Origin of the sequence: Ktedonobacter robiniae, from assembly GCF_016587375.1 — a bacterium.
Taxonomy (GTDB): Bacteria; Chloroflexota; Ktedonobacteria; order Ktedonobacterales; family Ktedonobacteraceae; genus Ktedonobacter; species Ktedonobacter robiniae.
The window spans coordinates 976,054-1,033,724 of sequence record NZ_BNJG01000003.1; the positions used below are offsets into that span (position 1 = coordinate 976,054).

49 protein-coding genes and 1 pseudogene (2 of these 50 only partly in view) are annotated in these 57,671 nt (G+C 50.5%); 39 read left to right on the forward strand and 11 right to left on the reverse strand.

Annotated features, from left to right (window positions below):
- Positions 1-555: the 3' portion of a fatty acid desaturase family protein gene (locus JMJ04_RS36895; protein WP_201375352.1), read on the forward strand. The gene continues 507 nt to the left of window position 1, outside the view; 555 of the gene's 1,062 nt are visible here — the last part of the coding sequence; the start codon falls outside the window, past its left edge; its stop codon occupies positions 553-555.
- A gap of 409 nt (positions 556-964) precedes the next feature.
- Positions 965-1,624, forward strand: a complete 660-nt coding sequence (locus JMJ04_RS36900; protein ID WP_201375353.1) for a pentapeptide repeat-containing protein — start codon at positions 965-967, stop codon at positions 1,622-1,624.
- Between the two features lie 485 nt (positions 1,625-2,109).
- On the opposite strand, the gene JMJ04_RS36905 is transcribed toward JMJ04_RS36900, so the two are convergent.
- Positions 2,110-2,577: a DUF1254 domain-containing protein gene (locus JMJ04_RS36905; RefSeq protein WP_307811806.1), complete on the reverse strand. Its 468-nt coding sequence runs from the start codon at positions 2,575-2,577 to the stop codon at positions 2,110-2,112.
- A 187-nt stretch (positions 2,578-2,764) separates the two neighbouring features.
- On the opposite strand from JMJ04_RS36905, the gene JMJ04_RS36910 reads away from it, so the two are divergent.
- Positions 2,765-4,693: a S9 family peptidase gene (locus tag JMJ04_RS36910; RefSeq protein ID WP_201375355.1), complete on the forward strand. Its 1,929-nt coding sequence runs from the start codon at positions 2,765-2,767 to the stop codon at positions 4,691-4,693.
- A gap of 76 nt (positions 4,694-4,769) precedes the next feature.
- Here JMJ04_RS36910 and JMJ04_RS36915 read toward each other — a convergent pair whose 3' ends face one another.
- Complete coding sequence (locus JMJ04_RS36915) at positions 4,770-5,030, reverse strand: acyl carrier protein (RefSeq protein ID WP_201375356.1); 261 nt, start codon at positions 5,028-5,030, stop codon at positions 4,770-4,772.
- A 73-nt stretch (positions 5,031-5,103) separates the two neighbouring features.
- Positions 5,104-5,505, reverse strand: coding sequence for a holo-ACP synthase (locus tag JMJ04_RS36920; protein ID WP_201375357.1), 402 nt, complete (start codon positions 5,503-5,505; stop codon positions 5,104-5,106).
- Positions 5,506-5,948: 443 nt separating this feature from the next.
- On the opposite strand from JMJ04_RS36920, the gene JMJ04_RS36925 reads away from it, so the two are divergent.
- From JMJ04_RS36925 to JMJ04_RS36950, 6 genes and pseudogenes are all read left to right on the forward strand, one after another.
- Positions 5,949-7,148 carry an acyl-CoA dehydrogenase family protein gene (locus JMJ04_RS36925; RefSeq protein WP_201375358.1) on the forward strand — a complete coding sequence of 400 codons (1,200 nt, stop codon included), beginning with the start codon at positions 5,949-5,951 and terminating at the stop codon, positions 7,146-7,148.
- 17 nt (positions 7,149-7,165) lie between these two features.
- Complete coding sequence (locus JMJ04_RS36930) at positions 7,166-8,083, forward strand: amino acid--[acyl-carrier-protein] ligase (protein WP_201375359.1); 918 nt, start codon at positions 7,166-7,168, stop codon at positions 8,081-8,083.
- Entirely contained in the window at positions 8,080-9,054 is a 975-nt protein-coding gene (locus JMJ04_RS36935) for a DUF1839 family protein (RefSeq protein WP_201375360.1), read from the forward strand. Before JMJ04_RS36930 ends, JMJ04_RS36935 begins: the two co-directional genes overlap by 4 nt.
- An 18-nt stretch (positions 9,055-9,072) precedes the next feature.
- Positions 9,073-11,385, forward strand: coding sequence for a glycoside hydrolase family 2 protein (locus tag JMJ04_RS36940; RefSeq protein WP_201375361.1), 2,313 nt, complete (start codon positions 9,073-9,075; stop codon positions 11,383-11,385).
- A gap of 11 nt (positions 11,386-11,396) precedes the next feature.
- Positions 11,397-11,591, forward strand: a pseudogene (locus JMJ04_RS49190) (glycoside hydrolase family 2 protein); the annotation flags it as partial.
- Between the two features lie 260 nt (positions 11,592-11,851).
- On the forward strand, positions 11,852-12,697 hold the full coding sequence (locus JMJ04_RS36950; protein ID WP_201375362.1) for a thioesterase domain-containing protein: 846 nt from the start codon (positions 11,852-11,854) through the stop codon (positions 12,695-12,697).
- Between the two features lie 140 nt (positions 12,698-12,837).
- Here JMJ04_RS36950 and JMJ04_RS36955 read toward each other — a convergent pair whose 3' ends face one another.
- The gene (locus JMJ04_RS36955; protein ID WP_201375363.1) at positions 12,838-14,430 is read right to left on the reverse strand and encodes a hypothetical protein; all 1,593 of its coding nucleotides are present in this window, start codon (positions 14,428-14,430) and stop codon (positions 12,838-12,840) included.
- 787 nt (positions 14,431-15,217) lie between these two features.
- Between JMJ04_RS36955 and JMJ04_RS36960 the strand changes: the two genes are divergently transcribed.
- The 11 genes from JMJ04_RS36960 (at position 15,218) to JMJ04_RS37010 (ending at position 28,287) form a co-directional block, all read left to right on the forward strand.
- Positions 15,218-15,997, forward strand: a complete 780-nt coding sequence (locus tag JMJ04_RS36960; RefSeq protein WP_201375364.1) for a glycosyltransferase family 2 protein — start codon at positions 15,218-15,220, stop codon at positions 15,995-15,997.
- A gap of 68 nt (positions 15,998-16,065) precedes the next feature.
- On the forward strand, positions 16,066-17,430 hold the full coding sequence (locus JMJ04_RS36965; RefSeq protein WP_201375365.1) for a glycosyltransferase family 2 protein: 1,365 nt from the start codon (positions 16,066-16,068) through the stop codon (positions 17,428-17,430).
- A 105-nt stretch (positions 17,431-17,535) separates the two neighbouring features.
- Positions 17,536-18,918 (forward strand): glycosyltransferase family 2 protein, encoded by a 1,383-nt coding sequence (locus JMJ04_RS36970; protein WP_201375366.1) that lies wholly within the window; start codon positions 17,536-17,538, stop codon positions 18,916-18,918.
- 66 nt (positions 18,919-18,984) lie between these two features.
- Positions 18,985-19,260 carry a hypothetical protein gene (locus tag JMJ04_RS36975; RefSeq protein ID WP_201375367.1) on the forward strand — a complete coding sequence of 92 codons (276 nt, stop codon included), beginning with the start codon at positions 18,985-18,987 and terminating at the stop codon, positions 19,258-19,260.
- Positions 19,261-19,295: 35 nt separating this feature from the next.
- Positions 19,296-20,360 carry a glycosyltransferase family 2 protein gene (locus JMJ04_RS36980; RefSeq protein ID WP_201375368.1) on the forward strand — a complete coding sequence of 355 codons (1,065 nt, stop codon included), beginning with the start codon at positions 19,296-19,298 and terminating at the stop codon, positions 20,358-20,360.
- A gap of 4 nt (positions 20,361-20,364) precedes the next feature.
- Positions 20,365-21,321, forward strand: a complete 957-nt coding sequence (locus tag JMJ04_RS36985) for a glycosyltransferase family 2 protein (protein WP_201375369.1) — start codon at positions 20,365-20,367, stop codon at positions 21,319-21,321.
- Between the two features lie 239 nt (positions 21,322-21,560).
- Entirely contained in the window at positions 21,561-23,411 is a 1,851-nt protein-coding gene (locus tag JMJ04_RS36990; RefSeq protein ID WP_201375370.1) for a lipopolysaccharide biosynthesis protein, read from the forward strand.
- Between the two features lie 5 nt (positions 23,412-23,416).
- On the forward strand, positions 23,417-25,342 hold the full coding sequence (locus tag JMJ04_RS36995) for a hypothetical protein (RefSeq protein ID WP_201375371.1): 1,926 nt from the start codon (positions 23,417-23,419) through the stop codon (positions 25,340-25,342).
- A complete protein-coding gene (locus tag JMJ04_RS37000; RefSeq protein WP_201375372.1) occupies positions 25,339-26,646 on the forward strand; it encodes a hypothetical protein in 1,308 nt (435 codons plus the stop codon). The genes JMJ04_RS36995 and JMJ04_RS37000 overlap by 4 nt, the downstream gene beginning before the upstream one ends.
- Before the next feature lie 178 nt (positions 26,647-26,824).
- A complete protein-coding gene (locus tag JMJ04_RS37005) occupies positions 26,825-27,478 on the forward strand; it encodes a DEAD/DEAH box helicase family protein (protein WP_201375373.1) in 654 nt (217 codons plus the stop codon).
- A complete protein-coding gene (locus JMJ04_RS37010) occupies positions 27,373-28,287 on the forward strand; it encodes a hypothetical protein (protein WP_201375374.1) in 915 nt (304 codons plus the stop codon). The genes JMJ04_RS37005 and JMJ04_RS37010 overlap by 106 nt, the downstream gene beginning before the upstream one ends.
- A gap of 41 nt (positions 28,288-28,328) precedes the next feature.
- On the opposite strand, the gene JMJ04_RS37015 is transcribed toward JMJ04_RS37010, so the two are convergent.
- The 5 genes from JMJ04_RS37015 to JMJ04_RS37035 all read right to left on the reverse strand — a co-directional run bounded on the left by JMJ04_RS37015 (position 28,329) and on the right by JMJ04_RS37035 (position 32,124).
- A complete protein-coding gene (locus JMJ04_RS37015; protein ID WP_201375375.1) occupies positions 28,329-28,691 on the reverse strand; it encodes a cupin domain-containing protein in 363 nt (120 codons plus the stop codon).
- 149 nt (positions 28,692-28,840) lie between these two features.
- Positions 28,841-29,986: a site-specific integrase gene (locus JMJ04_RS37020; RefSeq protein ID WP_201375376.1), complete on the reverse strand. Its 1,146-nt coding sequence runs from the start codon at positions 29,984-29,986 to the stop codon at positions 28,841-28,843.
- A 34-nt stretch (positions 29,987-30,020) separates the two neighbouring features.
- On the reverse strand, positions 30,021-30,245 hold the full coding sequence (locus tag JMJ04_RS49195) for a helix-turn-helix domain-containing protein (protein ID WP_201375377.1): 225 nt from the start codon (positions 30,243-30,245) through the stop codon (positions 30,021-30,023).
- Positions 30,246-30,415: 170 nt separating this feature from the next.
- Positions 30,416-30,847 carry a hypothetical protein gene (locus tag JMJ04_RS37030; protein ID WP_201375378.1) on the reverse strand — a complete coding sequence of 144 codons (432 nt, stop codon included), beginning with the start codon at positions 30,845-30,847 and terminating at the stop codon, positions 30,416-30,418.
- A 5-nt stretch (positions 30,848-30,852) separates the two neighbouring features.
- Positions 30,853-32,124 carry an acetate and sugar kinases/Hsc70/actin family protein gene (locus tag JMJ04_RS37035; protein WP_201375379.1) on the reverse strand — a complete coding sequence of 424 codons (1,272 nt, stop codon included), beginning with the start codon at positions 32,122-32,124 and terminating at the stop codon, positions 30,853-30,855.
- Positions 32,125-32,380: 256 nt separating this feature from the next.
- On the opposite strand from JMJ04_RS37035, the gene JMJ04_RS37040 reads away from it, so the two are divergent.
- Together JMJ04_RS37040 and gltX are read left to right on the forward strand one after the other, a co-directional pair.
- Positions 32,381-33,202, forward strand: coding sequence for a UTRA domain-containing protein (locus tag JMJ04_RS37040; protein WP_201375380.1), 822 nt, complete (start codon positions 32,381-32,383; stop codon positions 33,200-33,202).
- Between the two features lie 519 nt (positions 33,203-33,721).
- Complete coding sequence (gene gltX / locus JMJ04_RS37045) at positions 33,722-35,176, forward strand: glutamate--tRNA ligase (protein WP_201375381.1); 1,455 nt, start codon at positions 33,722-33,724, stop codon at positions 35,174-35,176.
- 538 nt (positions 35,177-35,714) lie between these two features.
- Here gltX and JMJ04_RS37050 read toward each other — a convergent pair.
- Positions 35,715-35,855 carry a hypothetical protein gene (locus JMJ04_RS37050; RefSeq protein WP_201375382.1) on the reverse strand — a complete coding sequence of 47 codons (141 nt, stop codon included), beginning with the start codon at positions 35,853-35,855 and terminating at the stop codon, positions 35,715-35,717.
- A 286-nt stretch (positions 35,856-36,141) separates the two neighbouring features.
- Here JMJ04_RS37050 and JMJ04_RS37055 point away from each other — a divergent pair, with 286 nt between their 5' ends.
- The 7 genes from JMJ04_RS37055 (at position 36,142) to JMJ04_RS37085 (ending at position 44,504) form a co-directional block, all read left to right on the forward strand.
- Entirely contained in the window at positions 36,142-37,959 is a 1,818-nt protein-coding gene (locus JMJ04_RS37055) for a hypothetical protein (RefSeq protein WP_201375383.1), read from the forward strand.
- A 4-nt stretch (positions 37,960-37,963) separates the two neighbouring features.
- Complete coding sequence (gene dnaB / locus JMJ04_RS37060; protein ID WP_201375384.1) at positions 37,964-39,334, forward strand: replicative DNA helicase; 1,371 nt, start codon at positions 37,964-37,966, stop codon at positions 39,332-39,334.
- A gap of 954 nt (positions 39,335-40,288) precedes the next feature.
- Positions 40,289-41,122, forward strand: a complete 834-nt coding sequence (locus JMJ04_RS37065; RefSeq protein WP_201375385.1) for an aminoglycoside 6-adenylyltransferase — start codon at positions 40,289-40,291, stop codon at positions 41,120-41,122.
- A 362-nt stretch (positions 41,123-41,484) separates the two neighbouring features.
- On the forward strand, positions 41,485-42,000 hold the full coding sequence (locus tag JMJ04_RS37070) for a nucleotidyltransferase domain-containing protein (RefSeq protein WP_201375386.1): 516 nt from the start codon (positions 41,485-41,487) through the stop codon (positions 41,998-42,000).
- 552 nt (positions 42,001-42,552) lie between these two features.
- Positions 42,553-42,696, forward strand: a complete 144-nt coding sequence (locus JMJ04_RS37075) for a hypothetical protein (protein WP_201375387.1) — start codon at positions 42,553-42,555, stop codon at positions 42,694-42,696.
- Positions 42,697-42,969: 273 nt separating this feature from the next.
- Positions 42,970-43,638, forward strand: coding sequence for a hypothetical protein (locus JMJ04_RS37080; RefSeq protein WP_201375388.1), 669 nt, complete (start codon positions 42,970-42,972; stop codon positions 43,636-43,638).
- On the forward strand, positions 43,635-44,504 hold the full coding sequence (locus JMJ04_RS37085) for a 5'-3' exonuclease (RefSeq protein WP_201375389.1): 870 nt from the start codon (positions 43,635-43,637) through the stop codon (positions 44,502-44,504). Before JMJ04_RS37080 ends, JMJ04_RS37085 begins: the two co-directional genes overlap by 4 nt.
- 72 nt (positions 44,505-44,576) lie before the next feature.
- On the opposite strand, the gene JMJ04_RS37090 is transcribed toward JMJ04_RS37085, so the two are convergent.
- A complete protein-coding gene (locus JMJ04_RS37090; RefSeq protein WP_201375390.1) occupies positions 44,577-44,828 on the reverse strand; it encodes a transcriptional regulator in 252 nt (83 codons plus the stop codon).
- Between the two features lie 527 nt (positions 44,829-45,355).
- Here JMJ04_RS37090 and JMJ04_RS37095 point away from each other — a divergent pair.
- The 10 genes from JMJ04_RS37095 to JMJ04_RS37140 form a co-directional block, all read left to right on the forward strand.
- Positions 45,356-46,222: an NYN domain-containing protein gene (locus JMJ04_RS37095; protein WP_201375391.1), complete on the forward strand. Its 867-nt coding sequence runs from the start codon at positions 45,356-45,358 to the stop codon at positions 46,220-46,222.
- Positions 46,223-46,907: 685 nt separating this feature from the next.
- Complete coding sequence (locus JMJ04_RS37100; protein ID WP_201375392.1) at positions 46,908-47,600, forward strand: hypothetical protein; 693 nt, start codon at positions 46,908-46,910, stop codon at positions 47,598-47,600.
- A gap of 358 nt (positions 47,601-47,958) precedes the next feature.
- The gene (locus JMJ04_RS37105; RefSeq protein WP_201375393.1) at positions 47,959-48,303 is read left to right on the forward strand and encodes a hypothetical protein; all 345 of its coding nucleotides are present in this window, start codon (positions 47,959-47,961) and stop codon (positions 48,301-48,303) included.
- 18 nt (positions 48,304-48,321) lie between these two features.
- Positions 48,322-48,747 carry a hypothetical protein gene (locus tag JMJ04_RS37110; protein ID WP_201375394.1) on the forward strand — a complete coding sequence of 142 codons (426 nt, stop codon included), beginning with the start codon at positions 48,322-48,324 and terminating at the stop codon, positions 48,745-48,747.
- A gap of 105 nt (positions 48,748-48,852) precedes the next feature.
- The gene (locus JMJ04_RS37115; protein WP_201375395.1) at positions 48,853-50,019 is read left to right on the forward strand and encodes a toprim domain-containing protein; all 1,167 of its coding nucleotides are present in this window, start codon (positions 48,853-48,855) and stop codon (positions 50,017-50,019) included.
- Positions 50,020-50,123: 104 nt separating this feature from the next.
- Entirely contained in the window at positions 50,124-50,675 is a 552-nt protein-coding gene (locus tag JMJ04_RS37120) for a hypothetical protein (protein WP_201375396.1), read from the forward strand.
- Positions 50,676-50,752: 77 nt separating this feature from the next.
- The gene (locus JMJ04_RS37125) at positions 50,753-51,865 is read left to right on the forward strand and encodes a hypothetical protein (RefSeq protein ID WP_201375397.1); all 1,113 of its coding nucleotides are present in this window, start codon (positions 50,753-50,755) and stop codon (positions 51,863-51,865) included.
- A 31-nt stretch (positions 51,866-51,896) separates the two neighbouring features.
- Entirely contained in the window at positions 51,897-52,841 is a 945-nt protein-coding gene (locus tag JMJ04_RS37130) for a hypothetical protein (RefSeq protein WP_201375398.1), read from the forward strand.
- A gap of 79 nt (positions 52,842-52,920) precedes the next feature.
- A complete protein-coding gene (locus tag JMJ04_RS37135; RefSeq protein ID WP_201375399.1) occupies positions 52,921-57,204 on the forward strand; it encodes a DUF6094 domain-containing protein in 4,284 nt (1,427 codons plus the stop codon).
- Positions 57,205-57,289: 85 nt separating this feature from the next.
- A protein-coding gene (locus tag JMJ04_RS37140; RefSeq protein ID WP_201375400.1) for a hypothetical protein crosses the window boundary here: on the forward strand, positions 57,290-57,671 show its 5' portion. 11 nt of this gene lie beyond the right edge of the window; 382 of the gene's 393 nt are visible here — the first part of the coding sequence; the start codon lies at positions 57,290-57,292; its stop codon lies beyond the right edge, outside the window.

The following is a 57,671-nucleotide window of genomic DNA, read 5'->3' on the forward strand; positions in this document are numbered from 1 at the left end:
TATCAGGCATGGCTCTTCCTTCCCGCATTGCTGACGGTCGCTCTAGGACTTCAGTATAATAGTTTTACCTTCCTATTGCACAAGAAGGCGAGGTATTATGCGCTCGAATGGGTTCTGATGCTTGCACACGTTGTGGTGTACCTGGCCTGCGCGTTCATACTGCTCCCGTTCTGGCCGGCCTTTCTTTTTGTGGTGATGCATCAGGCTCTCACCGGGCTTTATCTCGGAGCGATTTTCGCGCCCAATCATAAAGGGATGCCAGTGCTTGAGAAAGAGAGTGTCATGGATTTCCTGCACCGGCAGGTGCTGACAGCTCGCAATATCCATGCCCATCCCGTGACCGATTTTTGCTATGGGGGCTTAAATTATCAGATTGAGCATCATTTATTCCCAAGTATGGCTCGTAACCAGTTGAAGGCAGCCCAACCTATTGTCAAGGAATTTTGTCAGGCATATGCCATTGCCTATCATGAGACAAGTGTCTGGCAATCCTTGACAGAGATCTTGAGCCATTTACATCAAATTGGTGCTCCGCTGCGACGGATAACGGTTTAAGAGCAAAGGAAGCCAGGACGAAGCTGATGCCGGTGAACGCTGGGGATACCTCGTCCAAGATCGCCCCAGACGCTTCATCGCCGCCTGAGCCACTGGACGCATCGGCGACAATCTCGTCGAGCGAGCGGTCACCCTCACCGTAGCACGCAGGCCCATCCGTTGAACTGGTGTCGCGATGGCTGGTCGGCTCCTTGCTCAGAAATAGGATATACTTAAAGGAGTTCATACAACTTCGCATGGACTCCCCTCCAACCAAATCTCTACAACAACTGGATCTCATAACCTCTCCTTTCATCAGCAACATCTGCCGTTTGAGATGGTCTCGTTCTCTCTAGTGCATTTCTTCTTTCCCTATGTCAGCCTCAGAAATATGTAATCGATGCAATAAGTAGAACCGCAGGTGAAGTATATGGTCAATCAATCCCCTCTTGAGCGTCTCGCGGAAGGCAAAACACTTTGGAATGCATGGCGACACGATTATGCTGAAATACAGGCATTCGAGCCAGAGCTTCATGGCGTTGATCTCTACAAAGCAGATCTCACGGGATTCGATCTCCACGAAGTCGATCTGACTGAAGCCGATCTACGTGAAGCAAACTTACGAGGGGCGGACCTCCACGGAGCGGACCTGCGCCATGCTGATCTCAGAGGAGCCGATCTCAGCAACGCGAATCTCATGAAGACACGTATGTATGGGGTAGACGCACGCGGTGCTCTCTTCCATAACGCAAACCTGATGAGCGCTGACCTCAACAATACGGATCTGCGCGGCGTGGATTTCTCTGGAGCCATCCTCGGCAAAGCGAGTTTTCACAAAGCGAATATGGCTGGAGTCGACCTTCGTGAGGCCAACCTTGACAAAGTGGACCTACGAGACGCAAACCTCGACAGAGCTATCTTTCGCAAACCACTCCCTGAGCAGGCACCCTTACCAGACGGTGAGCGTGGAAAAAGAGGCCTCAAAACCTCGCTGAAAGCAGAAAAAAGCAGATCAAGACACGCCATCATTCAGAACGACTCTGAGGCATATCGACAGAAAACCCCTCAAAATTCCGGTGTTTGGTGTTGACTCACTTTGGCAGAGACTGGAAAGAGGCGATTCTATCGCGATACTCTGTAGAGTCTGATACCGTTGGAAACAGAGAAGTTGTGTCAGAAGGATTCCCTCCTCTTGATGAAGGTAAGCGTATAGACCTCACGACAGAGAGGTGTAAATCCCGGGATTCTGCGGGAAAAATTGGTATAATTCTGCGGGCCGTTCCCTGCTGAAAGTCCGTGTTTTCAGACTGCTTGCCCACCCAGATAGCTCTACCAATTTCTCCCGCAGAATCCTGGGATTTACATGAGGCTATAACTGATTTTTTAACGCGTTTTACGAAGAACGTGAAAGATCAAACAGAGAAGATAGAGAAGGATTTTGATAAATGATAAAGAGCACCACACTTAGAACATTGATACTCTTGCAAGACTCGGTTGTCTCTGTAACTTTTTTATTTCACTCCATCTCTGCCTCAGCTCTCCAATGTAACGTAAATCCTGAAAAACATCGGGTTATCAGTGACTGAGTGGTGTTAGCTGTATCTGCTTCGCAAGCCCGTAGGCGGTCGGGAGATCACTGTCGCTCTCGACAAATACACGACCCATAACGAGCACCGAATTGTTCGGCGAAGAAATCTGTGTCATTCCCTGCGACACGGTTCCTTTCCAGCCCGGCACGCTAATGAGGTAATTCGCCAGCCTCGGTTCCCGTGGTGCGTTTGCCGACGTAGGCAAAATCAGTGCCATCCGACGGATCTCAGTGAACTGCACGCTGTAGTAACGGCCCGCCATGTCTGGCACGTGCAAAACTTGCGGCCCTTTGGAGAGGTCGAGCCAGCCGCCGATGTAGAGCACGTCGTGGGTCCCTGTTGCTAATAAGCTGGAGTTTGACGCCGAGGGCGAAGCGAGATTGGGCACTGCGTAAAGCGTATTGACGGGGATTGGGTCGCCGCCGAGCCCATGCTGAACTATCGCTCTTTTGATAGTGGTTTAAGGCCGCTCCTGCGGCTGATCCGTCAATGTGGCAAGTCAATTGCATTTGGGTTTAATAAAAAGAAAGTTTCATAGCACAGGTATTCGCGGGCCAACAGCACCCCAGGCCGTAAAGTATGATATAGTGGCAAAGTATATTGATAAATATCATTTTTATTTTCTAGAAAAGAGGTCCTTCGTGGTCAGGGATACCAACAAACATGAAAGTTTTATTCCGCGCATACCCGTCCAGAGTGAGACCCTCTTTGCCACCTACTTTCCCGCAACACCAGCGAGCTCACCTGATGGGCGCCAGGTAGCCTATACGCTCTGGTCATTTGAAGGAGAGCAACAGAAAAGGAGCGGGCGCATCTGGCGGGTTGATACGCAGGGCGGTGAACCAGCCCCCTTTGGTGGAAACAGCAAGAGCGAGTGGGGAGCCAGCTGGTCGCCTGATGGCAAAGAACTGGCCTTCGTGGCCCTTGATGGCGAGCCAGAGCTCCCACAGCTCTTCGTGCGCACCCTTGATGGGAAAAGCGAAGCCCGGCGTATCTGTAGCATGCCACGAGGATTGGAGGAGCCAATCTGGTCGCCTGATGGCTCACATATTGGATTTCTTGCGCGTACTGGTCAGGAGTCTGAAAAGGATCCACTGGTCCTGGCGCCCGCCTCACATCAGCGTCTCTGGGCCGTTCATCGCCACGGCGACACTCCTCGTCCTCTTACTCAGGAGAATATTACGGTCTGGGAGTATGCCTGGTCGCCTGATGGTAAGCACGTGGCTATTTATTATTCTACTGGCCCAGATGATACCGATTGGTACCGAGGACAGATAGGCATCGTCTCCACGCAGGGGGGCGCGGTGCGGCAGCTAACCGAACTGACGCGCCAGGCCAGTGGCCTTGCCTGGTCGCCTGATAGTACACGTCTGGCGTATATCTCGGGCGAATGGAGCGATCCCTGTCGCGGCGGGGGAGATATCTTTGTCATCAATGTCGCGGGAGGCGAGGCACACAACCTCACGCCGGGCATCGATTGTAGCCCAGGCTGGTGCCGCTGGCTCCCCGGGGGCAAGCAATTGCTCTATGCAGGCTGGTATGGAGCCAACGCCCAGCTTGGACTGATCAATGAGCAGGATGGCGCCATTACCCTGCTAGAGCGCGAGAACCAGGATTGTATCCTTAATCTCAGCATCGGCTTTCCAGGCGTGAGCGCCGATCTCAAACATCTGGTCGCTGTACGCTCCTCTTCGACTCAGCCCGATGAAGTCTGGCTAGCGGACATTGCTCAGGAGACAGCCCAGTTGGCCTGGAGACGCCTGACCCATGTCAATAAGCTCCAGGAAGAGACGCTGGCTCTGGCACCCAGCCAGGAGATCCGCTATCTCAGCGTTGATGGCTGGCTAATTGATGCCATCTATACCCCGCCTCTGTACCAGAGCGGAGATAGCTTGCCCCCTCTCTATGTTGAGGTACATGGCGGCCCATCCTGGGCGCGCCAGCATAGCTGGTCACCCTTCGTGCAATTCCTGGCGGCGGCAGGCTTCGCGGTCCTGCAACCCAACATGCGCGGTAGCTGGGGACATGGGGTTGCCTTCGCAGATGCCGTCCTGGGCGATATGGGTGGCAAAGACTTTCAGGATATCCTACATGGAATCGACTATCTCGTAGAGCAAAAGCTGGTGAATGGCGAACGTGTCGCCATTGGAGGTTGGAGCAATGGTGGCTTCCTGAGCGGCTGGGCGATTACACAGGAGCCAAAGCGCTTCAAGGCAGCCCTTATCGGCGCAGCTATCATTGATTGGATTGGTATGCATGCTGGCTCAAATATTCCCGATGCCGACACGCGCCTGCTTATGCAAAATCCCCTGGAGAATCCCGAGGCCTACCTGCGAAACTCGCCCCTGGCCTTCGCCGGGCGCATCGAGGCGCCCTCGCTCATCCTGCATGGCGACGCCGATCCAGCCGTTCCCGTGGCTCAGGCCTACGCCTTCTACCGAGCCCTACGCGAGCGCGGCGTGCCTGTCGAATGCGTTATTTATCCCCGAGAAGGCCATGGACTAAGCGAGCGCAAGCATATCAAAGACTACTATGAACGCCTACTACGCTGGCTGAAGCGCTATGTATAGACAAGGGAGACAAAGTCAGAGGTAAAGAATATGAGAATAGAGCGCTGGTGGATGCCAACGCCCTATTCTTGATATACTAATCGTTACCAATTAAGCTGGAATCGCCGACCAGTTCACTGAGTGCATGCTGAATATTAGCGATGCTAGAGAAAGAGGCACGATTGAGAAAGCGAGCGGGAAACTCTACTTCAAATTCATCTTCCAGGGCAAGCATGACATTCACGCTTGCATGAGAAGAGAGCCCGGCATCATAGAGATTGGCATCGTCGCTCAGCGTGTCTACATTGATTGGTAAACGTGCATTCTCACGTAAGATAGTTCGAATACGTTCATTCATTTTTGTGCTAAGTCCCTTCTATGAGAGAAGTAAAGAAAGATAAAAACGATATACACACAGGAACATCCAACGTTTAGCTGGATACAAGGTCAGCAATCACGATAGCTGTAGCATACTCTATTTCATGGCTCATGCTGAGAGAAAGAGCATGAATTCCCCGTTGCTCGGCCAGTTCAGCAGCTGTACGATGAAGAACAATATCGCAGGCTCCATCTGAAGCTCGCCTGACTTCGATCTCACGCCAATCGCCCCAAAAAGGTTCAGGACGCAGGATCTTCACTGTTGCCTCCTTCGCCGCAAAGCGCACAGCGAAGCTCTGAGCAACCGCTTGAGAACTGGTATGGCTGCAACAATAGGCCTGTTCTTCCTCAGTAAACAGACGGTTCAGGTAGACTTTGCCAAAGCGTTCAATAGATTCTTGGATATCTTTTACAGGTACGAGATCTATACCCACCCGATATGGTGATGCTTGCATATATTTGCTATTTTTCGATCGCTATGACGACTTCTTTGAATATTGCCCATTATAAAAGTCTTCAATTGTACATGTCAATCTTTTCTCTTTTCTAGAGATCGAATATACCGGGTGGGACCAAATGGTAAAAGGACATTGCCTTGCTATAGTGGTACAGTGCAGCCTCTGAAGCCCTTGCTGGCGATTTTTCTCTGTTGACGAAACAGATGGGCTATATTATAGTGTGATAGATAAAGTACGACATATGTCTTACGGTATTGGTATCCATGAGTCTCAGAAACAATGCACAGCTACAGGGTCCCTTGAGGGGTCACATATTGATAAATAAAAATTCCTATTCTAGATCTATACATCCCATTTTATTCTGCTCTTCGCGTTTACTCAAACTACAATACCTATATCTTTATGCTTCCTAAGCACAGCAAAGGAGACTTATCTCTTTAATGGAAACTATTCATTCTGTTGCCGAGGTTATTTCAAATCGAGATGACCTGATCCAAAAAGTACGCCATATCGGCAAAACAATCGCTCAACCGGCAGCGGCCAGTGTGGACAGCGAGGCGCGTTTTCCTCACGAAGCTATAGACGCGCTACGCCAGGCACGTCTCCTCTCGCTCTATATTCCTCGCCAATATGGCGGTGACGAATGTAGTTTTAGCGACTTGATTGCAATCGCCCAAACCCTCTCGCAATACTGTGCCTCAACGGCGATGATCTGGGCCATGCATCAGATCCAAGTAGCCTGCCTGGTCCACCATGAACAAAACTCCCCCTTCTTTCAGCAGTATCTACGCGAGATCGCCGAACGTCAGCTCCTCCTGGCATCAGCCACCTCTGAGGTAGGCGTGGGCGGGGATATTCGCAGCAGTGTTGCCGCGGTCGAGCAAGATGGAGAAGGCTGCCGCCTCTTCAAAAAAGCCACCACAGTTTCCTATGGCTCATATGCGGATGGTTACCTGGTAACGGCCCGCCGCTCACCTGAAGCGGCTCCCGGCGACCAGGTATTTGTGCTGCTCACCCGTCCTACAACTCAGCTAGAGCAGACTGGAACCTGGAACACCTTTGGCATGCGTGGCACCTGTAGCCCGGGCTTTAACATCACCTCTACCTTCCCTGCGGAACAAGTTTTGAGCACCTCTTTCGCGGATGTCGCTCCCCTAACGATGGTCCCCTTCTCGCACCTGCTGTGGGCCGCCTGCTGGCAAGGCATCGCCATTGATGCCTTTTCGCGCGCACGTAAGTTTATGCAAGCCAAGGCTCGCCAACTCAGGACTACCTCCCTTCCAGGTGATGGCCGACTAGTCGAGGCCAATAGCAACCTGCAATTGATGCGCGCAACGCTCGCCACCGCGGTGCAGGAATACGAAGACATCCTGCGCGATCCCGAGCATTCGGCAGAAAAAGCCTCCGACATAGGCTATAGCATTCGGCAGAATAACGTCAAAACTCTTGCCTCACAACTTGTGATACAGGTGGCGCAGCAGGCTCTCTACATTTGCGGCATGGCTGGCTATAAAGAAGATTCTCCCTTTAGCATCGGGCGCCACTTGCGCGATGCCTACTCCGCCAGCCTTATGATCAGCAATGATCGCCTCAATACCACCAATGCCGCGTTACTACTCGTTCATAAAGAAGAAGAATAGAAGGTTGAAAGAAGAAGATGGCGCAAGAGTTTTCAGCCCACGAAAGCACATTTCTTGACCAGTTAATTGCCCATGGTCTACTGATTCCTTCCGGGGTACAGGGTATCTATGGCAAAAGCGGCGTAATGGAGAATGTCATTTGCCGTATTGACGAGCTACTAACCGATATCGGGCGCGAGATGGGCGCGGATATTATGCGCTTCCCACCCGTCATGAACCGAGCAACCGTTGAACAGACAGGCTATATGAAGTCTTTCCCTCAGTTGCTGGGTTCGGTTCACTCCTTCACTGGCAAGCATCGCGACCATCAACAGTTGCTGAACGCGATGGAAGAGGGCCAGGACTGGAGCCAATCCCTCCCCTCAACGCAGGATGTCTTGATCCCAGCCGCCTGCTATCCCGTCTATCCTACCCTCACAGGCACGCTTCCAGAAGATGGACGCTTGGTTGATGTCTGCTGCTTCTGCTTCCGCCACGAGCCTTCGCCCGATCCCGCCCGCATGCAGTCCTTCCGCCAGCACGAGTTCATTCGCATCGCGGACGCCCACACGGTTGAGCAGTGGCATGGCGCATGGATTAAACGAGGCGACGCGTTCCTGCGTTCACTGGGCCTGGAGCCAGTAGTCGCACCCGCCAATGATCCCTTCTTCGGTCCCGGCGGACGCCTGCTCGCAGCCAGCCAGCAGGAGCAACAGCTAAAATTTGAGTTGCTCTCACCCATCAATTCAAGCGAGCATCTGACCGCCATCTCCTCCTGCAATTATCACCAGGACCACTTCGCGAGCAAGTTTGGCATTTATACCGCTAGCGGCGAGATCGCGCATACCTCGTGCATCGGCTTTGGCCTGGAACGCATCGCCCTGGCCCTCTTCCGCAAGCATGGGCTGGATACCGCTGAATGGCCCGTTGAAGTGCGAAAAAGGTTGGCCGTATGAAACATCTTGTAACGAGTATCGATGTTGAGAGCTATACACCGCACTGGCTCCATAGCAGCACCAATCACTGGCCACAGTCCAACTGTTATGTAGATCTATGGATTGAAATTTTGCATACCCTGCATGTCAATCCCCTGGCCTGCTTCGCCTTTACGCTCTCCATCGATTTTGAGGGAGATCAGTGGACATTTTTCAAGTTTCCCATTCATGATCTCTTCTTGCTCTACGGCATCGATGTCCAGGAATTGAATATCTGGAACGCGCTTTTGCCGCAGATCTGTGAGCAGACGGGTCGGGATCGCCTAACGCTTGTGGAGGTCGATGCCTTCTATCTGCCAGATGTGAGCGATACAAATTATCATCGCATGCATGAGAAGACCACGATTGGTATCCAGTCGATTGATCCCGAGGCACGTGAACTCCATTACTTCCACAACAGCGGCTATTATAGCCTGCAAGGCGAGGATTTCGATGGCATCTTCCATCCAGATCCACAGGTGGGCAGAACGGCAATTCTCCCTCCCTACGTCGAGTTCGCCAAATTTGATCGTTTACAGCGCCACGCGGATCAAGAATTGTCTACGTTAGCGCTTGAACTATTACGCGGCTATAGTCGACGCATCCCATCAGCCAATCCCTTCACTACCTATAGCCAGCACTTCCAGGCGCACCTGGCGATGCTCCCTGACCTGCAAGCCTATCACCAATATGCCTTTGCGACCCTGCGACAGTATGGCGCCTGTTATGCCTATGCCAGTCTCTTCCTTCAATGGCTGGCAGACTACCAGGGCGCCCATTTCAAAGAGGCCGCGGCTCATCTGGAGGCTATCTCCAGCGGCACCCAGGTCTTCCTGCTGCGGGCCGCGCGCGTGGTCAGAAACAAGAAACCCCTGGACCATCTCCCCTACTTTGAGGAGATGGCGATGCACTGGGATCAAGCCATGCAGCATATTCTCGCCAACCTGGCATAGGAAGAAAGAGACAAGGCTATGCATCCCACTTATCAGGCGTCTACGCATCGGCAGATCTCGCTGCACAATGGCTGGGAACTCATCTCAGTTGCTCCGGGCAGCTATCAAAACCCGGAGCAGCTAGCATCAGAAACCGCGCGCTGGCTTGCGGCCTCTGCACCTGGCACGGTCATGCAGACGCTACAACGCCATCAGCCCTGGGACTTCAACGCACCTCCAAACGCCGACGAGCATGACTGGTGGTATCACTGCACCTTCGCGGCACCCGCCAGCATGGAGGGAAAACGCTACACTCTCGCGTTCGAAGGTCTGGCGACGGTCGCAGATGTCTGGCTGAATGGCAAGCTCATACTCCATGCCGAGAACATGTTCCGAGCCTATGAGGTGGACGTGACGCCGCTCCTCACTGAGCGAAACGAACTCTATCTCCATTTTCACGCCCTCGCGGCTCTGCTGGCGCAAAAACGCCCACGTCCACGCTGGCGCACCAACCTGGTTGAGCAACAGCAACTGCGCTGGTTTCGCACGACGCTGCTAGGCAAAATTCCTGGCTGGTCGCCTCCCATCCAGGCGGTTGGTCCCTGGCAACCAATCTCCCTGGTGGAGCGCTCGACCCTCGCCATAGAACACCTGCACATCCACCCGAAGGTACAAGAGAATACGGGTGTCGTGAGCCTGGATCTCCAGGCCAGGAGCCTGGATGGAGGCGTGCCAAACCATGCCACGCTACGTGTTGGCGAGACCACTGTTGCCTTACAGGTGCAAACCGATACGTCAGTCACCTTTGCCCTTACCGGCGAGGCCCGGCTCAATGATGTCGCGCTATGGTGGCCACATACCCATGGGCAGCAACCACGCTATCCCGCCACCATTCAGCTTTATTATCCAGATACCGTGGCGGAGATAGATTGTGGTTTGCTGGCCTTCCGCACACTTGAGCTCTGCACTGAACAAGAAGACTTCAGCCTCCGCGTCAATGGAGAAGCCATCTTTTGTCGCGGCGCCTGCTGGACGCCTCTCAACATTGTGACCCTCACAGCCTCCCCACAGGAGTACCGCGAGGCACTTCTGAGCGCTAAAAATGCTGGCATGAACATGATCCGCGTCGGTGGCACGATGGTCTATGAGGATGAGGCCTTCTATACCCTCTGCGACGAGCTGGGCATCCTGGTCTGGCAGGATTTTATGTTCGCCAATATGGAGTATCCAGTCACGCAGGAGAATTTCCTCGCCAACGTGCGGACTGAGTGTGAGCAGGTGCTACAACGCCTGCAACGGCATGCATCACTCGCACTCTTGTGTGGCAATAGCGAGATCGCGCAACAGGTCGCGATGCTAGGTCTGCCCGAGGAGCGCTGGAGTAACACCTTCTTCGACCAGCTCCTGCCAGAACTCTGCCAGAGCTACACAGACGTCCCCTACTTGTCATCGACGCCAAATGGGGGCGCACTCCCGTTTCAGGTCAATGCGGGGACCTCAAACTATCAAGGCGTAGGGGCCTATCTGCGACCGCTGGAGGATGCGCGCCAGAGTGGAGTACGCTTTGTCACCGAGTGCCTCTCCTTCGCCAATATCCCTGAAGATCAGACGCTTGACCTGTTCTTGAAACCCAATCAGTCGCCCGTCCATCATCCCAGGTGGAAGGCACGTGTGCCACGCGACAACGGCCCCGGCTGGGACTTCGACGATATCCGCGACTACTATCTGGAGAAGCTCTTCCGCGTTGAGCCTATGAAACTGCGCTACGCGGACATGCAGCGCTACCTAGCGCTGGGGCGCGTCACCACGGGCGAAGTCATGGCCTCCGTCTTTGCTGAATGGAGGCGCCAGCGCTCCTCCTGTCAGGGGGGGCTGATCTGGTTCTATCGCGACCTCTGGCCAGGAGCAGGCTGGGGCGTCATAGACTCCACGGGCTATCCCAAGGCGCCCTACTACTACTTGCGTCGCGTGCTGGCTCCCACTACCTGTTTCTTCACGGACGAGGGATTGAGTGGGCTGAGTCTACATCTTGTCAACGACACAGAGCACAACATCCCCTCCGTGGTACAGCTCACACGCTATCGCCTGCCAGGCACGCTACTGGAGACAGCAAACGCTGAAATCCTACTGCCCGCGCGCGGTGCGCAAGAACTGCACACTGAAAAGCTCTTTGGGCATTTCCTGGATCTGACCTACGCCTTCCGCTTTGGTCCACCGGGACAGGACCTCGTGGTTGCTACCCTAAGCGCCCAGGAGACAGGCCAGGTGCTTGGAGAAGCCTTCTACTTCCCCCAGGGCCTGCCCAACACCCGCGAGCACTCTGTTGGCCTACAAGCCCACGCCCACCCCTAGAAGATGGCTCTTACGAACTGCACATAAAGGCCGAACAATTCGCCCAGGCAGTCGCGATACGAGCGAACCAGTACCTACCAGAAGACAACTACTTCCACATGCGTCCCGGGAGCGAGAAAATAGTCCGGCTGGTACCAGTGGGAAAAAAGTCATCCCTATGGGGATCACTCTCGGCACTTAATAGTCTGAATGATATAAATATTTAAAGGGCAATATAATCAAATGCTCTTTTTTTCTCAGTGGATAGAAAAGGAGGCAATTAAAACACATTTTACTTTAGTTCCGCCGTTAATCTTTATTATATGCCTACTTCATGGTTATACATTAAATGCAACCATGATCGATTCAACACACAAGTAACCCGAATTGATCGTGAATAATGAACGCTCTACCTATGGTTCTTAAATGCAAGAGATAAAGATGCTTTTAGCATCACATTTTGCTCCCGAGAGAAGGGATAAACGCTATGTTAGAAACTATTCAGCCAGTTGAAAAAAAGACCGCAGTACCTACACGCACGATTCAAGTGGGAAAATCCAAACGCCCCTTTTTCTTTTTGCATGGCGCCTGGACAGGAGGAACGCCGCTCTATTGCTTTACGCTTGCTCGTACGCTAGGGCGAGATCAACCCTTCTACGGACTCGATCCATACAATGTTGATGGTTTAGATGTACCAGCGACCTTGGAAGACATGGCAGCGGCACACATTCAAGCTATGCGTGCAATACAACCAGAGGGTCCCTATCAGTTGGGCGGTTTCTGTAGCGGGGCATTTCTCTCTTATGAAATGGCTCGCCAACTCAAAGAGCAAGGGCAAGAGATAAATTTTTTACTACTTGTAGCACCATCTAATATTACTGACTCACTTAGAAGGAAACGTAACATTTTTAATGCCCTGGGAACCCTATTTCATATCAGCCGAAAACAACAATTAAGCTTGTTTCTGCGCCTCCGGCATGCATTGAGGCATATATATAGAAAAATTCTTCCACCTGAAGATGGAAGAATCGAGGGCTTTTCTACACTGCTCACACTGGAACCAAGGTTAGATATAATGTTTCCACCCATGGAAGCTCTCTATAAAGATTTTCCTGGTCTTTTTCCCTGGCTTGCTGCTGATTATAAACCGCACTTTTTGCCAGAAAATGTTACATTTATCTGGGCTGGTGATGATCTTGGGGCAAAATCAATCTGGGGCTCAATTGAGCAGAAGGAAAACTCCGCCGTTATTCCTGGACCTTATATGGGACTTATAGACGAGCACCTGCATTTGTTAGCCGAACAGTTAAAGGTGAGCCTGAATAGAGTATAAGCATGTCAGGCATAGGGAAGGCTAATAGCTGTAGACCAGGATAGCAAGTGGGATCCTATCCTGATCTACAGCTATTATATTTAGCAAAGTCTTCCTGTGCTGTATCTTCCAGAAAACATCATGCGACAAGAGAACTTGTGTCAACCCGCATAACTGACTACCTTTACCTGGTAAGGAGTAAGAAGCACGCTCTGACCGTTAACATCCACCGTAACAGAACTCCCCATTTTATTGACCAACATCAATTTTTTATCAGAGGCTAAAGCTTCAACTTGGTCAGGCGCTGATACTGTCGTGCTATAAATCTTTGTGCCAGGTGCAAAATCGCTCTTGAGGCTGCTGGCGCTATAGTACCAGGGCTCAGGTTGTGCATTACCTGCATAGCTAGTGGTCCAGAGTCCCTTATCCGACCAGCCATCGCCCGATTCTCCCCAGGCAAGGGCCACCGCACCTCCAGCCTTTAAAAACTCGATCATCGTATAGGACTTCAACGCATTGTCATAAGCCGCATTTAGCACATCATTACGAGGATAAGAGAACCACTCTGCGAACCAGACAGGGAGCGTGGTAGAGCCTGGATAGACGGCGGGATCTAGAGAATGTATCCATTTCACGACATCTGCAAATTTTTCAGACGCGACAAAAGGATTTGCGGCAAGATTACCGGTAGATCTCTCTTCCCGATTTTCAATTGAGCTATCTACGGTAATAAAGCCAGCACCTACTTTGTGTTGTAACCAGTACTCTATGACATCGAAAGGACGTTGATCGAACGTACCATACGGCTTAATGAGATTTGAAGGATTGCTTGGTTGCTTCGCAGACCACACATCCATAAATACATAAGGGCCACCAATTTTTACACTATCGGTTGCTATGCCTTGTGTCTGCGCTACCTTCATAATTGTGCTGTAGACCTGATTATACATGTAGGTATAACCATGATTAGCATGTACTCCATTGGGATTACCCGGACTCGTTGTGAAATCGTAATTATTGATACCTGGATTGTAGTACCCCTTTAACTCATTCCAGACTTGAAAATACCGGACATTATAAGGCGGAGCCATGTAGCGTTCCGCTGTTCGTTGAACAAGATGCAGCCAGGCATCCATTTTATTATCCAGAATACGCGTTTCATAAGCAGCAGAAGACCATTCCTGTGCGGAGGTAAGCGTCCGGGCTTTGCCACCAGCCAGTGGACTTCCCTTCATCCACCAGGGAGCCTCGTCTAATGAAAGAACAGGAGTGCTACCAGTATCTACCGCCAGTTGCACCCGGCTATCCAGGGCAGACCAGTTCGTTGGCTCAGGGCTAGCAGGGTCAGGCCAGGGATCTGGTAGGCCCCAGCCCATAATGTGTGTATTTTGATATGATACCGACGTTCTGAGCAAAGACCTTACATCATTGCTAGAGTCAGAACCTTTACTCTCCGGGGGAAGGACCGCCTCATTATTGACATGGGTCACACCGAGAGCAAACTGGCTCGTCGCGGAACAAGATTTATCGACTAAAACATGTATTTTGCCGTCATTTGTCGTGCTAGCATCTTTGCCCTTACAACGAGAAAGCTCATCCGGAGTACTCGTTGGAGACGGCTTTACCTGTTCAGTGACACTGTTCTTCACATGTGTAGGGCTGTAATTATCGGGATTAGCGCAAGATGACAGACTAATCACAAGGAGTGCAAGGCACAACCAAAAATAAGCAGAACGTTTCTCCCATTCACTCATGCAACTCACCTTCGGAAAGTTTTGTGTTCGCGTCTTTAGCTAAAAATGTTGGAGAGACACATTGGCTAACTATCTCCTACCCAATTTACCTCAAGAAGAAAGATCTTACAACCAAATGCACTCATAGTAACGGGAGGGAGAAGAGCTTTGTAACAAAACGCCCATAAAGTACATATGTTATAGGAACCATTAATCCACTACTTCTCTTTAGTCCCAAAAGACTACTTTGATCTTATAAACTTGATATAAGAGCTACCCGCTAGCCAGTACAAAAGTACACCTCTATTGAGCAACTTCCTCTCTAGCCATCAAACATACAAAATACCTAGGCTTGACAGACTAAGTTGTAGTGAATATACTCGGCCATAAACGCGAAAGAATAGCCATATTTTCTTTAAACTAGGGATAATTTATACAATAAACCCTTTATTCAATATAATATTGTAGAGGCATGTAAAGAGGAATATGCCTATGCATTTTTGCTTGTTCTATCTTGAAACTTTGTTTTATTTTTGAGAATCCTTACTTATATCTCGTTCTCTTCAAAAAAAGAAATATTCCAGCCATATTTTCCCTACATTTACCATGCTTACGCCTATAGTAAGCAAAAATCCATTACACTATCACACCGTTTTACTTGATCATTCAAACTTATGATTATATTTCTGGTAAAGGGGGCAAATAACCTGACTAACGCTTATGGCAAGAACACCATAGCTTTTCGCTTCTATAGCAGTAAGGCTTCTCCCTTTATCGTTTAAAATACAGAAAGATGTCGATTGTATATATGTCAAAGCAAGAAAAATATCCTAGCATCAGTGTTGTTATCCCAGCGCGAAATGAGGCACAAAATCTTCAGCATATTTTACCCAAGTTACCCGAAATCGTCACTGAAGTTATCCTCGTCGACGGCCACTCAACGGATGATACAAGCAAAATTGCACAACAGCTATTGCCAGACATACGCGTCATTCAACAGGAAGGAAGAGGCAAAGGCGACGCAATGAGAGTAGGCTTTGCTGCTTGTACAGGTGACGTTATTGTTATGCTAGATGCTGATGGATCTGCTAATCCAGCAGAAATTGTACGCTTTGCCGAAGCGCTTATGGCTGGCTATGATTTTGCAAAAGGTTCGCGTTTCATCAAAGGGGGAGGCAGCCAGGATATTACTTTACTGCGTAGCATTGGCAATTATGTTCTGTGCCAGCTAGCTAACCTACTATTCCGGCAACACTTCAGTGATCTCTGCTATGGTTATAACGCTTTTTGGCGTCACTGTCTTGACCGGATTGACATCGACTGCGATGGTTTTGAGATAGAGTCACAACTTTGCCTACGTATACACAAAGCTCACTATAAGATTATTGAAGTTCCTAGCGTAGAGCATAGACGTATCTATGGAGAAAGCAATCTGCGCACATTCCGCGATGGATGGCGAGTCCTCAAAACAATTTTAAAAGAGCGCTCCAATACTCTCACTCAGACAGCACATTCCGCAGCACAAGGAAATTTATATATGCAAAAGCAACGTTCTATCAAAACAGTGGAGAATCCAAGCGTACAATAAAACTCCAATGCAGGGTTCCCTCAATTAAAATACTGAGTATCTCAATAGATGACAAATTGGTGAAAGCTATGCTATTACAGGCATATTATGAAGAAAATGTTGTTGAGCAAGCTCCCGATCTCATGCCCATGCGTATTGTCGAGATCGAGCTGGAGCAAGCCCTCCCGAACATCTCCGCCGTTGATCCCAAGACCCAACGCCGCTATCAGCGCGTACTGGCCGTCGTGCGCCTGCACACCCAGCCCCTGGGCCTTGCCGAACTGCCCCTCTCCACAGAGGAGCTCGCTCCTGCTACCTATGCTCCCCTGCTCTGGAATGCCCTGAGCAGTGAGATCAATGAACATTGCCAGCAAGATGGGTTGCCAAAGCTAAGTGAACTACCACTTCAGGGACTTGCCTCCACCACGCCTCCTCGCTGTCTCGCCGAACGCGAAGCCTTTCTGGCCAGTCCCGATCTGCCTCTGGTCAGCGTGATTATCCCAACCCATGATCGCCCCGAGACCCTTGCCTCCTGTCTGGAGGGTGTATTGGCTCAACGCTATCCACGCTTTGAAGTCCTTGTCGTCGACAATAAGCCCAGTACCGATGCAACACAACGACTCCTGACACAGATCTCAGGCACCCATCCACAGGTGCGCTATCTACGCGAAGAGCGTCCTGGCATTGGTAATGCCGCCAATTGTGGCATTGCAGCAGCCCAGGGCGAAATCCTGGCTTTTACCGATGACGATGTGGTGCTTGATCCCTACTGGCTTGTCGAGCTGGTACGCGGTTTTCGCCAGGCAGAGAAGGTGGCTTGCGTCACCGGCCTGGTCCTTCCCCTTGAACTGGAGCAGCCCGCACAGTTCTGGTTTGAACAGTATGCTGGCTTCACCAAAGGCTTCCAACGCCGCCTCTTCGACATGAAGGAGCATCATCCACGCATGCCCTTACATCCCTATATGGCCGGTCGCTTCGGCACAGGAGCCAGCATGGCCTTTACCGCCTCCTTCCTCAAGAGCATTGGTGGCTTTGATCCCGCCCTGGGTGGGATAGATAAGGTAAAAGCAGGGTTAGACATTGCAGCCTTTTTCGAAGTAATGATGCATGGCTATCGCCTGGTTTATGAACCTCGTGCCTTGCTCTACCACCTGCACCGCCGTGATTATTCTGGCTTGCGCAGGCAGCTTTATAATTATAGCGTAGGGTTTACGTCTCACTTGACCAGATGCATCTGGGAGCGCCCGCACCTCCTTCTTAGTCTTCTGCCTCAACTGATTTACGGTTTCCTTTTTGCCTTCTTCAATCGCTCGATAAAAAATCGTTTGCAGCAAAGTAGTTATCCGAAAGAGTTGAAACAACTTGAATTCAAAGGTATGCTCTTTGGGCCTCTGGCTTATCTGCAAAGCCGAAGAGTGGCACGTAAAGCCCTACCCAAAACTCACTTTAGCTAATCAAAATGATAGGAGTGTTGTATAAAAAGCAACGCGTTATCGTTTAAATTCATAACTGGTCTTGGGAAGTGGATAATCACTACTAATGGATAAGGGTAAGAATATATGTTGTTGCTGACACGTCAGAAAGATGTCTCTAGAGAACACGAGAACACCTCTCTTGAGCAAGCTCCCGATCTCATGCCCATGCGTATTGTCGAGATCGAGCTGGAGCAAGCCCTCCCGAACATCTCCGCCGTTGATCCCAAGACCCAACGCCGCTATCAGCGCGTACTGGCCGTCGTGCGCCTGCACACCCAGCCCCTGGGCCTTGCCGAACTGCCCCTCTCCACAGAGGAGCTCGCTCCTGCTACCTATGCTCCCCTGCTCTGGAATGCCCTGAGCAGTGAGATCAATGAACATTGCCAGCAAGATGGGTTGCCAAAGCTAAGTGAACTACCACTTCAGGGACTTGCCTCCACCACGCCTCCTCGCTGTCTCGCCGAACGCGAAGCCTTTCTGGCCAGTCCCGATCTGCCTCTGGTCAGCGTGATTATCCCAACCCATGATCGCCCCGAGACCCTTGCCTCCTGTCTGGAGGGTGTATTGGCTCAACGCTATCCACGCTTTGAAGTCCTTGTCGTCGACAATAAGCCCAGTACCGATGCAACACAACGACTCCTGACACAGATCTCAGGCACCCATCCACAGGTGCGCTATCTACGCGAAGAGCGTCCTGGCATTGGTAATGCCGCCAATTGTGGCATTGCAGCAGCCCAGGGCGAAATCCTGGCTTTTACCGATGACGATGTGGTGCTTGATCCCTACTGGCTTGTCGAGCTGGTACGCGGTTTTCGCCAGGCAGAGAAGGTGGCTTGCGTCACCGGCCTGGTCCTTCCCCTTGAACTGGAGCAGCCCGCACAGTTCTGGTTTGAACAGTATGCTGGCTTCACCAAAGGCTTTCAACGCCGCCTCTTCGACATGAAGGAGCATCATCCAAAAACGCGGTTGCACCCTTACACAGCTGGTCAATTTGGCACAGGGGCCAGCATGGCCTTTACTGCTTCCTTCCTCAAGAGCATTGGTGGCTTTGATCCCGCCCTGGGTGGCATAGGTCCGGTAAAAGCGGGATTAGATATATCAGCCTTTTTCGAAGTAATGATGCATGGCTATCGCCTGGTTTATGAACCTCGTGCCTTGCTCTACCACCTCCATCGTCGCGATTATTCTGGCTTGCACAAACAACTTCATAACTATGGCATGGGCCTTACTGCTTACCTGACCAAGTGTGTCTGGGAGCGCCCGCACCTGCTCTTTGATCTGCTTCCAAAACTAGCGTATGGTCTTTTTTTCGCTTTAAGTAATCGCTCTGCAAAGAATCATAAGAGGCAGGATAACTATCCCAAAGCATTAAAACAAGCGGAATTAAAAGGCATGCTCTTTGGGCCTTTGGCCTACCTACAAAGTCGGAGAGTGGGACGTAAAGTTCTGCGGAAAAACGCGCTCTAGTGAAAACTTATATTTGATCTTAAACAAATTGGATGCATTATCACTGATACACAAGGGTAAGAATATATGTTGTTGCTGACACGTCAGAAAGATGTCTCTAGAGAACACGAGAACACCTCTCTTGAGCAAGCTCCCGATCTCATGCCCATGCGTATTGTCGAGATCGAGCTAGAGCAAGCCCTCCCGAACATCTCCGCCGTTGATCCCAAGACCCAACGTCGCTATCAGCGCGTACTGGCCGTCGTACGCCTGCACACCCAGCCCCTGGGCCTTGCCGAACTGCCCTCTCCACAGAGGAGCTCGCTCCTGCTACCTATGCTCCCCTGCTCTGGAATGCCCTGAGCAGTGAGATCAATGAACATTGCCAGCAAGATGGGTTGCCAAAGCTAAGTGAACTACCACTTCAGGGGCTTGCCTCCACTACGCCTCCTCGCTGTCTCGCCGAACGCGAAGCCTTTCTGGCCAGTCCCGATCTGCCTCTGGTCAGCGTGATTATCCCAACCCATGATCGCCCCGAGACCCTTGCCTCCTGTCTGGAGGGTGTATTGGCTCAGCACTATCCACGCTTTGAGGTTATTATTGTTGATAACTCTCCAAGTACAAATGCGACAGAACAGTTTCTCACTCAAACCTATGGCACACATTCTCAGGTGCGCTATCTGCGCGAAGAGCGTCCTGGCGCTAGCTGGGCGCGTAATTGTGGCATTGCAGCAGCTCAGGGCGAAATCCTGGCTTTTACCGATGACGATGTGGTGCTTGATCCCTACTGGCTTGTCGAGCTGGTACGCGGTTTTCGCCAGGCAGAGAAGGTGGCTTGCGTCACCGGCCTGGTCCTTCCCCTTGAACTGGAGCAGCCCGCACAGTTCTGGTTTGAACAGTATGCTGGCTTCACCAAAGGCTTCCAACGCCGCCTCTTCGACATGAAGGAGCATCATCCACGCATGCCCTTACATCCCTATATGGCCGGTCGCTTCGGCACAGGAGCCAGTATGGCCTTTACCGCCTCCTTCCTCAAGAGCATTGACGGGTTCGATCCCGCTCTAGGTGGACTCGGTCCATCCAAAAATGGACAGGATATATCAGTTTTTTTCGAAGTAATGATGCATGGCTATCGCCTGGTTTATGAACCTCGTGCCTTGCTCTACCACCTGCACCGCCGTGATTATTCTGGCTTGCGCAGGCAGCTTTATAATTATAGCGTAGGGTTTACGGCTCACCTGACCAAATGCGTCTGGGATCATCCACTCCTTCTTTTTGATCTCTTGCCTCAACTAGTTTCCAGTTTTTTCTTCGCCTTTTTCAATCGCTCAGCAAGAAATCGTTTGCAACAAAGCAGTTATCCGAAAGAGTTGAAACAACTTGAATTAAAAGGTATGCTTTTTGGACCCCTGGCCTACTGGCAGAGTCGTAGGATAACAGCCAAAACCTGGAAGAAGGCATAGCATCATGATCCAAGACACTATCCAAGCAGAGACATCAGATATTAGTGTTATTATTTGCGCCTATACAGAGAGACGCTGGGACGACCTGGCAGCTGCTGTATCTTCTGTACAGCAACAAACCTTACCAGCCCGAGAAATCATAGTTGTGATCGATCACAATCCGCAATTGTTTAACAAAGCACAAACAGATTTGACAGGAATTGCTGTCATCCAAAATCAAGAAGAACGTGGATTATCTGGAGCACGCAACAGCGGAGTTGCCATTGCTCAAGGTCAATTTATCGCTTTTCTAGATGATGATGCTCTAGCAGACGCCAACTGGTTGATGCTCTTCCAACAGGTCTTGCAAGACCCACATATTCTGGGCGTTGGCGGATCTGTCGTTCCGCTGTGGATAGACCATAACCCCTCCTGGTTACCAGAGGAATTTTACTGGGTTGTGGGTTGCACCTATCTAGGTATGCCTCAAAACAACGCGCCAATTCGTAACCCAATCGGAGCAAGCATGTGCCTGCGTCGTGAAATATTTGAAAGCGTTGGAGGTTTCCGTAGTGGCATTGGACGTATAGGCACACGCCCAATTGGCTGCGAAGAGACTGAGCTATGTATTCGTGCAAGCCAGCACTGGCCTGCGCGTCAATTCTTTTACCAGCCCCAGGCCAGGGTTCAACATCGTGTTCCGGGTCAACGCGCACAGTGGAGCTATTTCTGGTCGCGCTGCTACGCAGAGGGCATTTCAAAAGCATTTATAACACGCTACGTGGGAACAAAAGATGCGCTCTCGTCCGAGAACACCTATACATTTCATACGTTACCCCAGGGTGTAACACGTAATATAAAGTCTGTGTTTACACAACATAATCCAGGTAGCCTTCTAAAAGCAATAGCCATCATTACTGGACTAGGAGTGACGGCAGGAGGATATATAATAGGAAGACTTTTTTCACGCAAAAATGAATAGGAGCAAAGTAAGCAAATACCAGCTGTACACGACAGGCAAGAAGGAGATCCTACCCCTGTACTATAGTACTTACTATGTATGCAATATCCCCCACCCCTGGTTTATGCTTATATATGGATTTACAAAAGTGATTCAGAGCCAGAATAGCCGCCTATAGAAGAAATCTGGGCGCGAGAATGCTCACCACAACAGTGGTGTTAAATTTCGCCGAAGAATAAGTCGTTGCGGGAGTTTCGTTGGTGATAACGCCTATCTTTCAATGGGTCAAAAAAAATAAAGCCATATTATTTAATACCGGTTCACTGATTGGCACGATGGTTGTTACATCATTGCTAGGCTTTGCCTACTGGTGGGTAGCAGCTCGCTTGTTTAGGCCAGAAGCCGTGGGCCTCGCCTCGGCGGCAACCTCAACCATGATGCTGATCTCCTCATTCTGTATGATGGGTTTGGGAACTCTGCTCATCACCGAAATTCCCCGTAATAAGGGCAATGAGGGACCACTCATCAGTACAGCTCTTCTGCTGGTAGGAGGCGTTGGCTTTGTAGCTGGAACCACCTTTGCTCTGCTCGCACCTTTTATTTCTCCCGCACTTCGACCCATAGGTGCAGACATACAAAATATTGTGCTCTTCGGTGCTAGTATTAGCATCACCGTGATTACCATAGTCATTGACCAGGCAGTGATCGGGCTTCTCCAGGGAGGATTACAGTTCTGGCGCAATACCATCTTCTCAATTGTCAAACTTATCGCCCTCTATCTCCTTGCTATTTGGCTCAACGATAAAATTGGTATGTCTATCTATGCAACCTGGACGCTAGGCAACATCTTCTCGCTCATACCGCTGATATTCCTGGCTATATGGAAAAATCGTACCAGGCTAGGTAGCCTTTTGCCTCGTTGGTATGTGCTGCGCAAGCTAGGAGGAGCAGCAATCCAGCACCATATCTTAAACCTGATACTTCAGGCACCAACCCAGGTCTTGCCTGTACTCGTTACTGTACTGCTCTCGCCAGCAATGAATGCCTGGTTCTATGTCTCATCCATGCTCGCCAATTTTGTGTTTTCTATCGCGGCCTCACTTACCACTGTGCTGCATGCAACGAACGCGGCCCAGACAACTACGCTTTCACAGAAGACACGCCTGACGGTAGGCATCTCAGCTCTCACAGGTGTCGTCACCAGTGGCATCCTGGTGCTCGCAGCGAACCTGGTTCTCAGTTTTTTTGGTCACAGTTACGCAGCAAACGCTGCATGGCCTCTGCGCATCCTGGCACTGGCCGCTTTTCCGCTTATCATTAAAAACCATCATATCGCTATTCGCCGCATCAAAGACGAGATCACCAACTCGATGCTGCCCATTATACTAGGAAGCATTCTCGAACTGGTTCTAGCAACATTAGGCGCAGGTTTGGGAGGAGGGTCTGGCTTGAGCCATGAGTGGATGGTAGCGCTAGTCACACATTTGAGGGAGTTGTCTGGCCTGAACCTTGGGTTATTGATAACGCTAGGCGCACGTTTAGGAGGCTTGACCGGCCTGAGCCTGGGGTGGGTTGCGGCTCTAAGCGTTGAGGCCACCTTTATGGCTCCCCTCGTCTTCAAAACGATTCGCGGGACTGATACGGTCGCCAATACCATCAGTAGCGTTGTAGACGCCGATACCATGATCCTACGAGCCATACGCCCACAAACCATTACCGATTCGCTGGGGAACTTCATTGATACGCCAACGCAACAGCTAGCCACTATCATGGGACTGGATTCGCCTACTGACACCATCAAAACACTGACATTCATTGATGCGCCGACCATAAAAATGAATAGAATCCAGATCGAAGAGCAGCACACTATACGGCTACCAAAGATAGAGAAACAGCGGCCACCTGTTACACCCAGACGATATGTCGTTCCAGATACCCCCGCGCCTTTAGCCAGGTCCATCAAACGGCCAAAGTTGGAACCAATAACTATGGGAATGCGAGCCCTGAAAATTATAAGGACGCCCTCTAGTAATGATGAAGGGCCAAATCAGGTCGAGCAAGAGCACATTGCGAACCAGGCCTTTAGCCGGAATAGAAATGATGAATATTAAGAACAATGAATAAAGGAATTACCATATCACAAGCTCAGAGCGGTCTAAAAATACCGCTTCTCATAGATATCGTCTGCCTGCTGCTACCACTAGGCGCTTTTGTCCTCTGGTATAGCTCACTAGGTAATGTAGCGATAAATATACCACGGATGAATGACCTGGGGTTGGTTTCTATCATGCCACCCACCTTGATCATCGCATTGCTGATCATGATGGTGAGCTTCTGTCTAACACTACAACAGCCACGCCTGCGTACGCCCATTGTGCTATTGCATTTTGCGCTTTTGATCTTTATGCTGTATGCTCTCTGCATCCTTGTAGAGGAGGCACCACGCTTTGCAATTGTGTACCGTCACGCAGGATACACAGAGTATATTATGCGTACCGGGTCGGTTGATCCCGGCCTGGATGCTTATTTTAGCTGGCCTGGTTTCTTTATTTTAAGTGCTTTCGTAACACGAATCTCTGGCTACCCCGATATCCTGGGTTACGCTAGCTGGGCGCCTGTTTTTTATAACGTGCTCTATCTTGGTGCTCTATACATGCTCTTTAGCACATTTACGAGCAATAAACGTTTGATTTACCTGGCTTTATGGTTCTTTTGCATCACCAACTGGATCGGCCAGGATTATTTCTCACCACAGGGCTTCTTCTTCTTCTCCTACATCGTTATTCTAGCCATCATCTTAAAATGGTTTAAAGCGCCACCTGGTACGCCCATTCGTCCCCTCGGTTCTCGTTTAAGTCGTATACGTTTCTTGCCCCAAGTCTATACCTGGCTCACAGCGCCCGACTCATTAAATACTCCTGCTATTTCACGAGCCAAAAGCATTGCGCTACTCATCAGCATGCTCACTATTTTTGCCTTCTCTGTCTATGGACATCAATTGACGCCTTTTTTCATCGTGGCAAGCGTTACCGGCCTTATCGTCTTTCGTCGCTGTACACCCAAAATCTGGTGGCTACCTATCGCAATGGTAATCATGATAGGGGCTTGGCTCATTCTTATGACCCAGTCATTTCTATCTGGACATATGAGCCAGGTTTTCGGAGGAATTGTCGATATTTTCTCTTCCGTCTCCTCCAATGTCTCAAATCGTGTGGGAGGAAGTCCTCAACACACCTTTATTGCACGCCTACGTCTCATCATGACGGCTTTTGTCTGGGGATTAGCTGGTATAGGGGCGATTTTCCGTCTTCTTAAGGGCCATAAAGATGCCTCGATCATCATTCTAGCCCTGGCCCCATTTCCATTATTCATGATCCAACCCTATGGTGGAGAAATGCTGTTACGCTGCTATCTCTTTGCATTGCCACCTATGGTCTTTCTTGCGGCTTCAATATTTTATGAGCTACCAACGCTTCCAACATTCCTGGCATTCCTATCACCACTTGTATCACGGCTCACAGCACTCCTGGCTACTATAAAGTTCCCCTGGCGGGGCATAGCAATCGCGGGCATAAATATCATCTTGCTAAGCAGTTTCCTCTACACCCGCTATGGCAATGAGAATATGGATTACAAGACATACGATGAGATAAATGGTGTCTACAAGCTCTATAGTATAGCTCAACCCGGTTCGCTCTTAGTTGCTGGTTGGGACGGAACACCATGGCAGATTAAAGATTTTGAAAAATATCCACTCACCTCTCTCGATAGCACCGATAAACTAGGTGATGCAGTATACAACTTAAATGTTGCTTACGTTGTCCAATATATGCAAAACCAGAAGGGGCAACGAAACCAACAAATCTACTTTATCTTCACACGCAGTCAGAAAGCTTGGTTTAACTCCATGTCGGGTTTCCCTCCTGGCGCACTTGATAAATTTGAGAACGCCGTGGCCTCATCAGGTGACTTTAATCTGGTATATCGTAGTCAGGATGTGCAAATATTCCAGCTTGCCAGTGCCGCTGGAGGGAAACTATGAAAATGCGTTTACCCTGGCTGTGGCCTGCCATAATTATTCTTTCTGCCCTTGCGGCTTGTATCGTCACATATGTGATCCCCGACGCTCAAATTAGAGCAGTCACTGTCATGAGTTTTCTCTTTATTTGCCCTGGCATGGCGCTGGTACGTTTCCTTCGCCTCAATGATGTTGTCACGGAATGGATCATGGCTTTTTCTTTGAGCTTTGCCATTGATGCCATAGTGGGAGGCATATTTTTATACACAGGCCACTGGTCGCTTTCCGGCATTCTCATTACCTTGTTAGTTATTAGTCTTATGGGAGCAGCAGGACAACTCGTAATCCTACATCCCGTGGTGGCGCAACGCCTGAGCGTGTTGTCCATTTTCAAAATGCCAGAAGATATAACTGATAGCGAGACGATGGCCCTACCAAAAATATCGCTCGCAGGTGATACAGACAAAGCGGTAAGTATTGAAGATCTGCAGACAGCCTATTTGCCCAGCTATAAACTTACATCTGGCACAAATCAAACCAGAGATGTAACCGAGACAGATACCGTACAAATGCCCTCAGCCATACGCAACACACCTGCTCAAGAAGATATTGCTGATCATGATACAACATATATAAATGCACTTGAACATATAAATGCAAATGACTTACCAGATATAACTGACGAGTCACAAAGCAGCATAGAGGCCATTGAAGAGAAGGCAACTGTACATGTTCCCAGTATTAGTATTTCTTATTCACCCGCGCCTCAAACGAGGCCAATCACTGATAAACAACCTTTAGAGGAACAAGAAACACAGCAACTAAGCACTAACGCCACCCAAGAAAAAGACATCATTGAAGAACAAGACATTGCTCCTATCCCAGATGCTCCACCCACTCCTGCTAGCAAAGAGCAAGTCATTGAGGAGAAAGAAACTGTCAATATCCCAGTGGCTTCGCCCTCTTCTACTAATGAAGAGCAAGCTGGAGAAGAGCCAGTCATTGAAGAGAAAGAAACTGTCAATATCCCATCAGTACAGGTGCCTGAGCCTGATCTGATATCTGAACAAACATCAGCCAATTCTCCAACTTCAGAGAAAGGACAAGAGGAGCAGGAGGAGAAAGAGCCAGTCATTATTGCAGCAAAACCAGAACCTTCCAAGGAACCACAGAAAAAAGAAAAAACTCTTTCTGCCAGAACAATAATTCCACACACCAATCCTCACAAAGCTATCGTTCAGGAGCCTACTACAAAAAATGTTTTGAGGAAGAAGCGTCTCACTAAAGAAGCCTTAAAGCGAGAGGTCTCAGAGCAAGACAACATTTGATTGCAGTGAATTCTGTTTAACTACTTTTTACTTATGCTTTTAGCAAGTTTTAAAATAAGCTTTTAAAGCAAAGAAGGTAGGAACACGCCAGTGTGTTTTTTATGCAGAAAAACATTATAATACAACTTGGAAGGAAAGCGTTGCCAGAAAACTTAGTTTTCTAGAAGGTTAACACGAGATGAGTAGGGAAAAGCAGTATAACCGTAGGCAAGTTTTGGGGGTTGCGCTTGCAGCTTTAAGCAGTTTTCTGCTCCTCTTTACCTCTGATGAACAGATGGCTTTCTCCTCTCTAGCTCCTACACCGGATATGCCACCCGATACGACTCTGCATATCGCAACAACATCTCAGCAAACTAGCGCCTTTACTCTAGGCATGAGCGATGTCGACACAAATCTTATTTATCCACAATCCTCTGAGCAGGCTTCACAGATCAAGCACTTATTAGCGCAAAGCAGCTCTTTCACGAACATCCATATCATGGGCTGGGGAGCGGATGATCCCTGGCCAGATCCAGCGCAGCCAGAACCCACAAACTGGACCACACTGGATAAGAAGCTGCAAATCGCACTTGATACCGGGACGACGCCTGTGCTTACCCTGTGTGAGGCGCCTTGGTGGATGAAAGGTCGCCTGAATGCAGATGGCTCAACGACGCGTCTCACCAGAGACGATGACTTTGCCGATATTACTTACGATGCACGCATCTTAGATAATCATATGTCTGATTGGTTACACCTTGTGCAAAGAATCGCGGAACGTTATATGGCGCCCCCTACAATGTACGCTATTTTCAGGTCTGGAATGAGCTTAAAGGCTATTACAATCCAATAACCAATAATTGGGATGGCGGGAAGTCACAGGGAGATCCCACAGGGGATAACGCGCGCCATGGCTATACCTACATGTATAACCAGGTCTACACAACCTTGAAGCAAGTTGCTCAGGGACAGGGCATAGACCCTCCACAGGTAAAGGTTGGTGGTCCCTATGTGGTGATGGATAGCTGGGCCTCAACCAACGCCCCTGATCGTTCCAACGTCAAAGATCAGTATGGGGCACTTGACCGGAGAAGCCTCAATGTCGTCGCAACGTGGCTCGCTGAGAAGCTTGGAGGTGATTTCCTTACCATTGATGGTGGCAATGTTAATAAAGATCAGACCAACCTTACCGACCCCTTTACCGCTACAGAGAAATTCGCTGACGTCGTACAGTGGATTCGCTCGCTTGATCCCCATACATATCCTGGGGCGACGACCCTCCCTATCTGGTGGGCCGAATGGTATGCAATCCCTTTCGCAACAGAGAACAATCCAGACTATAATAACGCCCTCAAAACCTATACCTTGCTCCAGTTTATTAATTCTGGAGTAAGTGTCGCGCTAGCATGGGGCTATGACGATCTGTGGTACACTAACCCAGCAACACCAGGCCCCTGGTATGGGAGCGCCAAAGCCATCAAGGAGCATTTCCCCGCTGGAACCCCTCTCTATAAGACAAGCTCGACATCACAAGATATTGTCGCGCTCGCATCCAAAAGCAGCGTGCTCATTATCAACAAATCATTGTTGCCGCACGTGGTTGATGTGAAAGGCAAACATATTCCGCTTCGATCTTTCCAGATCGTTGTGGTCAACCGGTAAAGCGAGGCACTTTAAACTGTAGAAAGTGCCTCTTCTCTCTGCTAGAGCACATCTATTTTCGTACGCTCGGGGCGGAAGGCTGGCATGCAAAGCGACCAGTATTCGCACTCCTCGCCCTGGCTGGCATTGCTATAGGTAACACGCGTGCCACGCTCGACCAGGCAGGTCTCGCCGGGCGCGACCTCCAGGTGCTCTCCCTCGGCCTCTACTGCAAGCACACCGCGCACGACAATGACGACTTCGTCGAAGTCCGCTACCTGGGCTGGCTCGCGCCAGGCTGCGGGCGCCAACATATGCGCCAGGCTAAACCCATCATGCTTGCTGTGTAAAGCACCAAAATGCTCGTCGATGATTTTCCCGTCTTCACGCGGGAAGATGCTCCCGTGCTCTACTTTATGTAACATATTCATATTCTCCTTTTGTTTTTGCTCATTACCCTTCTCAAGCCATTTTAAGCCGTTTGCAAATTTTTTTAAAGTACCTTATTGACAGCTAAATTGACTGTCAATTATCAAAAACACGCTTTTGGATTTCGTGTCACTCTCCAAACTTCCTAATCACCCTGAGCCTGTTTAAATTGCCTATCTAGATCTTGAATGGCTGCTGTATGCATCGAAGGAAGCAAATGGCTATAGATATTCATCGTAATAGCAACGCTACTATGGCCAAGAATCTCTTGGACAACTTTGGGATGAACATTAATCGCCAGCAAAATAGAAGCAAGAGAATGGCGGAGATCATGAAAACGCATACGCGGTAATCCAGCCTTCTCCAAGAAGTGACTAAGACAATCCTTTACTGTCGAGGCGCTAATATAATTTCCATTAACATTGGTAAAGACAAGACCCTTGTCTACCCAAGATAAGCCAGCTTTCTTGCGCACTTCTGCTTGTTGTATTTTGTGTCTACGCAATTCCTCAATGACAAAGTCAGGAAGGCTTATAGTACGTCTTCCACTTGCGGTCTTAGGTTCATTCTCCACAACAAGACCGATACCATTGACTTTGATATACGATGCACTCACATTCACATAAAGGGTTTGTGCCTCAAAGTCGATAGCACTCCATCTTAAACCAAGTATCTCGCCTTTTCGCATACCCGTTGCTAGCGTAAGAGCTAACAAAGGACGTATATAATGCCCTTCCGCGACAGCTAACAACTTTGCGGACTCGTCCAGAGTCAGAATTGGATACTCACGTTTCCCCTCCTTTGGAGGTGTAACCCCAAGGGCTGGATTGGCGATAAGATAGCCCCAAGATACTGCATCTCTCAATGCTTTCTTTAAAATTCGGTGATTTAAACGTATCGTCGATGCCGCTACTCCCGCTTCTAACATCTTACCGTAACTTAACTGAATCTTATCAGCTTTTAAATCACGCAACTTGGTGCGCCCAAACACCTCTCCTAACTGAAGAATACGAAAGGAATAAGATACATAGGTTGTGGCTCGAATAGTCGGGCGATGTACCTCAAGCCAATACTCCAAATACTCCTTTACCGTATATTTAGGAGCTTGTAGATTTAGGCCTTGTTCAGCTTCTTTTAAAAGCTGCTTTCGCAGAGCATTCGCAGCCTTTTCGTCCTTCGCATAGCGAGTAATACGTTTACCGTTTATACGAACAGTTGCGGCATATCTGCCATCACTTCGCCTATAGACGGAACCTTCTCCATAATCCCGGCGTTTCGTCATCTTCGCCATTATAGCACCTCTTCTAGCGAGTAAATATCTCGCGTTAGGCAGTTCCTTGTCGACTCAGAAGCCACCTCTGGACACTTGATGGAATAAAGCGTAATTGCGCCCCAACCCTCACTACTGGTAACCCCTCCTGATCTATCAACATATACACCGTTTGGCGACTCACACTCAAGTACTCCATCACGCCATGTATATCCAGCAATTTTTCTAGGTTCAATATCGGATGAGCGTCATTCGGCTGAGGTTTACGTGGACGAGGCATCTGTTTCTTTCCTCCATCTTGCTTTGTTGCGGGACGTTCTTACAAGAAACTGTTTATCGCACCATCTTGCTTTGAGGAAAGTATCTCAAAATACCTCACAGACTGTCCAGAACAATATGTGTCGACTTCTCAACACTTGTGATGGGTTTCTCTAAACATATTGGTTCACTTTATCCTCCTGAAAGACCAAATCCCATCCCTAACATATCTAAATCCTCCCCAATTGTTTCGTCAAAAATCGCTTCCTGACGAGGTTTTGTTTCTGAAGTCGCCTCTGCTGGTTTATCCTGCAAAGGGACCTGAAGTATTTGCGCGGATTTCTCCTTTCTCTGATCCTGCTGATAGGGATGCTCATCATACTCCAGCAAGACATCAATAGCCGAACTGAGGTGTCGCCGCAAGGCCTTGGCGAGGCGAGCTGGCTCAACTCCTCCCAGAGTGCCATCCTCACATGGAGCAAATTTCGTGGCCTCAACAAGCAGTCCACTCACAATGGCTTGCCGCAGCACATCAGCAATGGAGAGGCCTGTATGATCACATAGCTGCTGTGCAAGTTCAAGGGCATGAGGAGGAATATTGCGCAAAGAGATTGGATTGCTCATGCCCCTCACCTTTGCGCTTCCACAGCAGTAGCTCTCTGCATGCGTCGCTGCGCTGTCGCTTGAGCCAGTACATAGCCTCCAATAGCATTGAGGACAGAAGCCATTCTCTTTGGCACAAAGAAGAAGCTTTGATCTGTACGCTTTGCGCTTACCAGTTCGTAGAGGCTCCTCTGAAGAAGAATCGATCCACCCCCTGTAAACATCAAAAAGGTTTGATCTTCTTGCAAGAGGTGACGCATATGCGTTAAGAGCTTACTTGAACGAGTTCGAACAATATCATCGATAATGGGCTCAATCCTGGTCCGTCTTCCACCAATAGTGACCTGCTGGCTAAGGAGGACCTGCTGTGCTTCGACATCAGAGAGACGTACTCCAGAATATCTGGCACGCAAGCTCTCTCGCACGGCTCTCGCAATCGCAATTGTCCCCTCGTCAAGAAGGGCTGCCTCCATGCGCAACTTTGCCTTTCCATTGGGCTGGTAATCAATATTGACAGTACAGGTATGGAATTGGCCGCCTCCTATATCGAGCGTGACATGTTTGACAATATCTGTCTCAATAGCTGTGCCATTAATCGCGTAGTACCACGTCAGAAACGAGCCGAAGGTCTGTGGATAAGGGTTTAACTCTACCAGATGGAGGTGCCAGATCGTTGAGTGTCCTTGCTCATCCGTGCGACAAACACGAAAAGGCGTGTGGAAGATGTGCTGAAGGGCGCGGTTTGTCGTCTCATTCAGACCATTTCTTGTCACTTCCTCATTGGGAACACCAAAACTGACATAGAGATCGTACTCTCCCTGCCATTCCTGCATCGCTTTTTCATAGCCTGCCTCTCGTAGGAGTTCAACCAAACAGGTAAAGAGATAATGGCGATAACGCTCATCTGACACCCGTTCATCTGTCATGCCTATAGGAAGACTTTCGGCCTTTCCAGACAACAACGCTTCCTCTCCAATCCAGAAAGGCTCTGAGTTGTTAACCTGCCAAGTTGTCATCCCCTCACCTGCCCGCAAAATTCTGGCTGGGGCATAGGCAGTCACAATACGTCGCGTGCTCATCACTGGTTGCGTTGCATGCAACATCGCGCCCTTAAACGCATCGTTGCCATTGTCCACTGAAGCGAGGATAGCTGTTGTCGTCATGTTTTTCCCCGCCAACTCATCCCAATGAGTAAATGGAATACTTCGAGGGAGTTCTTTCCCCTCAGATGTCACAAGTGCATCCTCACGCCCAATGTACGCCAAAAAGGATTCAGGATGAACGATATCTGTCTGCATAACTCCTCCTACTATTTTGACTACATTTATCAGATTCACAACTGATAATTATTATCAGTTGTTGTAACGAGCATACCATTTGACTACAAAGCTTGTCAAGTCTCATATCCTCCTGATATAGGCAATCAGAGGTGCTTATGGTATAATGCCTCCGCACTCCCTCTGAGGCGGAGAGGACTCACATGAATGCAGGTCCTGGGTGGTAGCGTTATATTAACGAGAAAAGGCGTTTAAGAAGACGGAGGATAGACAAAGAATGCACGAATCAACGCTCGAAGAACTCATTCAGACACCTCCGCCTGAATTGCGCATGGGAAGCAAAACCACCCAAGCCTATCTTGAGATTCGCAAACATATTTTGTCAGGCACCTATCAAGCACAGCAACTTCTCGTACCCAAACAGATTGAAGAGACATATCGTATCAATAACACCACAACGCAGATGCTTCTGATGCGACTCGCGAACGAGGGATTGGTGAAGATTCTCCCCGTACGTGAACGCACCTGGCCCAATAATGCCTCTCTCAATGAGTATCGCGTAGCAGACCTCTCGCAAACGTATCAGATCTCATTACCACGCCAGAGCGCCTTACATTCCGATAGGCCTGCAAGCGAACACACAACAGACAAAGAGATTCTTCTGCTCAAGATTCAATACGCGGATCAGGAGATTGCTGACCTGCTTGCTCTCAACGTAGGCGAGAAAGTTATCCTCTACCGTGAGCGCAAAAGGCGTCCTGATAAGACCGTAATTTCAATTAGCGATACCTACCTTCCCTTCTGGTTTGCTGATGTTCTTCCTGAAATAGAGCGTCCCGAGGCAAACGTCTATCAACTTATCGCTCAACTCGGAAAACACCCCACCTCCTGCACCGAAAGCGTCCAGGTCAGACAGGCGCAGAGCATCGAGCGCATTCTTTTTGAGCGCTCGCCCGATGATCCCTCACCTCTTCTCAAGCTCCAACGACGCATCTTCGATGCCAAGGATAGCCCTCTTGCTGTTCAATTTCTCACCCTGGAGAGCGAGGGGTATCAACTGACCTACTCCTTTCCCCTGAGAGAACAAGACATCTCATAAGACCAAACAAACAGACAGAAGCAAAATCCACATATGTAGACGAGATACGCTGCATCAAGAGGACATATACCAGCATGCAGCTTCTTCTGTTAGCAAAGAGTATGTCAAAGAACACAAGAGAAGTCCAGAACAGAAATGTCCTATTGACTCCACATATCTGTCTGGTAGAGAACATGTGATGTCTATAGGACATTTTCGTCCTTCACTTTGCGAAACCGAATACATCGTACATCTTCCAAAACCTTGGACTGCTTTCTGAAAACAGGACCAGAAAACAAAACGACATTGGGCGCGAGAGATCAAGTAAAGGGATGAAGGGGCATGAGAGGGGGAAGGATAATATGCTCCCCTGGACTGCTCCCATGATGTAGATAGGATTAGCCGCCATAACCAATTTCTCAAAACATGAAGTATGAGGTGTTGCATGCCATTGACATTTCTCTCACCTAACTTGTACAATCGCTTCAAATTAGCTACAAACAAGTGACAAGATATCTAACGTGTAATTGAGAGGACACAATGAAACCAACCCAGAATAAGCGTTTGCGTTTTGCTCCTAGCCCTACAGGTCCCATTCATGTTGGCAATGCCCATACCATGCTTTTTAATTGGCTTGAATGTCGAAGCCAGGGCGCTACATTCGTGCTTCGTTTCGAAGACACTGATCAAGAGCGTTCAAAGCGTGAATGGGAAGAGGTCATCATCAGCGAAATGCAATGGTTAGGATTAGACTGGGATGAAGGTCCAGACATTGGTGGCCCATTTGCTCCCTACTACCAAACAGCACGCATGAGTCTGTATCAGGAACATTTTGAGATGCTCAAAGAACAAGAAGCTGTTTATCCTTGTTATTGCACACCAGAAGAGCTTGCCGAAGAACGTAAAGAAGCAGATCGTCAAAAAGTTGCGTATAAGTATTCTCGTCGCTGCCTCGCATTGACTCAAGAGGAGCAAGCAAAAAAGGAGACAGAGGGTCGTCGACCCGTGTGGCGTCTGTTTATTCCTGACAATCAATTGGTTGCCTACGATGATCTTCTTCGTGGACGGATTGAATTTCACACGAATACCATAAGCGATCCCGTGATTATGCGGGCCAGTGGCGTCCCCCTCTACAATTTCGCTGTGGTAGTTGATGATTTGACCATGCACATAACCGATGTGGTTCGTGGCGAGGGACATATATCAAATACGCCCATTCAAGTGCTCATCTACCGTGCGCTTGAAGCAGAACCACCTCGATTTGCACACTGTTCTCATTTACTCAATGCAGGGCGAGGCAAGATTTCGAAACGGAAGGGAGAAATGTCGGTTCGTTCTTTTCGTGAGCGAGGAATTCTTAGTGAGACGCTCTTCAATTATCTTGCTCTGCTGGGCTGGACTCCCAAAGAAGAGGGGAAAGAGTTCCTGACGAAGGAAGAAATTATCCGAGATTTTCATATCACTGATGTCAGTCGGTCTGCTGCAATCTTTGATGAAGAAAAACTTCAGTGGATGAATGGGATATACCTCCGTGGGAAAACGCGTGAGGTATTTGCAGAACTGAGTCTTCCGTTTGTCGTAGAAGCTGGGCTAGCATCAGAGAAGTTTCTTCGCGATAATTGGGCATGGTTTGTGAATATTGCGGCATTAGTACAAGAGCGGGTACGCCTCTTAGATGAAGTTCCTCCCTACATCGATTTCTTCTTTACGGATGAGATTGAAAATGATGAGAAAGCAGTAAATAAGTTCTTATCATCAGAAACCAAGCCATTTATCCATAATGTGACAGAAGCCTTGAAAAAAGTTGAGTGGGATACCTCTCCTATTGAAAAAGCTATTCGTGCAACAATTGATGACATGGCACTCAAGCCCAAAGATGCATTGCTCGCTTTGCGTGTCGCCATTTCTGGACGTACTGTGAGTCCCCCTCTTTTCGAGAGCATCTTTTTGATAAAACGTCAGCAAGTCATCGCACGCTTAGCGAACTGGATGTAAGCTTGCCCTAAAACCTTGTAGATGATCAATATCTCAAAAGCCTTCCCCTTTACTCAACAAAGGGGAAACTTTTTTCATATTCCAAGTATTTTGGCCCATGAGAAAAATATATGCAAAAATGAGAATTTGGCATATGACGAGCCAAATGAGCGATATTCAATAAGAACACTCTCCCAGAATGGCTCATTCTCCTTATGCTCGTACATGGCTAAAAATTCAAAAGGCAAAGTGCTGAGCTACGAGTGCGAAAAGATAGCCACTGCATTCCCTCTGGACAAGGACATACTTGCTGTCCTTGTTCATTCGCGCTGGTGCTCCTGCGGAGCATGGCTCTTTTTAAGGCGCTCACCTCCTCCTCGATCTCAGTGATGTGCTGGGTTTGTTGCCCACACAATTGTTCAGAAGCGGCCAGTTGTTGCTTCAATTTGAAGCCGAGAGTCTCATGAGGACTTTCGTCACGAGACATCTTGGCCTTGTTGGTAGTTTACGTTCGGGAAGGCAATCCATACGCTCTAGATGTTGAGGAATGCGGATGGCATTACCATTGCTCTCCCCAGTGTTCATAGCAGTAGAGCCAGCGATATAAGGTCGCACGAGGAAGCCCAGTATACCAACTGACCTCCGTGGTCCCATAGCCTTCCTTGACAATCAGGTCCACGGCTTGCTTTTTGACTTCCATAGAGTGACTCCAGGCTGATCCTTTCCATTTCCCTCTCACGCCCCTTCATCCCTTCCCTGAATCTCTCACGTCCTGCCCTCTTGCGATGTCACACTTTCTAGTGGTCCTGTGTTCTGGGAGCGCTCCACCAGAGCATACAAATGTAACAAAACGAAAATGATACACAAAGTGTGACACCTTGTGGCTAGCATTATCATGCACTTTAGCGTATGCTTTTTGGTAAAGGTCGCTTGCTTCTCCGGCTTGTAGATACTTTTCAATCTATCATTCCCAAAGGAGCATCTCAATGTCTTCTCGTCTCAAAGATCCTCAAGAGGTTCTTTCCCCATATACTATTTCAACCACACAACAGGTTAACCGGTCTTTGTTTACTCTTGTTGCTCATGTCTTCCCACCCTCAACGCAAGGATTGGACTTCTTGCAACATTTTCACGAGCGAGCAACCAACGCGCATACAACATCCGCCAGGAGAATCAATACACTCTCGCTTTGTACCCAAAGTATTGCGACTCTTGGGCAGGAGTTAGGCTTCAGCAACGACACAACCCACAAATATGTGGCGCTCTATACCGCGTTAGGAGTCCTCACCAAGCAAAAAACGAAAGGGCACCTGATTTTCCGCCTCTCTACGGGTCCCTATGAGCCGCCTGCGACCCTTGAAGCCAATCTCGATACGCTTATTACCACCAGTCGTCCCAAATTGCGTGCCCTGGCTCAAGAAGTCAAAGAGCGCTGCTACGTCTACGGATTGATTGCTCTGGAGTGGACGCAACAACTCCGCCTCCTCCAATCCTTTCTCCAACCACAGCCAAACACATCCAGGCGACGTTCTCGCGTGCGCCTGACCGAGGCCCTGGCATTGACCAATACCCTTCTCACAAAATCCCTGATCCCTCACCGTTCGCTGCCAGAGACAAATACCGATGCGTTGCTCAACGCGTCTACTCAATCCTCTCTCATGAGAAGATGTGAAACGACGCCTTCTCCACGCAAACCTTTCGCGCGTCCTCCATTTCCCAGCACATTGGGAGACGGCATATCCCAGACAACTACATTGCGACAGCATGCTCGGTCAGATTCAGAGAGGCGTAACCAGGAACATCGAGCAGCGAGTCTTCCTCACAAGGCACAACAGGGCGACGCCTCTTCTTTGCTTCCAACAGCCACGTCTCCTTCCTCGATCTCATCTGGTAGACTCGATATGAAACAATTGATATCACGTCTCCCAAAACCTCTCCACCAGGGAGACGTGACTACAAACCTTGCAGCAACACCGTCTCCTGCTTCTCCATCTTCTGGGAGACTCGGAAAAGCCTCTTCGAGCTCGTGTCTACCCCAAGAGCACGAACAGGGAGACGCCCCTATACGTAACGTATTAGATATTTATAATTACATAAAGACGTATACGTATTGTGAACCTCGTCGTATTGCAGAAATGCTGGCTGAGGAACTCGAACAGGATCAAGGGGTCTATCCCAAATATCTCAAACTGCTCAGAGAACCAGGCAAAGCACCACGGGATCCTCATATCATCACTGCGGCCTTCCTCACCACCTTGGTCCGTCTCCATCGTGATGGCTGGAAGATGGTCCGACCAGGTGGCTTCTTCACGAACCGCTGCCGCGAATATGACCTTGCTGTCCCTCAGGAGGTTGAGGAGTGGATCACCCGCTATGGATGTCTTTCCCTGGCAGAGATACGCACAACACTTGCAGCAGCAACGCCAGCGACATACACAACCGCTACTCAAAGCATTCAGGGGGCTGCAACGCCACCCTTCACCAAACCATCCGATCCTCCGATCACATTAAACATTCCTCTCGACTATAAGCAGGTCCAGATGAGTAAGCAGGAAGCCCTGGAGATCGAGCAAATGGTGCGAGAAGATCTCCGTACTCGGTTCCTACTTACCCAATTACTCCACATGAGCCGCGAAGGACAGCCTGACCGCTACGCCCTGCTGATCGATGGATCACTGCTGAGTAAGCGATCCCCCCAAACCATTGCCTACTCGCAGGCGGAATGGCAGCAGCGGCTTGACAGCATGGATACCTGGCGCGACCTGTTTGGTCTTCCAGCCCTGCCATTTGCAAAGGAGGCCTAACACGATGAAACCACGACTCCTCCCACAGAATCTTGAAGCGGAAAGCAGCGTCCTGGGAAGTTTACTCATTGATCCTGATGCCATCACCCAGGTCGCCGATCTTATTCGCGCAGAGGATTTTTATCGTGATGCACACCAGATGGTCTATGCTGCCATTGAACAACTCTTCGTGCAGCAGACACCAGCCGACTTCGTGACTCTCTGCGATGCGCTTGAGCAACAACATCGGCTCGATGAGGTCGGCGGCGAGAATTACATCCTCTCTCTGGTTAATCATGTGCCTACCAGTGGGAATATCCTGCACTATGCTCACATTGTGGCCCGCACCTCGGTATTACGGCGCCTTATTCACGCCGGGAGCCAGATCGTCGCAGAAGCCTATGAGGATGAGGAAGAAGATGTCACCACGACCCTCGAACGAGCTGAGCAACTCATTTTTGCGGTAACGCAACGCTCTACCCAGAGAACGCAAACAGCCTCCCATGCTCGTGAAATCCTGGTCGGTTATCTTGACCGTCTGATGCAGGCAAGCAAAAAGCAAGGGGTTACAGGGGTCCCAACTGGTTTTACAGGTCTGGATCGACTCACCAACGGCCTTCAACCCTCTGACCTCATCATTGTCGCGGCTCGCCCTGCCGTGGGCAAAACCAGCTTCGCCTTGAGCCTGGCCTACAATGCTGCCGTCCGCTATCACCAGAACGTCGGCATCTTCAGCCTAGAAATGAGCAAAGAGCAACTGATGCAGCGACTCCTGGCTATCGATGCTGGCATTGATCAGCAACGCTTGCGTGCAGGATTCGTCGAGGATGAGGAATGGGAACGGATCACGGCCTCGATGAGCACCCTTTCCGAGGCGGGGATTTGGATTGACGATACGGCCAATCTCTCTCCCCTGCAACTGCGGAGCAAAGCCCGGCGTTGGATTACTGAGCATAATATCGATCTCATCATCATTGATTATTTACAACTCATGGATGCAAGCAGTGGCGAGGGGCGGAAAGCGGAGAACCGCACGCAACAGGTGAGCATGATCAGCCGCTCTCTCAAAGCCCTGGCACGTGAACTCAACATTCCCATTCTGGCGCTGGCCCAACTCTCGCGAGCCGTGGAGGCACGCGCCTCCAAAGTGCCACAGCTCTCCGATTTACGCGAGTCCGGGTCCATTGAGGCCGACGCTGATATGGTCTGGTTGCTCTACCGAGATGAACTCTACAATCCTGATACTACACGTCCTGGAACGGCAGATGTGCTCATTGCCAAACATCGTCATGGTCCAGTTGGAGAAGTCGTCCTAGCCTTTGACAAGCCACAAACACGCTTTCGTGACCTTGAAATAGAGCATGCTGAAGGAAAGCGTCAAGGGATAAATGTATGACGAAACAGTGAGAGAGGAGAATGCGTCATATTGCAATTCGTCACACCCCATAGGTTTTTCATGGAAAACTCTAACCACAGACAAAGGGATTCTGGTAATTGGGCTGAATGTTCGACGGAATTTGAGCGTGGATTGCTTCTGTGTCAAACATTCAGCCCAAAAAAATTTGGGGTGAAACTTCGACACGACTTCCACTTATCTTCCTCGTTCCCTGAGAATAGAATATTTTTCGGTGGAAAAGACGCAAGACAGGTTTCCATCCTTTGCCTCGTCTCTTCTGCTCCCAGAGCAGTACTGGCGAGATGGTTTCTTGCTTGATCGAAGATTGAGTCCAACATTCGACAATTGAGGCTGATTTCGTCGAACATTCAGCCCAATTACCAATTCTTTCATTGTGTTCGTCACCACTTGGTAATAAGCACGTAGAGTGAGCAGGTTTTGAGGCTCTTGTTCATTTTCGGTGGAAAAACACAGCAAAAGATCACGGCAGAAGCCACCCAAGCTCTTTCTTTTCAATTGTTGATGAGCTTAAACACCGAAATTGAGCAAGACCCGGTTTTGAGCCCAAAAGTGGACAATCGGCGCGAAGAGTGAGCACTGGTACGAATGTACTCAGGAAAAACCGCCTCCCATCTGATAAACTATGCTTGAAGGGTGTAAATTGAGTTCTTCGTTAACGTCTAAATGCACGTTTTCTGGGGTAGTTCCCATTGACCTCAAGCGTTTTTAAGAGAGCGGTGTGACGCTCGTGGAATGTCCCAATTGTGCCGCGACGCACCCTCGATCCACATGGTGGGGCCCTGCAGTTAAGTCTCACGACAAACGCAAAACGACTACGCCCAATACCGGACAACGATGGGTCGGGGGGAAAGCAACCTGGGGCGTGGTCGGAGGATAGCAGAAGAAACAAGATACCTTTTTCCATCGTTGCTTTCCAAAAATAAGGGAGACAGAATGCATATCCAAAAAGGTTTATGGCAAAAAGAAGTCATTAGCGCTCTCATTGCTTTGTTACAACCAAATGAGGACGTTCGAGCTTTGATATTGAAAGGCTCGTTGGCCAATCTCCATGTCCAGATAGATACCTGGAGTGATATCGATGTCATCATTGTTGTCACGGATGGATTTCTGTCTTCCTTTTTCCCTACAACCTCCTGGCTGGCACCGCTGGGCGAACTGTACACCTTTAGTCAGTCTTCAAGTGAACTCACGGGAACAACGAGGGCATGTTTCACGGATTTCCGACGAATTGATTGTGTTTTTATCCAGGAATCTGACTTTCCTAAGCAAACGTTCTACGGTGAAGCAATCCAATCTCTTTTTTCACGTTCTCCACTCATTGATGATATTCTTGCAAAAGCCATATTCACCGTCCCTCCTGTACCAGTTGTTTCATCAGAACAGTTTGAGGACATGGTAAACGCTTTTTGGTTTAAAGGAATGCTTGCAACCAGCAAAGTGATGCGCAATGATTTGCTCATCGCAACACACCTGACGCTCGAACTCATCCAGGATACGTGCGTGTTGGAAATGATGCTGCGTGATCGTGAACTGGGCACCAGTCATCATCGAGAGGGAGGTATGGGGAATACCTTTATTGCACAATTGAACGTCACTCACTCCTCTTACACACCTCTGGGGATTCTTGAAAGTGTGGAACGAAGCAGTATCTTGTTTGATTCACAAGCAAGTCGATGGTCAGCAGGCTATCAAGAACGTCGCTATCCTTTACTTGCTTGGATCAACTATGCCAAGGAAACGATAGCCTTTCAGCAGCACCAGGAATGAGGAGATTCCTCGTGCTGGCAAGGATGATCCCAACTGGCCAGTGATGAATGGCTTCCTAATCCACTACAAGGACGCGGCAGGGAAGATCGCGAGCGATTTATTTACAACATTCCGTTTGACTTCAAACAATTTTTGAACAGCGGTGTCCAGCTCGTTGAATGTCCCAATTGTGCAAGCACACGTACCCTCGAACCTCGCAATGGAATGCTCCGGTTTCCTGCGCACACCAAGCGCAAAACGCAAACTTCGGCGACCGAACCCCGGTGGGCTGGTAGGGGAGCCACCGAGTGGAGGGTGGTGAGAGGATAAAAAAGAATGTGTGTCTCCTCACCTAAAGAAAAGTTCTTGTAGAAAGGTTTTTTATGAACTCTCGACAACTTATTCTTCTTCAAGAGATTTTGACCTTATGTGAAACGAAAGCTATTTCAATTTGGGTACGTGGCGGATGGGCAGTGGACTTCGCCTTGGGGCAGATCACCCGTGAGCATGAAGACATTGATCTTTTCGCTTGGGCTAAAGATGCTGAACGTCTAGTCGAAACGCTTGAACAAGCAGGTTTCTCTTTACAGCAAGGGCCGCCTCCCGAAGCGCAACGGGATTTCACCAAGGATGAAGAAAGTATTCAAGTTGCTCTGGTAGGACTCAATGAAACAGGGGAGCTCATTGTTGCTGGAGGTCCAGCGGCTGGCAGCTTGTGGCCGCAGGGAATGTTGGGATCGCATCGAGGACAAATCGGTGAGACAGTTTGCCTTATTGTGAACCCACTCGTTCAAATTGAATTGAAAGAACAATATCCAGTCTGGCGGCCGGATCTTCCGCACCTGCCGAAACATGCGGACGATATCGCACGCTTACGAGAACGCTTCATTATTCAGTGAATACAATATGCATCGGCTCAGAATATGCGTTTTTAGCTACTCTTGTTATCATTATCTAACTTCTCAGGATTGCCAATGATTCCAGACTGTAGAAGGTGAGTTTGCTAGTTAAACCGAAGTTTTATTGGGCAATCAACAATATTTCATATTTGTTCCCCACGAGAACCCCAAGCGTTTCTTCACACGCACTGCTCATGAGCACAAATTGACAAAAGAAAACCTGAACATTGAGGAAAGAAAAGCCCCTTTGGGTTGGCTTTCTTAAAAGACATGCAATACCTGGTAGTAAGAGCGAAGAGTTGACAGATTTTCGGGGTCTTGGTCACTTTCGGTGGAAAAACACAGCAAAAGATCACGGCAGAAGCCACCCAAGCTCTTTCTTTTCAATTGTTGATGAGCTTTTCCACCGAAAATGAACAAGAGCCGATTTTCGGGTGAAGAGTGCTCAAGCGGTGCGAAGAGTGATCAATGGTACAGATGTCCCTGGAAAAACCGCTTCTTGTGAAGAGTGTAAATTGCGTCCTGCAGACTCCTCTTGTCGGAAGGATACTGATGGTTACACTGGCTGTCGATGGCATTGATCTGTTCAAAATTGCGGGCCGCTCCATTTCGGGGTGGGTTCCCAGCTTCAAGATGAGCACGGCTGCCCCGGTCAAACAGCCTTTCTGTAGCCAGCTCGAAGTTCCGTCGCAGTAGTAGAATGTCCTGGCTGTGGTAGAACGCGTTCGCTCTCTCCAAGCAAGGGCATCCTTCGCTTTCCCCACACAAACCTCGCATCAGAAAATATGATAGTACACTATACTATCATATGCTTTAAACATACAATAAGGAATAAATTGCATAAAGTATGTTTTTATTAACAACTAGTTGCTTAGAACCTACTTTTGGATATAATATAAAAGTAAAAGTATATGTGGCGAGGAACAGACAGTTGATAAGTCTTTTTCGTTTCTAAGGGTTGGGTAGCATATGAGAGAATGGGGCGATTTATTCGCGAAGTTTAGCAGGGTCACAGATCGTTTAGGGATGCCAATTGACACAGATATTCTTGAGATGGTCGTTGCTTTAAATGCACTTGGCATCACAACAACTATGTCTTGTGGGGGCCATATAGACGAAAGAGGATTCTTATTGCCATGGGTTGATATTGAGAAGATTGACCCTCCTATTCGAGAGCTACGAGAGCAGCTTATTGCTCTGAACGCAGAAACCCATCAATTGCGGCAAGAACTTGAGGAACAACGAGAGCTGCAAGCCGATCCTTCCATGATCCAAGAGGCACAAGCCCGTCTCAAGGAGAAGAGTGAGGAGAGAAATCTCCTCGATCACCAAGTACGAATGCAACAATGTACCATGCGCACCACCTTAGTTGAACATCTTTCACGATTTTACGAAGACCGTGTGGTCTCGTTTGATCGAAGACTGATCCTCCATCGCTTAGGCCTTAGCCGAACACGTATGGAAAGCCAGGGGGCTCATGATTTTTACCTCTGTGCCCCTCTAGAAATTCAGCAACAAAAGCTTGCCGAGTACCGAGAAGAGATAATGGACTTTGCTCGTTTCCTCAAACACATCTACTTTTCGCATGTATCGAAAAATACTCTATCCGTTCAAGGCCATAGAGAGGATCTTTTGTGAAACGTACTGTTCTCATTGACGGTCATAATCTCCTTTTTCGCTATTTTCAGGGCATGCCACCTACAATCTTTGCAATAAATGGACGACGCATACATGCGGCCTATGGGATGATAGCTGATATACTTCGCACGATAAAGCTATTTCTCCCAACAACCATAATTGTTTGTTTTGATTCTCAAATGCCCTCAGAACGGGCTGCACACTTTCCAGCGTATAAGAGCAACCGAGCCCTCGCCGATACCACAAATCTCTCTTCCCCATTTGAACAACTGGATATTGTGTATGATGCATTGCACGTTTTAGGCATTCCATGGGTAGAGCTACCAGGAATTGAAGCAGATGACCTTATTGGGAGCTACGCACATGCCGCAGGCAATCAAGAAGTGATCATTGTCTCATCCGATAAAGATTATCTACAACTCATAAGCGATACCATAACGCTTTATGTACGCAGAGGAAAGAACGAAACGCGATTTACGCCACAGCTTGTCCACGATACTTTCGGTGTCACGCCCAAGCAATATGTTGATTTCAAAGCGTTGACAGGAGATGCATCCGACAATATTCCAGGGGTGACCGGAATAGGAACTAAAAGAGCAGCCTCTCTCTTACAGCTTTATTATACAGTAGACAATCTCTATGAACATCTTTTTGAATTATCACCTCATATGCAAGCCTTACTAAGTGGTACCCGAGAAGATGTTGTAAGAAATCAAAAACTCATCAAAATCCAGACAACGTTACCTGTAAAACAAGAGCTTTTTGAGGCCTGTTTTCATCGACCCATGTTAGACACACCTGTACGAAAGATCTTTCTCCATCTTGGGTTATTTGCTGAAAAATTCAAAGCTATCTCGTCTGAATAACAAAAATCGAAATAGGGTAGCATATGACCTTGTACTCAAGTTGACAAAAACGCTATATCTTCTCAATTCTATTTACACCTCAATGTCAGCGCTTTCTATATGTCTGTGTTGTGGTGGCCCAAGTACCACCACTTGTCTATCTATAATGAGTTCACCGGGTACTAGGTGCACTTCATAGGTTTTCGTATGAATTTCGCCTATATGCTTGATTCCTCCAGCCGTAAACAAAGGAACCCATTGTTCTTCCTGGTCTACGAGATAGGCTACTTCCCATGGTAGTGTGAAGATGGCTGTTATTTTCTCTTCTTTGCGTACCAGACGCATATGTGTTGTCTCATCCCCTTTAGCTGCAAAACATCGTGACTGTATACATTGTATCTCATATAAAGACGTATTCAATCACCAAACAACGATTTCTGCTATCTGCGTCATCTCCAATGGCTATTGGCCTTCAACACACTCTTCATAAAACCGCCACTGGCACTAGATAGTTATTGAAGACTACAAACCATGCTTGCAAAGCCAAAAAAAGAGGCAAAATGACTACATTTCCCCTCCAATCAAGGTGTATGAAAGCCTCATTACACATCATGCCTGGTAGATGTAGTCATTTTGACACAAAAAAGCTTCCGAGAATGGCGTTTTGTCTCATGTGAGAACAACCAACATCAGGCACGACACAATCATGGATCCGATACAAAAATAACGCCATTGCTTTTTGTCAAAAAAATAGCGTATGCTGTGGCAAGCCAAACATATATTAGATTCTTTTTCTATTGAAAAACCACGTATGCAAATGTCACAAGCATACTTACAAAGAAAGTTTTCCCAATGCATTAGGAGCACAGAAGATGAACGAGCAGGCTACCCCCTCCTTACAGAAGGCGATAGTCCGAGCTGCCTTCTCATTTTTCACTGGTAGAAGGAGTGCTCCACTTGCCCCGGTAGCACTCCTTATCGATGGAGAAAACATCGCCTCTGATTTTGCCCCTTTCATGCTTGTCGAGGCAGGGAAATGGGGAGGAGTCTGTATTCGCCGAGTCTATGGGAACTGGTCACATCCCTCCATGGCATCCTGGCAGGCCATTGTCGATCATTATGGATTGACACCAGTTCACCACAAACATCCAGTCGTAGGAAAAAACGCCGCTGACATTATGCTCGTGGTGGATGCAATGGACCTTTTACATCAGGGCTATAGACATTTTTGTATAGCAAGCAGCGACAGCGATTACACACCTTTGATTCGACGACTACGAGAGGCCGGGGGGATTGTGCTTGGGATTGGCAAAGCAGAAACACTTCCAGCACTCAAAATGGCATGTACGATCTTTCTCTCCACACACCAGTTACTGCCTCCTTCTGCAAACATAAAACCTCTTTCACTTCTACCTCATCCTTCCAGAGAGCCAATACAGCCAACATCATCTCCCGTGAAAGAGGCTGGATTACAAACGAAAAACGGAGATTCTCCATCAAAAGATGCTCAACTGCTCACATTGCTTCAAGAAGCATACACCCTTGCCTCTAGGAAAAGTGGAGACAATTGGATTTCTGTACAACAGCTCGGCACAGTTTTGCAGCAGCTCCAACCGGGCTTCACGCCAAAGCACTTTGGAAGTTCTAAGCTCAAACAACTCGTACAGAAATATCCTCATCTCTTTCAAACAGAACCGCGTAAAGGCGGGCAAATCGTCATACGGCTCAAAACCACATAAGATTTTCCCTATTGAGGGGTTCCTCGTTCCAATGACGATAAAATCAACGAATTTTCCCAGTTTTGAGACATAATCATTGCAGTCTACCCTCTCAAAACCGGATACACGGATTGCATCCAACAAATTGGTGCCTCAGCCCGCTCTACAAGCCAAATATTGCCTATGGATATATTAAGAGAGAATAGATTTCTTCTGAGCTCAGAGAGGGAGAAGTACTTTTTGATTTTTTCCGGTATCTACTGTTGAGACCCCCCTTGAGCTTACAGGAGATTCATGGTACAACTTCGATAGAAAGAAACATACAGTCTCCATGTGAGATTGGCTGCCTTGTCCCCAGTGACTGTGAGCAACTCCAGTGAAAGGACAATGGACGTGGTTCTCCATGCCAGTTGAGGAACTCCTGGACACGAACCAAGCCGGTCTGCTTTCCTGACTTCTCATCGGGGCCAGGACATGACGTGACAACCACACGCTGGTTGAGAGATTGGTCCACTCTGGCAGTGAGGAACTCCTGCAATCGGACCCTATTGAGCAAATATCGTGCAGAAGACATCGCAGAGGCGATAGAAAGGAGGACACAAGCCGGAGCCAGATGAAATGGCTCTCTCTTAGGCTTTGCCTGCTTTCTGTCGCCTATGTGCATTTTGGCACCATTCATCTGGTGACAGAAAGAAGGGAGATCCACATGGCTCATCGTACTCGTGAGCAACAACGGCTTCAGGCCGACATCGAGGCCCTGACCTCAGAGCTTAGAGACCTGGAAACTCGTCGCAACCAGCTTCTACAGGACATCCAGTTGGAACGACACCACCTGCTGCGGCTCTTTGCGGAGACACAGACCCGGCGCTATGCCATCGTGGCGGATCTGCGCAAGCGGTATGTCCAGCTACGGACAGACCTGGCCTTCGCGGAAGAACGGCAGATCCAGGAGATCAACCAACGACTCCGGGTTGCCCGTTCCCCTATGCGCAAACTGCTTGCGCTCATGGATTGGCAGTATCGACGAGAGTTTCTCTATCGTATCGCTTCCCTCAAACGGGAGCTTCAATCCCCTCCTCGTACTGAGGAGCAGCGACGCCTGCAACGGGAGATGGAGCATGCCCACCGGGAGTGGCAAGAGACGGAGCAGATCCTACGAACAGGAGGACCCATTGCAACCTCGGAGACCAAGGCTTGTGAACAGGCCCTGGCAGCCCGAGAACGGCATCACAAACACATCGCGCAGGTCATCAAAGACAAAGAGGAGCAGCTCGCTCGCCAACAAGAAACGTTGCGTGCCTTGCCTGATCCCGAACGCGACTTCGCCAAACACTTTATCGCTGCCTTGCAGCACGAACTCAATCAACTGACACCAGCCCAGCTCGGCATCGGCGTCTAAACAGCACGCAGACGGTAGGACAATATGGACTACTGTCTTTTGTGCTACTCTCCTCATCCCATCATTGCTTTCCAAACTCATCCCACTGGCCTTTCGTGCGACGCTTGCGATCACAAGCGCTTCGCCGCCAACGAGCCAGGTGGAGAACATTTCCCCAAAAATAGGCAGAAAAAATGCAGCATGTCCTCATTTTTCACCATAGGAACATGCTGCATTGAGCGAAGACTTGCGACCAACAAGCCTTCTCTTGATCTGCCTCTAGTATAGCGCCCCGGCGCAGCAAACGCAAGCCGGAGACACAGCCTCTTCCCAGATCAGGGAAGGGGCTTTTGTGTTGATGACAAGGAGGCTTCTCATCATGGTATCCCTGACGACACTCCTCACGCACACCGCCTGGACGGCGAATGAGGCCTTGAATTACGCGCGGCCACGCGACGAGGTGCGCACCGTTGAGCTTGTCCTGGTTGACACTCAGGTGCGTCTACGCCTTGTCGAGCATGAGGCCACAGGTCAATGCGGATTCAGCCAGCAACGCTTTGATCCCCGATACAAAACATGGCGTGGCCGTGTGCGCTGGACGGCCAGCTTTGCTCACCTCTCGATGGTGCTTACTCAGGAGGAACGCCAGCTTCTTGAGGCAACGGGCTGGAAGCCTGCCTTCTTCACCTACCCCTTCACCCTGACCCTTACGCCCTCCAACTAACGGAAAGGATACCCATCCATGCTTGAACGTGTCAACAAACAGGATCTACAACCCTCTACCATTGTGCTACGGAAAACGGCTCCCACAGCCGTCCAGGTACTCCTCTTCACTGGCAGTATCTATCTTCCTTCCAGGCCCGATGACAAGCTCAACGAGCAGGCGCTGGCCGTAGTGGCAGAGCAACCGGAAGGAGACTATTACTGTCCCCTGGAAGTCGCCATCATAGCGCACTTTGACAGCAACCAAACCATGAGTGTCGTGGAATTGCACGAGCGCTTACACCAGCTCCGAGAGCTTGAATTGCATGGCCCTGATGAACGCTCACAACGTGCCTGGTTTCGCTTGCACAATGAACTCCTCGGCTATGGGCTGGGGCTGACCTGGGAGCTCACTAGCGCCACCTGGTGCGTCTCTGTGCTCAACGATCCTCAGGAGCATGACTAGACGTTTCCCCACAACTGAATACATCGTTCTCATTCGCGCCCCCACGGCAATGCGACAGTACTGCCATGGGGGCGTGTTGCAACCACAATCGAGGAGAAATACATCATGCAACAAACGCGATATGAGGCTACCTCGTCAGGAGCCATCAACGTCGTCACCCGGCGTGGCACGCAGATAGAGATTATCTCGGAGCATGACCTCTGGGAACCGCTTCAGCGCGGAGATTGGCTCCGAGCCTATTGTCACCTCCATGGTGGGGATCGACAGCGCTCGCTCTCGGTGAACCGCCACAACGGCTGGGGACAGTGCTTTAACTGCCACGCTCGCGTGCTGGTCAAGGAGTTCAACCCGGATGCCAGTGCCAATCTGCTTCGACACCATCACCGCTCACCCCAACGGACGTACTCGACCGTTGTACCATCCTCACATCCCATCCAGCATCAGGAGACACACAACCAGCAAGGGCGCATCGTGCCGCTACACCATGCCGCTCAGGGCAGGCCAACCCCAGCCGCAACAGCGTGGCAACGCAAGGAAATCACCTCCCTTCTGCATCTGGATGGCTTCCTTCGCTTGGCGCTGGGAAGCTACGCCCTTGGTGACTCCTGGCAGGCTCAGGCCTATCTGGAGGCACGCCACATCCCCCTGGAGATCGCGAAGGCAGCAGGCGTCGGGTATCTCCCAGAAGAGTTAGCTGCACGCCAGGCCAGTGGCGAACACCTCTTGAAGCGCTGGGTGGACCGACTTCTCTTCCCCCTCAACGCTCCTGAAGGGCGTGGCTATATTGGGCGCTCGCTCTGGGGCTGGCAGACCTGCCTGGATGAAAACATCCATAAGTCGCTGCTGGAGGATGCGGCGGAGGATGCCCCCAAGCGCTGGATCAAGACCAATCCCGCCGGATGGTTCTGTGAGCCGCCAGTACAATGGGCCGAGCATGTGATCATTGTCGAGGGACCATTCGACCGTCTAGCACTCCTGGCCGCTGGCTTTGATCCTCATGAGGTCGCGGCGATAGTCAGTACGTCCCTTCGCGTCGAGTGGTTGCCTGATCATCTCAAATCAGTGCTCCTGGCCCTCGATGGAGACACTGCCAGCAAGGAAGCGGTCCAGCGATTGCAGCAACAGATTAGAGCCGGAGAGATTCGCGCCGAGCTATGTCTGCCTCCTCTTGATGGCATGGGTAAGGATTGGAGCGAGAGATGGCGAAGATGTGGCGCTGATGGCTTGGAAGCTCTCTATGCCTCCTTCGCCTTGCTCGAACAGGATATATAGCATGTCTTCACTCTCACATGGAATACAAACAACAACAAAGGCTTCGCCCCTCTGTCGGCAAACTTGTGGGACGAAGCCTTTGTCATGAAGAAAGGTAGTTCTTAATGGCAAGCATACCATACACGAAACGACCTGTCGAGATTCAGGTCCGCCCCTCAAAACCGCTTCCCGATGTGCTGCCGCTCGAATGCGGTTCGCTCGGTGTGCTACTTGAGGCTCTTGGCCCCAGGAGCACCGTCTTGCTTATGCCGCTAGAAGGCACCCAGCGACAGGGTGACGGTTTCCTCCTCAAGCACTTCATCGTGCATTTGACGGCCCGTAGCGCCGAACCTGGCAGCCCCATCTTCTACGCCTCCTTCAAGGCGGCTGAGGTCAGCAGTGTAGGCGGGAGAGGGCAGATGGTCTTTCCATTCCGTCAGGAACACTCCGATCCCCAGGTGCTCACGCGGGCGCGCACGCTCCTCGATGAACTACAAACCTGTGTGACCGATGTCGTGAGCCAGACCTCCCAGGTGAGCACTATTCACACGCCCGCTCGCTTTCGCTTGCCAGATGAATATGTCTGGGGCGTGGCAAGCCAGGTGCAGGAGAGCGGGATTGCCTTTCAACAAGGACACTGGCGGCTTTCCTCGGAAACCTCGCGTTCTCCACGCTAAGGCCTCCCACTTCATCGACGTTTCACCAGCACCATTCCTCAAGGGTGGTGCTGGTTCCTTGCTTCAGGAGATTTTCGATGACCACATCACAGATGATCTCACCCATCCCCGAAACACTCAAGGCTGCGCTCAAAGAGCCATTTCCCCCTGAACAAATTGACTTTCTGCCCAAGATGGTACGGCGCAACAAGGCTGGGGCCCTGGTCTGTCGCGCCCTGCCCTATGCCAATAAACGCATCTATGAAGATCGCTTAAATGAGCTGGCCTTTGGCCTCTGGAGTACGCCATATGTCTCGCCATTCCAGCAAGGCAACAAACTGATTGTGCCCGTCACCGTCACCCTCTGTGGCGTGCCTCATACCGATTATGGCGAGTCATTCCTCATGCTCAAGAACCGCAAGGGGGTTGAGCGAGAGAACGAGAACAGTGCCACCGAAGCCTATTCCCAGGGTTTCCGTCGTGCCTGCGCTCAGTTTCTGCTGGGGCGCTATCTCTATACCCTTGACGCACTCTGGCTTCCCTACGATGGCGATGCCGACCGGATTGCCGTGACCGAAGGAGAGCGTATCGCCTGGATCGAGAAACTGTACCTGAAAGCGGGACTGCCTCCTCGACCAACCCAGCACGCGGTCTCTCGTGGTGCTCCGCAGGAGACCACTTCTGTGAGACAAATTCTCACAGACCACCCAGCCTCACAGGAACACCAAGTGCAGCCCAAGGAGCCAGCCGTCTCACCAGCTCAAGAGCATAAAGCAGCCACCATGTTGCATCCTGAGAGCAACAAACAGGCCACGAAGGAGCAGCGTGCCAGCCTGGAGAAACTGCGTCAGCGCCTCACCATCACCACGTCGTTGCCTCAGACGCTCAGCTATGACCAGGCCGCTGCCCTGTTGAAGGACTACAGTCAACAGTACCAACAACGTCCAAAGGCAACGCCCGCATCGCGCACACAAACGCCCGAACACCCGCCTCGGGTGAATACGCTTTTCGTCGAGTGGATACGCAAAACCGTTCAGCAGGACGCCGAGCGGATCGCACGCATCTGCAAACACTACCAGATTGCTCGCCTGGAAGACCTGACCCATGAGCAAAGCCTGGACCTCACCCATCGACTGAAACAGACCCATCAGAAGGCGACCCAAGCCACCACCAGGACGCAGCCATCGTCCTTCCCCGCAGTTCATCAGTAGCCGCTCGTCTTCACCTGAAAGGAACCATACTATGTCTTCACACGAGACCCAGATGTCCTCGCTCGTCGAAACGACCACCCTACCCAAGATCACCATTAAAGCCCAGGGAGGCGACACCCAGGTGGATGCCTACGTCAATGCCTATATTGTTGGCCCCAGGAAGGAGTTTATGAACGGGCAACAGGCGACGCCACTCTATTACCTCTCCCTGATTGCGCCTTATGGCTATGGAACCGTCCTGCAAGCGATCTTTGCGCGCCTGGTCAGCTCCACGAGCAAAGGACGCGGGGTAGAGCTAGAAGGCGTCGGCGAGGTCATGTTGGCCCACCAGCAGGTCCGGCTCAACGAGTGCGGCTACACGTTGCACTGGAACTATGAGCAAGCCGAAGTCCAGCCCCATCGTGATCTCCATGCCGTCATCGAGAGTAATATGCTCACGGTATGCGATCCTGTGCGCGGAGCCACGATCCGGCAACGGACCTCGCGCTCCGCTGGCCGCACCAGCAAAAAGCGACGCAAAGACCAGACCTCTCTGACCACAGCCAAGAAAAGTAGCGCCGCCCAAAGTATCGCTGAGATGCGTGCTCGCGAGCGTTTCCCTCTGTTCCTGCTCATGGTGCCTGGCTGGGCTAAGCGGGATGCTCAGTGGACACAGCAATTGCACTTCTCATTTCTCGATCCACGGCTTCCCTGGCCGCTCGATCCTTCCTGGGCCGAGTTTCTCTGGGAGCGAGCAGAGATGCGCCGCGAGATCGAGCCGTTGACCACCTGGTGCTATACACCAACCCAGGAGACCACACCCTTCCTGGCTGAGGCCTACTTCTGTCGGCCCAACCCGGCACGCCTACAAGAGGATATCAGTGAAGCACTGCGCACTGGGCGCCTTGCCTCGCGCCTACATACCCACCTGCTCGCGCTGCCACCCGTCCAGCAGCACGCAGAGACCGAGCAAGAGATTCTGGTGGTCAATCGCTAACACATCTTTCCATCGTTCTCGATACCCCTCGCATCACATCCGATGCGAGGGGTATCTGTTTTTGGAGGTCTTTTCCCTCATGTCAACGATTCAAGCCAAAGAGAAGTTGGAATATTACCCCACCCCTGAATGCATCGTGGATGCGCTCGCTCAGTATCTGAGCCTCCCTCAATATGGCGCTATCCATGTCCTGGACCCTTGTGCTGGAAAGGGTGCGGCGCTCTCCCGCCTCGTTGAGCGACTCTTCCAGCATCACCGCACACGCTGGCCCTCTGCCAGAGCGGTTCCCTCAGTCGAAACCTATGGCATTGAGCCAGAATGGCAGCGTGCCAGGGCCGCAAGTACCTGCCTCACCCAGGTCCTTCAGACAAGCTTTTTCTCCACGACGCTCTCGACGGGCGATGATGCTGATGGTGGCTGGCAACTGGCCTTCGTCAACCCGCCCTATGACACCGATACTGAACACACTCTGGAGAGTGGCAAGAAGGTTCGCCTGGAATTGACATTCTTACAGCGCACGACCTTCCGCCTCTGTACCGGTGGCATCCTGGTGTATATCATCCCCCAACGACATCTGCCTGCCGTGGCTGAGCACCTGGCTGCCTTCTACGATCAGCTCACCTGTGTGCGCTTTCCTGATGATCCCTACCAGCCGGACCCCAAGAAAAAGGAAACGGTGCCACTCTATGAGCAGTTTGAACAGGTCATCGTCTTTGCGCGCCGCCGCGCCTTCTCCGTTCCCATACACCCCAGCATCCTCACAATGATCGAGGCCTGGGGAAGCGCTGGAAGGCATCTACGCGCTCTCCCTCTGGATGAGCGCACTGAGGCGCTCCAGACCTACGCGATCCCGCAGGGCAAGGCGCGCACCACCCTCCGCTTTCGCGCAGGCACCTATACTCCTGAGCGCACAGCCAACGCCCTCTATGAGCAGCAGGGTGAGAAAGCCACCAGGGGACATGGGGTAGCACGAGAACAGCCTTCTCTGAGCATGAAGACTGGTGTCTGGGCCAATGCAGATTACCTGGCAACTCGCTGCCCTGATCCCAAAGCGATTGGTCTGGGCATCGGAACGCCGATGGCTCCGCTCAAGAATGCGCACCTGGCGGTGCTTTCAGTGGCGGGCATTGCCAATCGCGCCATTCTCACTGGGAAGGATGGCCGACGTGTGATTGTCAAAGGGTCCTCGCGTAAAGTCCCCATCTCACATCAGTATGAGACCGAAGATCAAGTTGTGGAACGGGTCACCGACACCTTCGAAACGGCGCTCTGGTGCATTGACCTGGAGACTGGTGCCTTCATCCGGGTGGAGACTGGCAAAAGCTCCCCACTGCCTTTCAAGGCGAACTATGAGACCCTCTCACTCGCCGACTTCCTCGACAATTTCGGAGCCTCGCTCTCTGAGCAGGTGGCGCAGGCGAACCCACCTCGCTACGAAGGGGAGCATCAAGTCCCCTGGCTCAGTGAAGGTCTGACCCAGCTCAAACGGCGACCCATTGGCAAGCAACGTGAAGTCATTGCCTCAACGGTGCATAGCCTGGTGAACATACAACCAGGCGAGAGCACGCTCGACACCTTGCTCGAACGCAATGCCATGGTTGCAGAGATGAGTACGGGAAAAACATTCCTGGCGTTGAGCGCCACCTACCTGGCTGATCTCTACGCCTGTGGGGCGACGCAACTGGCCCTTCCTGAGACCCAACTGCAACACTTCTTTCCCATGGTGGTGCTCTGCCCACCGATTATGGCACGCAAATGGCGCAGGGAAGCCGAACAGACCATTCCTGGCATCAGGGCCGTGATTGTCAAGCGCATGGGAACCCCCTCGCTCAAAAACACCCTCAAAAAGGGCAAACAGGACGAAGATGAAGATGAGGAGCTGGATGCCACTGATGACCTGGCGCAGTTCCGCCACTTCGATCCCACTTTCCAGGGGTCCTCGCTCTCGGCCCTGGCCTGCCTGGATCGAACCGTTGCGCGCATCCAGCGTGAACTGGCCCACTGGCAACAGCAGTATGAGTACGCGCTCAAGGCGGGAACAACGCCGCCGAAGAAGCCCTGCCACATGATTATTCTCACCGCCAGTGTGGCCAAGCGCAGCATGGAGTGGATGCCGGTGTATCGCCTCAAGGCCGCGCGCTATTATGACCAGCAGCACAAGAAAGTGAGACTGCGCCGCGATGGAGAGGGGCATCCCTTTGCCATTCCCTGTTGTCCCAGTTGCTTTCATGCCCTTCAGGACGAGCGCCGCATCGCCAAACTCAAGCGTACCAGCGCCGATTACCGCCACTTTTTTGAGCGCCTCGAAGCACTCCGTGAGGAGGGGCGCCTGGCCCCCTATGAAGAGGAGACCTTGCTCCCCCTGGATGTGCTCCTCACTGAGAAGGAGTTGCAGGGAACCAGGGATCACCGCGTCAGACGCTTCTGCCACCATTGCGACGAACCCCTCTGGCAATATGTGCCGGTCGTACTAAAGGACTGGAAGCCCTTCTCACCCTTGCAGGCACGCAAAGAAGATCTGCGCTCGCTGCCCTTGCCCAGAGGAGGAGCCTTCCCAGCCTGTGTCACCTCCACCTTCCGTCGACCCTATCCGCTCGGCAAATATCTTCAGAAGCGCTACAAGCATGTCTTCCATATGCTGCTTGCCGATGAAGTGCATGAAGGCAGCGATGGCACCGCGCTCGACTTTGCCCGGCAGAAGCTTGCCAATGCCTGCAAGAACATGATGGGTCTCACCGGCACGCTCTCCAATGGCTATGCAGGCAGTCTCTTCCGCCTCTACTACATCATGAGCCGCTCGGTGCGCCAGCGCTTTGGCTATCATGAGCAGGAGCGCTGGATCGATCTGTATGGCAAGCGACAAACCACGCAGAAGACCTACAAGGAGAAAGAGGTTGGGCATGGGTCCAGTAGTGAGCGGCGCATCGGCAAACCGGTGATCCGCGAAATTGCAGGATTCGCACCCCAGGGCCTAGCACACATCCTGCCCTGCTCGACCTTCCTTGAACTCTCGGATGTCGCTCCGGCGCTTCCACCTTACAAGGAGTACATCCACGTGGTTGAGATGGATGCCGCCGTCGAGCAAGCCTATGCCCGCTTTGAGGCAGAGACCACCCGCGAACTGGGCAAGATGCTCGCCATTGGAGATACCTCTGGGTTAGCGACTTGGTGGAATGGCTTGCTGAACTATCCTAATATGCCCTACCGTGGCTGGACCTGTACCGTCAAACGCTCCGGGCAGATCCTGGGTCGTGCTCCAGCTCTGGCCGAAGCGATGCTCTACGCCAAGGAGCGAGAGCTGATCCGCTTTGTGCAGCAAGAGATGCAGGCTGGACGACGCGTGCTCATCTTTTCCGAGAATACAGGCACCCTCGATGTGATGCCTCGTCTGAAAAAGCTGCTGGAACAGAAGGTACGTGGGCGCATGGGCAGGCCACTACGCGCTTCCATCTTGCGCAGTACCACCGTGGAAACCATTAACCGCGAGGCCTGGCTTGCAAAACAGGTTGACGAGGAGTGCGATGTCCTCATCTGCAATCCCAAACTGGTCAAAGTTGGATTGGATATGATCGCGTTCCCCACGATCATCTATGTGAGTATCCCGAAAAGCACCTCTGATCTACGTCAGTCCACCCGACGTTCCCATCGCCTGGGGCAGACACAACCAGTCAAGGTCATCTTCTTGATCTACCCCACGATGGAATTTGACCTGCTGCAACTCATGTCCAAGAAGATGAAGATGTCGCTCATGGTCGAGGGAAAACTTCCCGGCGAAGGCTTGGTCTCCTTCGGCGAAGAAGACAGCGAGAACGAGTCGGATATGGTCGTGCAACTGGCCCGCCAGGTCCTGGCCAACCTGGAAGCTGAACGCCCGACGCGTACAGCAGACGACATTCGCGAGCTTCAGGATCTCTTCAAAGAGAATGCCCAGATCGAGCGCGAGCAGAATCAGGTGCTCGGCCAAGAGGCAGAAGCTGAACCAGTTGAGTTTGAGCCACTACGAGAAGAGATCCTGCCGCCTGCTGAATCGCTCGATTTGGGTGATGGCGCAACGATCCAAAACATTGACGCACCCAAAGAAGCCCGTCAGGAGGCTGAGGAAAGGGATCAAGCAGTTCAGCCAGTCGCCAAACCGCAGAAAGTCACGATCATTCACACCTCGGTGACTTCTGGCAAAGATCCCTGGGCCGTCCTGCGCAGCAAACATCTCAAGCCCAGGAAACACCGAAAGAAGGTAGTCGCTGAAGGCGTTCTCGACCTCTGGTCGGTTCTGGGATCAGATGCAGAGCCTGCACCACCTGAGAAACGCTCTCAACCCAGCAAGGCACCGCAACCATCATTCTCCCAGACAACTCTCTGGTAACACATCTTTCTGGCCCACACGCTTCATCGATCAGTGAGGTGTGCGGGCTTTTACTTTGATACATCCCTACTTAGGAGGAAACACCATGTATGCCTTAGACCGCCAAACGCTGTTTCTGTTTTTCACCAAAGCACTGGATATGGCCCTCGCAGCACAGCAACACGCACTGGCACTCGAACTCTATGCCCGCCACCGCATTATTGATCAGGAGCGCCAAGATCAGTGTGTTGCTCGTGCCTACGGCTCGTTTGATGCCTGGTATGGCATTGAAGGCAGCATTGCCAAAGCCTGGGATGCATGGGAGGAAGATGCAACCCGTTCTGAGGTCAAGCAGCGCCTGCTTACAGAACTCCATTGGAACATGGGCATGACCGCAGCCACACTCGCCCTCTCCCATGCACAGGTTCAAGTCCATCGAACCTCCCTTGCGACCCAGCAAGCCTTTTACCGCTACATCATTCACCACT

Coding starts and splice junctions, on each gene's coding strand:
- JMJ04_RS36900 (WP_201375353.1), top strand. CDS start 965: ATGGTCAATCAATCCCCTCTTGAGCGTCTCGCGGAAGGCAAAACACTT.
- JMJ04_RS36915 (WP_201375356.1), bottom strand. CDS start 5,030: ATGAATGAACGTATTCGAACTATCTTACGTGAGAATGCACGTTTACCA.
- JMJ04_RS36920 (WP_201375357.1), bottom strand. CDS start 5,505: ATGCAAGCATCACCATATCGGGTGGGTATAGATCTCGTACCTGTAAAA.
- JMJ04_RS36925 (WP_201375358.1), top strand. CDS start 5,949: ATGGAAACTATTCATTCTGTTGCCGAGGTTATTTCAAATCGAGATGAC.
- JMJ04_RS36930 (WP_201375359.1), top strand. CDS start 7,166: ATGGCGCAAGAGTTTTCAGCCCACGAAAGCACATTTCTTGACCAGTTA.
- JMJ04_RS36935 (WP_201375360.1), top strand. CDS start 8,080: ATGAAACATCTTGTAACGAGTATCGATGTTGAGAGCTATACACCGCAC.
- JMJ04_RS36940 (WP_201375361.1), top strand. CDS start 9,073: ATGCATCCCACTTATCAGGCGTCTACGCATCGGCAGATCTCGCTGCAC.
- JMJ04_RS36950 (WP_201375362.1), top strand. CDS start 11,852: ATGTTAGAAACTATTCAGCCAGTTGAAAAAAAGACCGCAGTACCTACA.
- JMJ04_RS36955 (WP_201375363.1), bottom strand. CDS start 14,430: ATGAGTGAATGGGAGAAACGTTCTGCTTATTTTTGGTTGTGCCTTGCA.
- JMJ04_RS36960 (WP_201375364.1), top strand. CDS start 15,218: ATGTCAAAGCAAGAAAAATATCCTAGCATCAGTGTTGTTATCCCAGCG.
- JMJ04_RS36965 (WP_201375365.1), top strand. CDS start 16,066: ATGCTATTACAGGCATATTATGAAGAAAATGTTGTTGAGCAAGCTCCC.
- JMJ04_RS36970 (WP_201375366.1), top strand. CDS start 17,536: ATGTTGTTGCTGACACGTCAGAAAGATGTCTCTAGAGAACACGAGAAC.
- JMJ04_RS36975 (WP_201375367.1), top strand. CDS start 18,985: ATGTTGTTGCTGACACGTCAGAAAGATGTCTCTAGAGAACACGAGAAC.
- JMJ04_RS36985 (WP_201375369.1), top strand. CDS start 20,365: ATGATCCAAGACACTATCCAAGCAGAGACATCAGATATTAGTGTTATT.
- JMJ04_RS36995 (WP_201375371.1), top strand. CDS start 23,417: ATGAATAAAGGAATTACCATATCACAAGCTCAGAGCGGTCTAAAAATA.
- JMJ04_RS37000 (WP_201375372.1), top strand. CDS start 25,339: ATGAAAATGCGTTTACCCTGGCTGTGGCCTGCCATAATTATTCTTTCT.
- JMJ04_RS37005 (WP_201375373.1), top strand. CDS start 26,825: ATGAGTAGGGAAAAGCAGTATAACCGTAGGCAAGTTTTGGGGGTTGCG.
- JMJ04_RS37015 (WP_201375375.1), bottom strand. CDS start 28,691: ATGTTACATAAAGTAGAGCACGGGAGCATCTTCCCGCGTGAAGACGGG.
- JMJ04_RS37020 (WP_201375376.1), bottom strand. CDS start 29,986: ATGGCGAAGATGACGAAACGCCGGGATTATGGAGAAGGTTCCGTCTAT.
- JMJ04_RS49195 (WP_201375377.1), bottom strand. CDS start 30,245: ATGCCTCGTCCACGTAAACCTCAGCCGAATGACGCTCATCCGATATTG.
- JMJ04_RS37030 (WP_201375378.1), bottom strand. CDS start 30,847: ATGAGCAATCCAATCTCTTTGCGCAATATTCCTCCTCATGCCCTTGAA.
- JMJ04_RS37035 (WP_201375379.1), bottom strand. CDS start 32,124: ATGCAGACAGATATCGTTCATCCTGAATCCTTTTTGGCGTACATTGGG.
- JMJ04_RS37040 (WP_201375380.1), top strand. CDS start 32,381: ATGCACGAATCAACGCTCGAAGAACTCATTCAGACACCTCCGCCTGAA.
- gltX (WP_201375381.1), top strand. CDS start 33,722: ATGAAACCAACCCAGAATAAGCGTTTGCGTTTTGCTCCTAGCCCTACA.
- JMJ04_RS37050 (WP_201375382.1), bottom strand. CDS start 35,855: ATGGAAGTCAAAAAGCAAGCCGTGGACCTGATTGTCAAGGAAGGCTAT.
- JMJ04_RS37055 (WP_201375383.1), top strand. CDS start 36,142: ATGTCTTCTCGTCTCAAAGATCCTCAAGAGGTTCTTTCCCCATATACT.
- dnaB (WP_201375384.1), top strand. CDS start 37,964: ATGAAACCACGACTCCTCCCACAGAATCTTGAAGCGGAAAGCAGCGTC.
- JMJ04_RS37065 (WP_201375385.1), top strand. CDS start 40,289: ATGCATATCCAAAAAGGTTTATGGCAAAAAGAAGTCATTAGCGCTCTC.
- JMJ04_RS37070 (WP_201375386.1), top strand. CDS start 41,485: ATGAACTCTCGACAACTTATTCTTCTTCAAGAGATTTTGACCTTATGT.
- JMJ04_RS37075 (WP_201375387.1), top strand. CDS start 42,553: ATGGTTACACTGGCTGTCGATGGCATTGATCTGTTCAAAATTGCGGGC.
- JMJ04_RS37080 (WP_201375388.1), top strand. CDS start 42,970: ATGAGAGAATGGGGCGATTTATTCGCGAAGTTTAGCAGGGTCACAGAT.
- JMJ04_RS37090 (WP_201375390.1), bottom strand. CDS start 44,828: ATGCGTCTGGTACGCAAAGAAGAGAAAATAACAGCCATCTTCACACTA.
- JMJ04_RS37095 (WP_201375391.1), top strand. CDS start 45,356: ATGAACGAGCAGGCTACCCCCTCCTTACAGAAGGCGATAGTCCGAGCT.
- JMJ04_RS37100 (WP_201375392.1), top strand. CDS start 46,908: ATGGCTCATCGTACTCGTGAGCAACAACGGCTTCAGGCCGACATCGAG.
- JMJ04_RS37105 (WP_201375393.1), top strand. CDS start 47,959: ATGGTATCCCTGACGACACTCCTCACGCACACCGCCTGGACGGCGAAT.
- JMJ04_RS37110 (WP_201375394.1), top strand. CDS start 48,322: ATGCTTGAACGTGTCAACAAACAGGATCTACAACCCTCTACCATTGTG.
- JMJ04_RS37115 (WP_201375395.1), top strand. CDS start 48,853: ATGCAACAAACGCGATATGAGGCTACCTCGTCAGGAGCCATCAACGTC.
- JMJ04_RS37120 (WP_201375396.1), top strand. CDS start 50,124: ATGGCAAGCATACCATACACGAAACGACCTGTCGAGATTCAGGTCCGC.
- JMJ04_RS37125 (WP_201375397.1), top strand. CDS start 50,753: ATGACCACATCACAGATGATCTCACCCATCCCCGAAACACTCAAGGCT.
- JMJ04_RS37130 (WP_201375398.1), top strand. CDS start 51,897: ATGTCTTCACACGAGACCCAGATGTCCTCGCTCGTCGAAACGACCACC.
- JMJ04_RS37135 (WP_201375399.1), top strand. CDS start 52,921: ATGTCAACGATTCAAGCCAAAGAGAAGTTGGAATATTACCCCACCCCT.